The sequence below is a fragment of the Novosphingobium guangzhouense genome (assembly GCF_002896965.1).
In the GTDB taxonomy this organism is placed as follows: domain Bacteria; phylum Pseudomonadota; class Alphaproteobacteria; order Sphingomonadales; family Sphingomonadaceae; genus Novosphingobium; species Novosphingobium guangzhouense.
The window spans coordinates 111,909-168,685 of the sequence record NZ_LYMM01000095.1 but is presented as its reverse complement, the minus strand read 5'-3'; the positions used below and the strand labels follow the sequence as shown (position 1 = coordinate 168,685).

Annotated in this window: 52 protein-coding genes and 1 riboswitch (2 of these 53 cut by a window edge); of the genes, 25 read left to right on the top strand and 27 right to left on the bottom strand. The window is 64.7% G+C overall.

From position 1 onward, the window contains the following. The 3 genes in view from A8V01_RS26695 to A8V01_RS26685 are tightly spaced (each overlapping or abutting the next) and all read right to left on the bottom strand, a layout consistent with a single transcriptional unit that may run on beyond the window. A protein-coding gene (locus tag A8V01_RS26695) for a DHA2 family efflux MFS transporter permease subunit (protein ID WP_103099254.1) crosses the window boundary here: on the bottom strand, positions 1–1,398 show its 5' portion. It extends 153 nt beyond the left edge of the window; the window shows 1,398 of its 1,551 coding nt (coding positions 1–1,398); it begins with the start codon at positions 1,396–1,398; its stop codon lies off the left edge, out of view. Further along, positions 1,398–2,537, bottom strand: coding sequence for an HlyD family secretion protein (locus tag A8V01_RS26690; protein WP_103099253.1), 1,140 nt, complete (start codon positions 2,535–2,537; stop codon positions 1,398–1,400). The genes A8V01_RS26695 and A8V01_RS26690 overlap by 1 nt, the downstream gene beginning before the upstream one ends. Next, positions 2,534–3,985: an efflux transporter outer membrane subunit gene (locus A8V01_RS26685; protein WP_103099252.1), complete on the bottom strand. Its 1,452-nt coding sequence runs from the start codon at positions 3,983–3,985 to the stop codon at positions 2,534–2,536. Before A8V01_RS26685 ends, A8V01_RS26690 begins: the two co-directional genes overlap by 4 nt. A 65-nt stretch (positions 3,986–4,050) precedes the next feature. On the opposite strand from A8V01_RS26685, the gene A8V01_RS26680 reads away from it, so the two are divergent. The 3 genes from A8V01_RS26680 (at position 4,051) to A8V01_RS26670 (ending at position 6,471) form a co-directional block, all read left to right on the top strand. After that, entirely contained in the window at positions 4,051–4,668 is a 618-nt protein-coding gene (locus A8V01_RS26680) for a TetR/AcrR family transcriptional regulator (RefSeq protein ID WP_103099251.1), read from the top strand. 102 nt (positions 4,669–4,770) lie between these two features. Then, positions 4,771–5,286 carry a nitroreductase/quinone reductase family protein gene (locus tag A8V01_RS26675; protein ID WP_103099250.1) on the top strand — a complete coding sequence of 172 codons (516 nt, stop codon included), beginning with the start codon at positions 4,771–4,773 and terminating at the stop codon, positions 5,284–5,286. A gap of 21 nt (positions 5,287–5,307) precedes the next feature. Beyond that, positions 5,308–6,471 (top strand): FAS1-like dehydratase domain-containing protein, encoded by a 1,164-nt coding sequence (locus tag A8V01_RS26670; protein ID WP_103099249.1) that lies wholly within the window; start codon positions 5,308–5,310, stop codon positions 6,469–6,471. Positions 6,472–6,516: 45 nt separating this feature from the next. Here the strand turns inward: A8V01_RS26670 and A8V01_RS26665 are convergent, their stop codons facing one another. Beyond that, positions 6,517–7,374 carry a PhzF family phenazine biosynthesis protein gene (locus A8V01_RS26665; protein WP_103099248.1) on the bottom strand — a complete coding sequence of 286 codons (858 nt, stop codon included), beginning with the start codon at positions 7,372–7,374 and terminating at the stop codon, positions 6,517–6,519. 154 nt (positions 7,375–7,528) lie between these two features. On the opposite strand from A8V01_RS26665, the gene A8V01_RS26660 reads away from it, so the two are divergent. From A8V01_RS26660 to A8V01_RS26635, 6 genes are all read left to right on the top strand, one after another. Continuing rightward, the gene (locus tag A8V01_RS26660) at positions 7,529–7,936 is read left to right on the top strand and encodes a glycine zipper 2TM domain-containing protein (protein WP_103099284.1); all 408 of its coding nucleotides are present in this window, start codon (positions 7,529–7,531) and stop codon (positions 7,934–7,936) included. Positions 7,937–8,188: 252 nt separating this feature from the next. Continuing rightward, a complete protein-coding gene (locus tag A8V01_RS26655; protein WP_103099247.1) occupies positions 8,189–8,515 on the top strand; it encodes a glycine zipper 2TM domain-containing protein in 327 nt (108 codons plus the stop codon). A gap of 294 nt (positions 8,516–8,809) precedes the next feature. Then, positions 8,810–9,577 (top strand): SDR family oxidoreductase, encoded by a 768-nt coding sequence (locus A8V01_RS26650; RefSeq protein WP_245892853.1) that lies wholly within the window; start codon positions 8,810–8,812, stop codon positions 9,575–9,577. Positions 9,578–9,641: 64 nt separating this feature from the next. Next, positions 9,642–10,895: an SAM-dependent methyltransferase gene (locus A8V01_RS26645; RefSeq protein ID WP_103099246.1), complete on the top strand. Its 1,254-nt coding sequence runs from the start codon at positions 9,642–9,644 to the stop codon at positions 10,893–10,895. A gap of 82 nt (positions 10,896–10,977) precedes the next feature. Beyond that, entirely contained in the window at positions 10,978–12,198 is a 1,221-nt protein-coding gene (locus tag A8V01_RS26640) for an argininosuccinate synthase (RefSeq protein ID WP_103099245.1), read from the top strand. A 132-nt stretch (positions 12,199–12,330) separates the two neighbouring features. After that, entirely contained in the window at positions 12,331–12,831 is a 501-nt protein-coding gene (locus A8V01_RS26635; RefSeq protein ID WP_245892852.1) for a septal ring lytic transglycosylase RlpA family protein, read from the top strand. On the opposite strand, the gene A8V01_RS26630 is transcribed toward A8V01_RS26635, so the two are convergent. From A8V01_RS26630 to uvrA, 4 genes are all read right to left on the bottom strand, one after another. Beyond that, positions 12,828–13,913, bottom strand: a complete 1,086-nt coding sequence (locus tag A8V01_RS26630; protein WP_103099244.1) for a hypothetical protein — start codon at positions 13,911–13,913, stop codon at positions 12,828–12,830. The two genes, A8V01_RS26635 and A8V01_RS26630, sit on opposite strands and share 4 nt — an antisense overlap. A 371-nt stretch (positions 13,914–14,284) precedes the next feature. Further along, entirely contained in the window at positions 14,285–14,737 is a 453-nt protein-coding gene (locus A8V01_RS28425) for a hypothetical protein (protein ID WP_146037398.1), read from the bottom strand. Then, positions 14,673–16,040 carry an AAA family ATPase gene (locus A8V01_RS26620; protein WP_103099243.1) on the bottom strand — a complete coding sequence of 456 codons (1,368 nt, stop codon included), beginning with the start codon at positions 16,038–16,040 and terminating at the stop codon, positions 14,673–14,675. The genes A8V01_RS28425 and A8V01_RS26620 overlap by 65 nt, the downstream gene beginning before the upstream one ends. A gap of 98 nt (positions 16,041–16,138) precedes the next feature. Beyond that, positions 16,139–19,027, bottom strand: a complete 2,889-nt coding sequence (gene uvrA / locus A8V01_RS26615; protein WP_103099242.1) for an excinuclease ABC subunit UvrA — start codon at positions 19,025–19,027, stop codon at positions 16,139–16,141. A 251-nt stretch (positions 19,028–19,278) separates the two neighbouring features. Here uvrA and A8V01_RS26610 point away from each other — a divergent pair, with 251 nt between their 5' ends. Then, a complete protein-coding gene (locus A8V01_RS26610; protein WP_103099241.1) occupies positions 19,279–19,701 on the top strand; it encodes a hypothetical protein in 423 nt (140 codons plus the stop codon). A gap of 158 nt (positions 19,702–19,859) precedes the next feature. Then, entirely contained in the window at positions 19,860–20,294 is a 435-nt protein-coding gene (locus tag A8V01_RS26605) for a hypothetical protein (protein WP_245892851.1), read from the top strand. A gap of 34 nt (positions 20,295–20,328) precedes the next feature. Here the strand turns inward: A8V01_RS26605 and A8V01_RS26600 are convergent, their stop codons facing one another. After that, positions 20,329–21,873 (bottom strand): ABC1 kinase family protein, encoded by a 1,545-nt coding sequence (locus A8V01_RS26600; RefSeq protein ID WP_245892850.1) that lies wholly within the window; start codon positions 21,871–21,873, stop codon positions 20,329–20,331. 120 nt (positions 21,874–21,993) lie between these two features. Between A8V01_RS26600 and A8V01_RS26595 the strand changes: the two genes are divergently transcribed. Beyond that, complete coding sequence (locus A8V01_RS26595; RefSeq protein WP_103099240.1) at positions 21,994–22,581, top strand: septal ring lytic transglycosylase RlpA family protein; 588 nt, start codon at positions 21,994–21,996, stop codon at positions 22,579–22,581. 46 nt (positions 22,582–22,627) lie between these two features. After that, positions 22,628–22,789, top strand: a complete 162-nt coding sequence (locus A8V01_RS28855; RefSeq protein WP_170066079.1) for a hypothetical protein — start codon at positions 22,628–22,630, stop codon at positions 22,787–22,789. 9 nt (positions 22,790–22,798) lie between these two features. Here A8V01_RS28855 and A8V01_RS26590 read toward each other — a convergent pair whose 3' ends face one another. Genes A8V01_RS26590 through A8V01_RS26575 form a run of 4 tightly spaced genes read right to left on the bottom strand, consistent with a single transcriptional unit; the run spans position 22,799 to position 27,345 of the window. Beyond that, the gene (locus tag A8V01_RS26590) at positions 22,799–23,545 is read right to left on the bottom strand and encodes an ABC transporter ATP-binding protein (RefSeq protein ID WP_103099239.1); all 747 of its coding nucleotides are present in this window, start codon (positions 23,543–23,545) and stop codon (positions 22,799–22,801) included. Beyond that, positions 23,542–24,519 (bottom strand): FecCD family ABC transporter permease, encoded by a 978-nt coding sequence (locus A8V01_RS26585; protein ID WP_103099238.1) that lies wholly within the window; start codon positions 24,517–24,519, stop codon positions 23,542–23,544. Before A8V01_RS26585 ends, A8V01_RS26590 begins: the two co-directional genes overlap by 4 nt. A 10-nt stretch (positions 24,520–24,529) precedes the next feature. Further along, positions 24,530–25,411, bottom strand: a complete 882-nt coding sequence (locus tag A8V01_RS26580; RefSeq protein ID WP_245892849.1) for an ABC transporter substrate-binding protein — start codon at positions 25,409–25,411, stop codon at positions 24,530–24,532. A 56-nt stretch (positions 25,412–25,467) separates the two neighbouring features. Beyond that, on the bottom strand, positions 25,468–27,345 hold the full coding sequence (locus A8V01_RS26575) for a TonB-dependent receptor plug domain-containing protein (RefSeq protein WP_103099237.1): 1,878 nt from the start codon (positions 27,343–27,345) through the stop codon (positions 25,468–25,470). 107 nt (positions 27,346–27,452) lie between these two features. Continuing rightward, positions 27,453–27,634: riboswitch (cobalamin riboswitch) on the bottom strand. Positions 27,635–27,820: 186 nt separating this feature from the next. Between A8V01_RS26575 and A8V01_RS26570 the strand changes: the two genes are divergently transcribed. From A8V01_RS26570 to A8V01_RS26520, 11 genes are all read left to right on the top strand, one after another. Then, a complete protein-coding gene (locus tag A8V01_RS26570) occupies positions 27,821–29,005 on the top strand; it encodes a cell wall hydrolase (RefSeq protein WP_245892848.1) in 1,185 nt (394 codons plus the stop codon). Between the two features lie 148 nt (positions 29,006–29,153). Further along, on the top strand, positions 29,154–29,510 hold the full coding sequence (locus A8V01_RS26565) for a hypothetical protein (RefSeq protein ID WP_103099235.1): 357 nt from the start codon (positions 29,154–29,156) through the stop codon (positions 29,508–29,510). Between the two features lie 373 nt (positions 29,511–29,883). After that, positions 29,884–30,846, top strand: a complete 963-nt coding sequence (gene mdh, locus A8V01_RS26560) for a malate dehydrogenase (protein WP_103099234.1) — start codon at positions 29,884–29,886, stop codon at positions 30,844–30,846. Positions 30,847–30,982: 136 nt separating this feature from the next. Beyond that, a complete protein-coding gene (sucD, locus tag A8V01_RS26555; RefSeq protein ID WP_103099233.1) occupies positions 30,983–31,873 on the top strand; it encodes a succinate--CoA ligase subunit alpha in 891 nt (296 codons plus the stop codon). 200 nt (positions 31,874–32,073) lie between these two features. Continuing rightward, positions 32,074–34,923, top strand: coding sequence for a 2-oxoglutarate dehydrogenase E1 component (locus A8V01_RS26550; RefSeq protein WP_103099232.1), 2,850 nt, complete (start codon positions 32,074–32,076; stop codon positions 34,921–34,923). An 8-nt stretch (positions 34,924–34,931) separates the two neighbouring features. Beyond that, the gene (gene odhB / locus A8V01_RS26545) at positions 34,932–36,149 is read left to right on the top strand and encodes a 2-oxoglutarate dehydrogenase complex dihydrolipoyllysine-residue succinyltransferase (RefSeq protein WP_103099231.1); all 1,218 of its coding nucleotides are present in this window, start codon (positions 34,932–34,934) and stop codon (positions 36,147–36,149) included. A gap of 115 nt (positions 36,150–36,264) precedes the next feature. After that, a complete protein-coding gene (lpdA, locus tag A8V01_RS26540) occupies positions 36,265–37,662 on the top strand; it encodes a dihydrolipoyl dehydrogenase (RefSeq protein WP_103099230.1) in 1,398 nt (465 codons plus the stop codon). 120 nt (positions 37,663–37,782) lie between these two features. Further along, a complete protein-coding gene (locus A8V01_RS26535) occupies positions 37,783–39,261 on the top strand; it encodes a DUF4403 family protein (RefSeq protein WP_103099229.1) in 1,479 nt (492 codons plus the stop codon). A gap of 111 nt (positions 39,262–39,372) precedes the next feature. Continuing rightward, positions 39,373–39,816 (top strand): hypothetical protein, encoded by a 444-nt coding sequence (locus tag A8V01_RS26530; protein ID WP_103099228.1) that lies wholly within the window; start codon positions 39,373–39,375, stop codon positions 39,814–39,816. Between the two features lie 35 nt (positions 39,817–39,851). Further along, a complete protein-coding gene (locus A8V01_RS26525) occupies positions 39,852–40,595 on the top strand; it encodes a TorF family putative porin (protein ID WP_103099227.1) in 744 nt (247 codons plus the stop codon). Between the two features lie 105 nt (positions 40,596–40,700). Further along, positions 40,701–41,663, top strand: coding sequence for a quinone oxidoreductase family protein (locus A8V01_RS26520; RefSeq protein WP_103099226.1), 963 nt, complete (start codon positions 40,701–40,703; stop codon positions 41,661–41,663). 4 nt (positions 41,664–41,667) lie between these two features. Here the strand turns inward: A8V01_RS26520 and A8V01_RS26515 are convergent, their stop codons facing one another. Then, positions 41,668–42,969, bottom strand: a complete 1,302-nt coding sequence (locus tag A8V01_RS26515; RefSeq protein WP_103099225.1) for a cytochrome P450 — start codon at positions 42,967–42,969, stop codon at positions 41,668–41,670. 89 nt (positions 42,970–43,058) lie between these two features. Here A8V01_RS26515 and A8V01_RS26510 point away from each other — a divergent pair, with 89 nt between their 5' ends. Next, complete coding sequence (locus A8V01_RS26510) at positions 43,059–43,694, top strand: trimeric intracellular cation channel family protein (protein ID WP_103099224.1); 636 nt, start codon at positions 43,059–43,061, stop codon at positions 43,692–43,694. On the opposite strand, the gene A8V01_RS26505 is transcribed toward A8V01_RS26510, so the two are convergent. From A8V01_RS26505 to secY, 13 genes are all read right to left on the bottom strand, one after another. Continuing rightward, positions 43,691–44,740: a phosphotransferase family protein gene (locus tag A8V01_RS26505; RefSeq protein WP_245892847.1), complete on the bottom strand. Its 1,050-nt coding sequence runs from the start codon at positions 44,738–44,740 to the stop codon at positions 43,691–43,693. The two genes, A8V01_RS26510 and A8V01_RS26505, sit on opposite strands and share 4 nt — an antisense overlap. Positions 44,741–44,930: 190 nt before the next feature. After that, positions 44,931–45,764, bottom strand: coding sequence for an IclR family transcriptional regulator (locus tag A8V01_RS26500; protein WP_103099222.1), 834 nt, complete (start codon positions 45,762–45,764; stop codon positions 44,931–44,933). An 89-nt stretch (positions 45,765–45,853) separates the two neighbouring features. After that, positions 45,854–47,449: a class I adenylate-forming enzyme family protein gene (locus tag A8V01_RS26495; RefSeq protein ID WP_146037397.1), complete on the bottom strand. Its 1,596-nt coding sequence runs from the start codon at positions 47,447–47,449 to the stop codon at positions 45,854–45,856. 165 nt (positions 47,450–47,614) lie between these two features. Next, positions 47,615–48,211 (bottom strand): hypothetical protein, encoded by a 597-nt coding sequence (locus tag A8V01_RS26490; protein WP_103099220.1) that lies wholly within the window; start codon positions 48,209–48,211, stop codon positions 47,615–47,617. A gap of 87 nt (positions 48,212–48,298) precedes the next feature. After that, complete coding sequence (locus A8V01_RS26485; RefSeq protein ID WP_245892846.1) at positions 48,299–50,431, bottom strand: prolyl oligopeptidase family serine peptidase; 2,133 nt, start codon at positions 50,429–50,431, stop codon at positions 48,299–48,301. Between the two features lie 217 nt (positions 50,432–50,648). Next, entirely contained in the window at positions 50,649–51,071 is a 423-nt protein-coding gene (rplQ, locus tag A8V01_RS26480) for a 50S ribosomal protein L17 (RefSeq protein WP_103099218.1), read from the bottom strand. Positions 51,072–51,198: 127 nt separating this feature from the next. Beyond that, a complete protein-coding gene (locus tag A8V01_RS26475) occupies positions 51,199–51,747 on the bottom strand; it encodes a hypothetical protein (protein WP_103099217.1) in 549 nt (182 codons plus the stop codon). A 98-nt stretch (positions 51,748–51,845) separates the two neighbouring features. Beyond that, a complete protein-coding gene (locus tag A8V01_RS26470; protein ID WP_103099216.1) occupies positions 51,846–52,913 on the bottom strand; it encodes a DNA-directed RNA polymerase subunit alpha in 1,068 nt (355 codons plus the stop codon). 105 nt (positions 52,914–53,018) lie between these two features. Then, positions 53,019–53,408, bottom strand: a complete 390-nt coding sequence (gene rpsK, locus A8V01_RS26465) for a 30S ribosomal protein S11 (RefSeq protein WP_007011846.1) — start codon at positions 53,406–53,408, stop codon at positions 53,019–53,021. Positions 53,409–53,467: 59 nt separating this feature from the next. Further along, entirely contained in the window at positions 53,468–53,836 is a 369-nt protein-coding gene (gene rpsM, locus A8V01_RS26460; protein ID WP_103099215.1) for a 30S ribosomal protein S13, read from the bottom strand. A 347-nt stretch (positions 53,837–54,183) separates the two neighbouring features. Next, a complete protein-coding gene (locus A8V01_RS26455; protein ID WP_245892845.1) occupies positions 54,184–54,882 on the bottom strand; it encodes an SRPBCC family protein in 699 nt (232 codons plus the stop codon). Positions 54,883–55,061: 179 nt separating this feature from the next. After that, the gene (locus A8V01_RS26450; protein WP_103099214.1) at positions 55,062–55,709 is read right to left on the bottom strand and encodes an adenylate kinase; all 648 of its coding nucleotides are present in this window, start codon (positions 55,707–55,709) and stop codon (positions 55,062–55,064) included. Positions 55,710–55,749: 40 nt separating this feature from the next. Beyond that, on the bottom strand, positions 55,750–56,777 hold the 3' portion of the coding sequence (secY, locus tag A8V01_RS26445; protein ID WP_103099213.1) for a preprotein translocase subunit SecY. 340 nt of this gene lie beyond the right edge of the window; only the last 1,028 of its 1,368 coding nucleotides appear in the window; the start codon falls outside the window, past its right edge — the gene reads right to left on this strand; it ends in the stop codon at positions 55,750–55,752.

Sequence of the window (56,777 nt, the reverse complement as noted above, 5' to 3'; positions counted from 1 at the left end):
GCGCGCCTGCTCGGCGCTGAAGCCCTGCTGCTGGAGCGCCTGCGAAGTGGCATCCGCACCGTTGAGTACGCCCGACAGATCGGCGCTGCGCGCGCGGGACATGTCGCTCCACACGGTCGTGATGATCGCCGTCGCCACCGCGCCCGCCAGCGTGCGCCCGAAGTTGGCGATACCCGCTGCCGATGCGGTTTCATGCGGCTGCACGGAACTGAGGCTGATCGTCGTCAGCGGCACGATCATCAGCGATACGCCCACGCCTTGCAGCAACTGCGGGATGGCGATCGTCCAGAACGTGATGTCGGTCGACCAGGTCATGCGCATCAGCGAGCAGATGCCGATCCACGCAACGCCGATGAAGACCAGCAGGCGCGGATCGAACCGCTTCATCAGCGCCGGCACGAACGGCGAGGCGACCACCGCCAGAACGCCGGAGAACGCCATCGCCCTGCCCGCCTCCGTCGCGGTATAGCCCATCGAGGTCTGCAACCACTGCGGGATGATCACGATCGAGGCGAAGTAGGTGCCGAACGCGATCGTCAGCGAGGCCGTGGAGGCGGAGAAGCCCCTGTATCGGAACACGCTGAGGTTCACGATCGGGTGCTCCTCTGTCAGTTCCCAGATCAGGAACGCGATGAAGAACACCCCCGCGATGCAGGCCAGCGCGACGATCTTGGTGGACGAGAACCAGTCTTCGTCCCGGCCAAGGTCGAGCATCATCTGGAACGCACCGACGAAGATCACCAGCAGCGCCAGCCCGATCTTGTCGATCGGCAGCTTCTGCGTCGGCGTCTCCTGCCCGCGCAGCAGGATCGCCACGCCGAAGAAGATCAGCGCCACGATCGGCACGTTGATGAAGAAGATCCATTCCCACGACCAGTTGTCGGAGATGTAGCCGCCCAGGATCGGCCCGGCGATCGGAGCGGTGACGACCGTCATCGCCCACATCGCCATGGCCTTCGCCTGCATTTCCTTGGGGAAGATCTTGAGCAGAAGCGTCTGCGTCAGCGGCATCAGCGGACCACCGCAGAAGCCCTGCCCCAGACGGAAGATCACCAGCGCCGAAAGCGTCCCCGACAACCCGCACAGGGTCGAGAACACGCCGAAGCCGATCAGCGAGATCATGAACACGCGCAAGGTGCCGAAGCGGTTGGAGAGCCAGCCCGTCAGCGGCACGCAGATCGCTTCCGCGACGGCGTAGGACGTGATCACCCAGGTGCCGCTGGACACCGAGACGGCAAGGCCGCCCGCGATATGCGGCACCGAAACGTTGGCGATGGTGGTGTCGAGCACCACGATGAAGTTGGCCATGGCGAGCACGAAGCCCGCCAGGATCAGCTTTGCGCCGGAAAGGGTGCCGCCCCCCTCCTGCGCCGCAGCTGCCGGAGCGCCCCCGGCCATCAGTCGTTATCCGTCAGGTCGATCTCGGCTTCCATCGACAGGCCGATGCGCAGCGGGTGCTCCTTCAGCTCCTTGGGGTCGAGCTGGATGCGCACCGGCAGGCGCTGCACCACCTTGATCCAGTTGCCGGTCGCGTTCTGCGCCGGGATCAGCGAGAACGCCGCGCCCGTGCCGCCCGAGAAGCCCACGACCTTGCCGTGGTACTCCACCTTGCCGCCATAGAAGTCAGACGTCAGCACGGCCTTCTGGCCCGAGCGGACCTTGCCGAGCTGGTCTTCCTTGAAGTTCGCATCGACGTAAAGATCGCCCACCGGCACCACGATCATCGCGGGCGAGCCGGACTGGATACGCTGGCCGACCTGGATCGTGCGCTTGGATACGACGCCGTCGATCGGCGCACGCACGATGGTGCGTTCAAGATCCAGCTTCGCCTGCGCCAGCTGGGCCTGAGCCTGAAGGATTTCGGGCGCGGTCTGGACCGTGGTGCCCTTGGTCAGCGCGACGGCGGCTTCTTCCTGACGGCGGGCGCTGCGGGCGTTTTCCTGCGCCTGCGCAACGGCGGCCTCGGCTTCCTGATACGACGCCTTCGCCGTGGCCAGCGCCTGACGCGCGGTGGTCAGTTCCTCGTTCGATACTGCGCCGGTGCCCGAAAGGGCGGCACGACGCTTGTAGTCTTCCTCGGCCTTGGTCAGCGATGCCTGCGCGGACGCAAGGCCGGCGCGCGCGGTGTTGATCTGCGCATCGCTTGCTCCGGCAGCTGCACCCAGCGCCGCATTGTTGGCGATCGACTGGCCATAACGGCGCTGCATCATCGCAAGATTGGCTTCGGCCTGCTGGACCGCGATCTGCTGGTCCTTGTCCTCGATCCGGAACAACAGCTGGCCCTTGCGAACAGGCTGCGTATCGGTGACGAGCACTTCGATCACGCGGCCCGAAGTCAGCGGCGTGACCTGCGCGTTCTCACCGGCGACATAGGCGTTGTCGGTCGAAACCGAACGGCTGGCGATGAATTCTTCGTAGAGGAACCATAGGCCGCCGATCACCACCACTGCGCCGCCGAGGCCGAGCAGGAGGTTCTTGCGCTTGCTCTTGTCCACGACAGTGCCCGAACCGGCGTCGTTGGGGGTTTCGTCACTCATCGGTCGAGGCTTTCCTGGCTGGATTCTTCTGCATAGCCGCCACCCAGGGCGCGCTTGAGCGCGACTTCGCTGGCAAGGGTGGCGAAATGGGCGTCGACTGCGCCAAGGCGGGTGTCGAGCGCAGTGGTTTCGGCGCTGAGCACGTCGATATACGTGCTCAGACCGGCCTTGTAGCGCTGAAGCGCAAGGCCATAGGCAGCGTTCGCCTCGGTACGGGCGTCAAGCGCGTGGCGCTCCTGCTCGGCGGCCGAGGTGCGGGTGGACAGGGCATCGGCAACTTCCTGCAGGGCGCCGATCACCGACTTGTTGTAGCTGGCGACCATCGTGTCGTAGCCGCCGCGCGCCAGGCGATAGCGGCCCGAAAGCGCGCCACCCTGGAAGATCGGCAGGCTGACCGCCGCACCCGCGTTGCCATAGTCCGAACCGTCGTCGAACAGGTTCGATATGCCAAGCGAGCTGAGGCCAATGAGACCGCTGAGCGAAATGTCCGGCAGGAACGACTTCTTGCCGTATTCGACGCCCTTGTCCGCCGCCTCGACCAGCTTGCGCGCCATGACGACGTCGGGACGGCGCCCGGCAAGCGCAATGCCCGCGTCGGTGGGCACCGGCGTTGCCGCGATCGTGGCGATGGACGGGGGGGTGAGCGTCAGCGTGCGGTCTGGGCCGGCGCCAAGCAGCGCGGCCAGGGCATGGCGGCGCTTTTCGATCTGTTCGCGGTTGGCGGCAACGTCGATCCGCGCGCGGGCGGCTTCGGCGTTCGACTGGCGCAGCGGGCTCTGGTTGTCGAGGCCCTGCGTCACGCGCTGGCCGACCAGCTTGGCCGAACCGTCTCGCGCAGCCAGCGTCTCTTCCAGCACCTTCTGGCGTTCGAGCAGGCGGCCAAGGTCGAAGTAGGACGAGACGACTTCGGATGCCAGCACCAGCTCTGCCTGTCGCTCATCCGCGATGGCCGCTTCGGTGGCAGACGTCGCGGCGGCCAGCAGCGCGCGGTTCTTGCCCCAGATATCAAGGTTGAGGTTGGCGGACAGGGCAAGCATGCCATAGTCCTTCCAGCCCTTGGGCAGCGCGGCGGCAGGGGTGCCGTTGTTGTAGCTCTGCTTCTCGACCGAGGCGGAGCCCTGCCCGCCGATGCTGGGCAGCAGCGAAGATCGCGACGCTTCGAGCGCGCCCTGTGCCTGGCGGATGCGCGCCAGCGCGGTGGCGACATCGGGCGAACCCTTGATCGCCTCGTCAACCAGACCATCAAGCTGGGGATCGCCGTAAGCGGTCCACCAGCGGTCCTGCGGCCATTGCGCAGCGGTGCCCTGGATCGATGCGGCGCTGTCGAGGGTCGACGGCGGGCGCAGCGCGGGGCGTGGCCCAAGGTCGGGCGCACCGCACCCTGCGAGCGAACTGGAGGCGATCAGCAAGGCGGCTGTCGCGACTCGGGGGAAGAATTGTGTACTCATCGGTACGGTCCAAATCGTTTGCCGGCTTGTTTCTGTCAACGAAAAACTGTACTACCGAGTACACCATGACCGAACAGACAGGAATCTCGAAGCGCGAGGCGAACAAGGCCCGCAAGCGGACGGAGATCGTGCGGGTCGCATCGGGCATGTTCCTCGAACAAGGTTACGCTGCGACGACAATGTCCGCGATCGCCGATACCGTGGGCGGGTCCAAGGCCACCCTATGGGCGCACTTCGCGTCCAAGGAAGAACTGTTCGCGGCCGTTGTGGACATGCACGTCGAAGCCTTCGCGAAGGACGTGGAGGAAGTGCTGACCGGGCAGACCTTCTCGGTCCCGGCGCTGCGCCGCGCGTGCCTGCGCTTCATCGACTGCCTGCTGCGCGCCAACTCGGTGCTGCTCTACCGCCTCGTGGTGAGCGAGGGGGAGCGGTTCCCCGAGATCAAGGAGACGTTCTACGCACGCGGCCCCGCCAAGCTGCGCTGCGCGATCGCGGATTTCTTCGCCACCCGCTTCGATGCCGAGGAAGCGCGCAAGCTGACGCAGCTGACCGTTTCGGCCGTGACCGGCTACCGCTCCGACGTGCTGCTGCGCCCCGATCCGGTTGACCCGGCCCAGCACGAAGCCTTCGTCGACAACCTTCTGTCGCACAGCGTCTGGCCCGCGGAACAGCACGTAGCCTAGACCGCCCCGGCGATCACTGCCCGGCGTTCCCATTCGGGATTGGACGCAAGGCTCTCCCCTCCCCCATCCTCACGCTTCGGCTCGGGAGGAGAGGAGAAGCCCATGAGCGACGACACGTCGGCCGCGATCCGCGACACGCGCAAGGACTGGGTGGTCGAGCACCGCGACATGTACCTGTCGTCGGGCGGGGCGCAGGGCCACATCATGGATATCACGCCGGTAGGCGGAAGGTCCTTCGCCACGCATTGTCTGGTGAAGTACGTGGGCCGCAAGAGCGGCAAGGTCTTCATCACGCCCCTTTGCTACGCCGACATCGGCGGTGAAGTCGTGATCTGCGCGTCCAAGGGCGGCGCGGACCATCACCCCGCCTGGTATCTCAACATCCGCGAGGCCGGTACGGTCGACTTCCAGGTCGCCACCCAGGCCTTCCGCGCCACCTGGCGCGAACCGGAAGGGGCGGAACGCGACAAGGTCTGGTCCTTCCTGACCGACTGCCACCCCTTCTACGCGGATTACCAGAAGGCGACCGACCGCGTCATCCCGCTGGTCATGCTCAAGGCGATCGAGCCGATCCCCGTATTCAAGGCCGAAGACGCCACCGGCACCCGGCAATTCTAGGCGCCAATTCTGAGAGACACCATGAGCGACGACTTCGACTGTTCCGATATCGACAACTACCTTGGCAAGCCGATGGACTTCTCGCCCTTGCGCGAAGCCATCGCCCCCAACGACATCCGCCGCTGGGTCCATGCGATGCATTACCCCAACCTTGCGCATTTCGATCCCGGCCACGCCGAGGCAAGCGTCTGGGGCCGCCTTGTCGCACCGCAAAGCTTCGCCATCGCCACGGATGACGGTCACGGCGCGGCACCGGCCTGCGTCGGCCGCATCGAAAACTCGCACCTCCTGTTCGGCGGCGACGAGTGGTGGTTCCACGGCCCGCGCATCGAACCGGGCGACGTGATCACCAACACCCGCATTCCGTTCGACTACACCGTCAAGCAGACCGGCTTTGGCCCCACCTGCTTCCAGCGGGGCGACAACAACTATTCGAACCAGAAGGGCGAAGAGATCGCCCGCCAGCGCTCCACCTCGATCCGCTACCGCGCGGCAGCAGGCGGTGACAACGTCAAGACCGACGACTTTGAAGAGCCCGAATGGACCGACGAAGCGCTGGAAGAGATGGAGCAGCGCCGCTTCGCCTGGGTGCAGATGCTGCACGACCTCGGCAGCAAGGAACGGTGGTGGGACGACGTGGCGGTGGGCGACCAGTTGCCTGAACGCGTCTTCGGCCCGCATTCGATCGCCAGCTTCGCCACCGAATGGCGTGCCTACATCGTCAACACCTGGGGCACGCTCGACTTGCGCAAGCAGGATCTGGAGGGTCTTGGCTTCACGCGCGAGATGGCGGGCTACGAGAACGACCCCGACATGCTGAAGGTGAACCCCTTCCTCACTGACGGCGCGTACTACGGCCCATCGCGCGGGCACCTGTTCGCCAAGTATGCCCGCCGCATCGGCATGCCGCGCGGCTATGGCTATGGCGCATCGATGGGATCCTGGGTGACCGACTATCTGTCCGGCTGGGCGGGGCAGCACGGCATGGTCGTGCATTCCATCGCCAACTATCGCGGCCCCGCGCTGACCGGCGATGTGACGATCCAGACCGCCGAAGTCACCGAAAAGTCAGTGGACGATCAGGGCCGCCATCTCGTTCACGTGAAGCACTTGATGAAGAACCAGAAAGGCACGACTATGTGCACCGGCACTGCCGAGATCGCCCTGCCGAAGAAGCCCGGCTGAGGCCCGAAGTCTCACCCCGCCCCAAACTGGGCCCCACACTGGGCCTCAAACCGGGCGGGGTGAGAAGGCATGCAAGGCCCCGCCTGCGGATACCATCTCCACCCGCCCGGCGATCCACACATCGCCGCTTTCGTCCTGCGCGCAATGGACCAGTCCGTCCGCGCCGACCTTGCGCCCTTGCGCGGCGATGTAGCTGCCCTTCGCCAGCCCGCTGGCGAAAAGATACTGCGCTACCGCCGCATTAAGGCTGCCCGTCACCGGATCTTCGACGATCTTTCCGGATGGATCGGCGAAGAACGCCCGCAGTTCGAACTGTGCGTCCCCGCCCGAAGTGCACGGCCCCAGCAGCGCCACATCCGTTCCCGGCTGCGCACGCACCGCAGGTTCGGCGGCCAGCACCGCCTCTGCCGACGCAAGGTGCAGCACCTTCCAGCCCGGCCCGTTGGCGGCGTGAACCGCCGCGACGACCTGACTCTGGTCCGCCCCCGTCAGGCGCAACGTCTCGGCCACATCCTTGTCATCGAGCGGGCCGGAACGGATCAGCGGCGGCGCGCGGAACGCCAGCCGCTCTCCATCCTGCCGCACTTCGACAAGACCGATGCCGCATTCCTGCACCACGCAGCCGTCTGCCTGTGGTGCCCCACCGGCAGCAAGCCAGGCATGCGCGCTCCCCAGCGTAGGGTGCCCGGCGAATGGCAGTTCGCCCGCCGGATAGAATATCCGCACCCGATAGTCGGCGCGCGGGTCGCTGGGCGGCAGCAGGAAAGTCGTCTCCGAATAGCCCAGCCACTGCGTCAGCCGCAGCATCTGCGCATCGCTCAACCCCTCTGCACCGCGCACGACCGCCAGCGGATTGCCGCTGAGCGGCCCGGAACCGAAGACGTCGACGAGATCGAGAAACATAAATTGCCCTTTCGGAGCTGATTGCACTTTTGAACGTTCCATCGCAGGAAAGCACCACGCCGTCATGCGTGCCGCCCGCGGTTCATTGCAGGTTGTCATGATACCGTCGACCGGCCGCGACAGATTTCAAGCAATTCGTTGCAGGAGAATGGAAATGAAGAAATCCCTGCTGGCTCTGGCAGCACTGGCCACTACCCTCACCGCCCTGCCCATCGCCCCGGTCATGGCCGATCCGCCGCGCTGGAACGACCGTGACCGCGATGGGCGTCATGATCGACGGGATCGCTATGACAACCGCCGCAACATGTACGATTCGCGCGGTCGCTATCGCGAGCCGCGCCGTATCACCCGCGATTCCCACGTTTGGCGCGGCCGGGACGGGCGCTATTACTGCAAGCGCGATAACGGAACCACCGGGCTGCTGATCGGCGCCGGCGTGGGTGCGCTGGCAGGGAACCAGATCGCCGGCAATGGTGACAAGACCATCGGCACTATCCTGGGTGGTGTGCTGGGTGGCGCACTTGGTCGTGAGATCGACAAGGGCGATATCCAGTGCCGCTGAGCTGAACGCTCTGCTTGGGCAAGAAAAACGCGCCGTCCGAAAGGGCGGCGCGTTTTTCATTGGCCGCCGCATATGTGCGCCTCCCGAACGGTTTATGTTTCCCAAAGAAACATTTGGCTTCGGTTCACCGCTGGATCAGTGCGCCTCGTCACGCATTTTTTCCTGACGGCGCTTGTTCATCTGACGTTGTGGATCAATGAACGAATAGCGGCGTTACCAGCTCATTCCCACGCAACGATGAGGGCACATATCATGCGTAAGATGATTCTCGCCGCCACTATGATGGCGCTCACCATTCCGGCCACCGTCGCTTTCACCGCTCCGGCTGAAGCGCGCGATCACCGTCGCTATCACACCGACCGCGGTGTCAAGTACTGGCGCGGCAACAACGGTCGCTACTACTGCAAGAAGTCGAACGGCACCACCGGCCTCCTGATCGGCGGCGTTGCCGGCGCCCTTGCCGGCCGTGCGATCGACACCCGCGGCGACCGCACCGTCGGCACCCTGCTCGGCGCAGCCGGCGGCGCAGTTCTGGGTCGTGAGATCGACCGTGGCGGCGATCGTCCGCGCTGCCGCTGATCCTTCAGCCAGCCCCTTGCAAAAAAGGCGCGTCGTCTTCGGACGGCGCGCCTTTTGCTTTGTCCGCCCCTTCCATCCGCCGTCACGATACGCGCGCGATGGGTGCGCAAGGGGTGCATGAATCCTTTCCTACACCGGCCGCCTATGCTCCAATGCGGCCATGTTTCAGCGACTTGCATTCATGACCCGGTCGATCTCCAGCCAGGCGGCACCGTCTCTGCCCGCCCCCCGGAGTTCCTCCTTTGGACCGTGTAAACCGTGTAAACCCATGGTGACACCTTGCCGGGCAGCGGCATGACCACGACCGCTGCGAATCGCCCGGCCATGCTGGTTACCGGCGGGGCCAAGCGGATCGGCGCGGCAATCGCCCGCGCCTTCGGCGACGCGGGCTGGCATGTCGTGATCCATTACGGCCGCTCGCAGGCGCAGGCCGAAACCCTTGCCGCCAGTCTGCCAAGCGCGGAAATCGTCTCCTGCGACCTTGCCGATCGGGATGAAGGCCCCGCCATGGTCGAAGCGCTCGCCGCCAGGCTCGACGACTGGCGCGTGCTGATCAACTGCGCCGGGGTCTTCGACCTCGATACTGCCGATGCGCTGGACCCTGAAATTTTCACCGCCGCCATGCAGGTGAACGCGGCCACCCCCGCCCGGCTCGGGCAGGCATTCCTTGCTCACGCCCGTTCCCGTACCGGACGCCGCCTGATCAACATCACCGATCAGAAGCTGCTCAATCCGAACCCGGACTTCTTCTCGTACACGATGAGCAAGCACGCACTTTCCGCCACGATCCCGATGCTGTCGATGGCCCGGCAGGCGAAAGAAGATCGTGTCTACGGCATAGCTCCCGGCGCCATCCTCGCCAGCCATGACCAGAGCGAGGCGGAAGCGGAAGTGTCACACCGGATGAACTTGCTCGGCCGCCGGGCGACGCCCGATGACGTCGCGGGCGCAGCCCTTTTCCTGGCCGGCGGATGGCTGGACAGCGGGGAAACGCTCTACGTCGATTCGGGGCAGCACCTTCTCGCCCAGCCGCGCGATGTGCTGTTTCTGGCGCGGGGGTAGTAATTGTGCATTTCTCAACACAAGCCCCCTTGCCTAAGGGGATTTACCCCCGCACAACCCTCTCATGGCACTCGGTATTCTCGACCGCTTCCTCGAGCGCGGCGTCCGAAAGGGCGTGCTCGAACTGGCCCGCCCCGACGGTTCCCTCCGTCGTTTTGGAACCCCGGCAGAAGGCTTCCCGCAAGTCCGCATCCGCCTGACCGACAAGGGTGCCGAACGCCGCATCCTGCGTGATCCTCGGCTCGGCGCGGCTGAAGCGTTCATGGACGGCCAGCTCGAAGTCGAGCAGGGCGATATCATGGATCTCGTCTATCTGCTGCGCGCCAACGCACGCTGGGACAAGGGCGGAGAACTGAAGGAACACACCCCGTTCAAGAAGGTGGTCGGGAAAGTCGTCACCCTCGTCGACGGCATCAACCGCGCAGCCAGCGCCAAGAAGAACATCGCCCACCACTACGACGTGGGTAACGACCTATACAAACTTTTTCTCGACACAGAGCACATGCAGTATTCCTGCGCCTACTGGCCGTCGGACGATATTTCGCTGGAACAGGCGCAGACCGCCAAGCTTGCCCATATCGCCGCAAAACTGGCGATCGAGCCGGGGCAGAAGGTACTCGACATCGGCTGCGGATGGGGCGGCATGGCGATCTATCTTGCCAGGCACTTCGACGTTTCCGTCAAGGGCATCACGCTGAGCGAGGAGCAACTGGCCCTCGCCCGCGAACGCGCGATACAGGCAGGTGTGTCAGGCCGCATCGACTTCGAACTGATCGACTACCGCGACCTTGCGGCGCGGGGTGACAAGTTCGAAAGGATCGTCTCGGTCGGCATGTTCGAACACGTCGGCCAGGCGCAGTTCGACCGTTTCTTCCGCGACTGCGCGACGATGCTCGACGACGAAGGCGTAATGCTCCTCCACACCATCGGGCGCATGGGTGGGCCAGGTTCGACCGATGCCTTCACCCGCAAGTACATCTTCCCCGGCGGCTACATCCCGGCACTGAGCGAAACCGTGGAATCGAGCGAAAAGGTACGCCTCATCGCCACCGACGTTGAGAACCTGCGCCTGCACTACGCCAAGACCTTGCGCGAATGGTACAAGCGCTGCGTCGCCAGCAAGGATGCGATCGTCAAACTCTATGATGAGCGCTTCTACCGCATGTGGATTTTCTACCTCTCGGGCGCGACGGCAGCCTTCGAAAGCGGGGGCATGTGCAACTACCAGATCCAGTACACCCGATCCCGCCACGCCCTGCCGCTCATCCGCGATTACATCGCGCAAGATGAGAAGATGCTGCTGGGTTCCGCCGGCTGACGACCTGACCATTGCGAAGTCCGGGCGCACCTGCTAGCCGCGCGCCCAAACTTCCACCGCTTATTTCGCGAAAGCCGTGCCCATGTCCGACAGCATCAAGAAGGTCGTCCTTGCCTACTCCGGCGGCCTCGACACCAGCGTCATCCTCAAGTGGCTTCAGGTCACCTACAACTGCGAGGTGGTGACCTTCACCGCCGACCTCGGCCAAGGTGAAGAGCTTGAGCCCGCTCGCGCCAAGGCCAAGCTGATGGGCCTGCCGGACGAAAATATCTACATCGACGACCTGCGCGAAGAATTCGTGCGCGACTTCGTCTTCCCGATGATGCGCGCCAATGCCCGCTACGAAGGCGATTATCTCCTCGGCACCTCGATCGCCCGCCCGCTGATTTCCAAGCGCCTGATCGAGATCGCGCACGAAACCGGCGCCGATGCCGTTGCGCATGGCGCGACCGGCAAGGGCAACGACCAGGTCCGCTTCGAACTCTCGGCTTACGCGCTCGACCCGAACATCAAGGTCATCGCGCCCTGGCGTGAGTGGGACCTGACCAGCCGCACTTCGCTCATCGCCTGGGCCGAGCAGCACCAGATCCCCGTGCCCAAGGACAAGCGCGGCGAAAGCCCCTTCTCCACCGACGCCAACCTCCTCCACACCTCGTCCGAAGGCAAGGTTCTGGAAGATCCGTGGGAAGAGACCCCCGACTACGTCTACTCGCGCACGGTAAACCCGGAAGACGCGCCGGATGCGCCGGAATACATCACGATCGACTTCGAAAAGGGTGACGGCGTCGCCCTCAACGGCGTGGCGATGAGCCCGGCCACCCTGCTCACCGCCCTTAACGACCTCGGCCGCAAGCACGGCATCGGCCGCCTCGATCTGGTCGAGAACCGCTTCGTCGGCATGAAGTCGCGCGGCATGTACGAGACGCCGGGCGGCGAGATTTACGCCCGCGCTCACCGCGGCATCGAACAGCTCACGCTTGATCGCGGGGCGGCTCACCTCAAGGATGAGCTGATGCCGAAGTACGCGGAACTGATCTACAACGGCTTCTGGTTCGCACCGGAGCGCGAGATGCTGCAGGCCGCGATCGACCACTCGCAGGCCCGCGTCAACGGCACTGTGCGACTCAAGCTCTACAAGGGCAACGCCTCGGTCGTCGGCCGCAAGAGCGCCGACTCGCTTTACTCCGAACGCCACGTCACGTTCGAGGACGACGCTGGCGCCTACGATCAGAAGGACGCCGCGGGCTTCATCAAGCTCAACGCCCTTCGTCTGCGCCTGCTGGCCCAGCGCGACAGCCGCTAAGAGCTTTCCCGCAGGTTAACAGAGTCCGGCGGCCCGTTGCCAAAGCGCGACGGGCCGCTTTTGCGTCTATGGCCTTCGCAGAGCCGCACAGGTAGGACTCCCGCCATCGTCAACGACGAAGCGGGGTAAGTTTTGCAGGTACGTGGGATCAGCCGTTCCGGCAGCCTTCTGGCGCTCTGTGCCGTTGTCCTGCCGCTCGCAGGGCCTGCTCAGGCTGAAGCTCCGGTCGTTCTTGCTCCCGTTGCCAGCGTCAACGCCGTTGCGGCCGCAGAAGTTCCCGCTCCCCTTGCCGACACCGCTACTGCCGACGACATTCAGGTCACCCCGCCGACCCTTCAGAAAATCGGCAGCGGCATCGCCAGCTTTTATGGCCGCCATCTCAAGGGCGCCCGTACCGCCAGCGGCGAACGCTACGCGCCTGACGAACTGACCGCAGCGCACCGCACCCTGCCCTTCGGCACGCAGGTCCAGGTCACCAATCCGGCCAATGGCGAAGTCGTCGTCGTCACCATCAACGACCGCGGCCCCTTTCACGGCAACCGCGTGATCGACCTGTCCGACGCCGCAGCCGACGAAATCGGCATCACCCGCATGGGCAGCGGCAAGGTGGAACTGGCCGTCCTCGGCAACTAAGCTGCCCGGAGCCCTTCGGCCCGCAGGCTGACTTTTCTGAAAGGAAGGTCGGCCGGCGCAGCTGGGAGGGGGGTGGGGGAAGAGCCGCGCCGGCCTTCACATGCGATAACCGCGACACCGCCAAGGCGTTCCCGACCCCTCGATACTTTTGCCGAACCGTGCTCCTGCGCCGACGAAACGCGTGGATCAGCCGCCAACAGGTTTACACGGTTTACACGGTCCATAGCGGCAACCCCGGCCCCTTCGCCCGGCCCCTCGCCCGGCCCCTCCCCCCAAACGCCCTCCAGCGACTTGTACTCCATCGGCGCCGCATTCCCGGCTGCTACAAAGGCATATGAGAACAAGGCATCGTCGACGCGCGCGAAGGCACGCGCCTGCCAGCCGTCCCACCGCGCCGCACCGGCCTGCAGGAAAGCACTCCGACCCGGCGGCGCAGGATAGTCCGGCGCCGAAGCCCCAGCCTGAGCGCCGCCGCAATCCGCCCGCGCGTCCTCATCGTCCAGCGGCGGCACATAGCCCGCGGCCGCGTTGATCGCATCCACCGCGTCCAGCCACTGCTCCCGCGCCGCGACAAAGCCCGCCCCGGCCGTCTCTGCAATATAGTCTTCGCGCTCCGGCGGCAGCGCCGCGCCCTGCCCGGCAGCGAGCCGGGCGTCAGGCACATCCGCGCGCGGGTCTTCCCCGGCGACGAGCGCCAGCGCCTCGTCGAACCGGCCGGCCAGAGCCTCATGCCCTTCCCCCGCCGCATCGAGCCGCGCCAGATGCGCCAGCAACAACCGCGAATCGTAGCGCCGCCGCACCCCGACCAGCTCCCCCCGGAACCACACCGCCTCTTCCACCCCATCAAGCGCCCGCGTCGCCAGCACCTCCTCCACATGCCGCCGCGCCAGCACCAGAGCCGCCGTCCACGCATCCGCAAACACCGCATCGCGCCGCCGCAGCAGATAAGCCGAAGTCCGGCTCATCCCCACGAAAGCACACGCGGCCCGCACGTCGCCCTTCTGCGATAGCTGGTCGAGGAACCGCACCTTGCGGTCGGCGTCCCACGCGGTGTGCGAGACATCGGGAGAAGGAGAAGACAAGATGCGAGGGCCATCGCCCTCGCGCTCCCGGCCCCTTTCCGTCGCGCTCGAGGCCGACGAAGCGCCCGCCTGCTCGCCCGGAATACCAACGTCGTGAGAAGCGGGCACCCACCCCCGCCCGAACCGAGGCGCCCGCTGTTCTGCCCCCTGCGAGGGAGCGCAACCATCCTGAAGGGGCACAAGCCGATCCCCTGCCCCACTGTCGACACCAAAGCTGCTGGAAAAGTCCGTCATCGTCCACCTCGCGCAAGAGGAAAGCCACGAAAGACCACGACGCAGTCCGGACAGGCGCGTCGTGGGGGACGGATTAGTTATCGTATGTGGGGGAGTGTAGGAAAGCGATGCCGTGAAGTTACCGTTGGCAAGTGATACTATTTTCGCCGCTTCAAAGGGCGAAATGTAAAAACGGCATCAAAATCATACTCCTCATTGCAACAAACAACATGAAGAGGATTGAGATATTTCTTTCTAAATTCGTCCTGCCTAATTTGAACTTTTGAAGATGCCTTTGGAAACCGCTCTGCAACGATCAATCCGGCGACCTCATCACACCGAGAAAGCTGATGCTTCCATTGGTTTGCAGTCTCTAAAACTTGCTTAGCCGCCTTTTCGACATCTTTTCCTTTTAGTTCAACGACCACAGCACGATTTTTATATTCTATTACAAAATCAGCTCTAGTGCCTTTTTGCTCGACACAACCATCAACTTTTATTGCCTGCAAGCCTGCGTCTAAAGAAGGATTAAGGAAAATAGCAGACTTACCATTCTCCTCCAATTTTATCTTTGATCTGTTTTTGGGCATGAGACATTCGTCGGCGATCATATTCGGTCTCTACCTCCAACAAACTTAAAAACGTCTCGGAAATATCCTCTGAGATACCATCTAAGTATTCTCCGTCAATAAGTCCCGACCGATCATTTACCGACTTCAGAAACCCATCTGACAGTGCGTAAGCTCCGATTGTAGCGGGCGGCAACCAAGTTTCTTCGGGGACTATGGAAGAGACCTTCTTTGCGACCTCTTCGGAGTAAATTGCACTAACAATATGCGCCTTTATTAAATTATTAAACTTAGATATAACATAAGGACTATGGGTGGTTATTAAAAAAAGACACTGTCCTTTTAAAAAGGACGAAAGGGCAGCAATATAATCAACAAGTTCACCTTGCGCTGCCGGAAACAGATGCGCCTCAGGCTCTTCCACATATATTATCTCTGATGATTTTTTGTCCCCATGGGTGGCTAACAACCTGGCTTTATGCTGAAGAATAAGAAGAAGAGGAAAAAGCTCTTGCTGGCCCGAAGACAATATAGAAAACGATATTCTCCTGCCGTCATTAGTAGCGACATGTCGATCATTTTCGGCAATTTTTACTTTACCACCAAATAGGTGGTCAAATCGCGCCTTTTGATTAGTCAAAAATTTCTTAGCTTTTTCATCTGGCTTGTCAGACCACCAGAAATTCTGCCCATCCAGCAAGGCGGTAAAAAGACGACCAAAGCCCCTCGTTATTTCATCAAGCTGCTTTCCATACTCCAGCATAGCAACAGCCTTTCCCAGATTTGTAAAAAAGGAACGGCCTGCTGGAATAAAGGTTTGAGTTTGGATGAAGTCAGAACCCAACCGCTCAGACAGCCCCTTCATTGCGCTAGAGCGAACTCGCCATAAATTATCATAATTACTGCTAAAAAGATCATCATCCTCAACAACAACCTTTGACCTTCTTTTTTGATGTTGAGTAAGAAGCTCATTATATTGATTTTCAAAAAAAGCAGAGAACTGAATATCTATTTCATAATCATTCCGCTTTTTCTTCTTAGACCGATTAACGCTATAAGTTATTTCCTCACCGGACTTATAAATAATCGAAAAATCTTTGCGCCCCCAAGCTGCTGGAGGAAACCATTCCTCAAAACGCTTTAACATTTGATTGCGAAAGCGCTCCAAACTGAGCCCTGATTCAGCGGCATCAAATTGCTGATTAAGAATATCAGTAAAGAAAAAGCATAGCTTACTTATCAAAGACTTGCCCGAAGCCTGCGGGCCAATCAATAACGTGATCGGCTTCAACTCGATTCTCGCACCTTGAATGCAAGAGAAATCATTGATTTCTAATGTTGGCATTAGCTCTCTCACACAGATTCAGCGGAGCTGATTTAGGGTCCATCCCAGCATGCTCGATGTTTCCAAGCCTCGCAACATCAGCCTTCAAACATTGCAGACTATAGCAGGGGCTTGAGGTAGCTTCCGGTGAAGCTGCCCTTGACCTTCACCACCTCTTCGGGCGTGCCTTCCGCCACGATCTGCCCGCCGCGGACGCCGCCTTCGGGGCCCATGTCGATGATCCAGTCAGCGGTCTTGATGACGTCGAGGTTGTGTTCGATCACGACCACCGAGTTGCCCTGGTCGACCAGTCGGTGCAGCACTTCGAGGAGTTTGCGCACGTCTTCGAAGTGGAGGCCGGTGGTGGGTTCGTCGAGGATATACAGCGTCTGGCCGGTGGAGCGGCGGGCGAGTTCCTTGGCCAGTTTCACGCGCTGCGCCTCGCCGCCCGACAGGGTCGTCGCCTGCTGGCCGACCTTGACGTAGCCCAGGCCCACCTCGTTCAGCATGTGCATCTTGTCGCGGATGGGGGGGACGGCCTTGAAGAATTCCTCGGCGTCCTCGATCGTCATGTCGAGCACGTCGGCGATTGACTGCCCCTTGAACTTCACTTCCAGCGTTTCGCGGTTGTAGCGTTTGCCGTGGCATTCCTCGCACGTCACGTAGACGTCGGGCAGGAAGTGCATCTCGATCTTGATGAGGCCGTCGCCCTGGCAGGCTTCGCAGCGCCCGCCCTTGACGTTGAAGCTGAAGCGGCCGGGCTTGTAGCCGCGCGCTTCGGATTCGGGGAGGCCGGCGAACCAGTCGCGGATCTGGGTGAAGGCGCCGGTGTAGGTGGCGGGGTTGGAGCGCGGGGTGCGGCCGATCGGGGACTGGTCGATCTCGATCACCTTGTCGCACTTTTCGAGGCCGGTGATCTTGTCGTGCGCGCCCGCGATGACGCGCGCGCCGTTCAACTGACGGGAGGCCCCCGCCTGCAGCGTATCGATGGTGAGCGAGGACTTGCCCGAGCCGGACACGCCGGTCACGCAGCAGAAGGTGCCAAGCGGGAACTTCGCGGTCACGCCGGTCAGGTTGTTGGCGCGGGCGTTCTCCACCGTCACGAAATGGCCGTTGCCCTTGCGGCGTTCCTTGGGCACCTCGATCCGGCGGGTGCCGTTGAGGTACTGCGCGGTGAGGCTTTCCTTGCTCTTGAGCACTTGCTTGAGCGTGCCTTCGGCAACCACCTGCCCGCCGTGGACGCCCGCGCCGGGGCCGAGGTCGACGATGTGGTCGGCCATGCGGATGGCGTCCTCGTCATGCTCCACCACGATCACGGTATTGCCGAGGTCGCGCAGGCGCTTGAGGGTTTCGAGCAGCATGTCGTTGTCACGCTGGTGCAGGCCGATGCTGGGCTCGTCAAGCACGTAGAGCACGCCCGAGAGGCCCGAACCGATCTGGCTGGCGAGGCGGATGCGCTGGCTCTCGCCGCCCGACAGCGTGCCCGAAGTGCGGTCGAGGTTGAGGTAGTCGAGCCCGACGTTGTTGAGGAAGCCAAGCCGCTCGTTGATTTCCTTGAGGATGGCCTGCGCGATCTGCTGCTGCTGGTGCGTCAGCTTGCCTTCCAGTTCGCCGAACCATTTGAACCCGTCCGCCACCGAAAGGCGCGCAGCGTCGGCGATGTCGGACCCGGCGATCTTGACCGAGAGGGCCTCGGGCTTGAGGCGCTTGCCGTCGCACGTCTCGCACGGCTGCGCGGTCTGGTACTTGGCTAATTCCTCGCGCATGAAGGCGCTGTCGGTCTGCAGCATGCGGCGGTTGAGGTTGCCGATCACGCCCTCGAACGGCTTGTTGACGGTGTATTCCTTGCGCCCGTCCTTGAACGTCAGCGGCACCGCCTTGCCGCCGGTGCCGTAGAGGATCACCAGCTTGACCTCGCCGGGCAGTTCATCCCACGGCGTCGTCAGCGCGAAGCCGAAATGCTCGGCCAGGCTGGAAAGCACCTGCATGTAGTAGGGGCTGGGCGGGTTGGACTTGGCCCAGGGCACGATGGCGCCCTGCTTGAGCGTCAGATGCTCGTTCGGGACGACCAGCTGCGGATCGAACAGCAGCTTCTCGCCCAGACCGTCGCAGGCCGGGCAGGCACCCTGCGGGGCGTTGAACGAGAACAGGCGCGGCTCGACTTCCTCGATGGTGAAGCCGCTGACGGGGCAGGCGAACTTTTCCGAGAAGACGATACGATTGGCGGGCAGGCCGGCGCCCTTCAGGTTCTTGCCCTGCTCCTCTTCCTCGCGGCCCGGCACATTGCCGTCTGCCATGTCGGCGTAGGCCAGTCCTTCGGCCAGCTTGAGCGCCTGTTCGAAGCTGTCGGCAAGGCGGGTCTGGATGCCCTCCTTAACCGCGATGCGATCGACCACGACCTCGATGTCGTGCTTGTACTTCTTGTCGAGCGCGGGCGCGTCCTCGATCGCGTAGAATTCACCGTCGATGCGCACGCGGGTGTAGCCCGCCTTCTGCCATTCGGCGAGTTCCTTGCGATATTCGCCCTTGCGGCCGCGCACCACCGGGGCGAGCAGATAAAGACGCGTGCCTTCGGGCAGCGCCATGACCCGGTCCACCATGTTCGACACCGTCTGCGCCTCGATCGGAAGACCCGTGGCGGGCGAATACGGCACGCCCACGCGCGCCCACAGCAGGCGCATGTAGTCCCAGATCTCCGTCACCGTCGCCACGGTGGAGCGCGGGTTGCGGCTGGTCGTCTTCTGTTCGATCGAGATGGCGGGGCTGAGACCGTCGATATGCTCGACGTTCGGCTTCTGCATCATTTCGAGGAACTGGCGCGCATAGGCGCTGAGGCTTTCCACGTAGCGGCGCTGGCCCTCCGCATAGATCGTGTCGAACGCCAGGCTCGACTTGCCCGAGCCCGAAAGCCCGGTGATCACGATCAGCTTCTCACGCGGGAGCGCGATGTCGAAGCCCTTGAGGTTATGCTCGCGCGCGCCGCGCACGGTGATGTGGGTGAGACTCATGGGGAGACGTGTTCCAGATTTGTTCGCGCGCTTCAAGGGGGCGCATGGCGGGTTTCCGCGTAAATGGGGTGTGCTGCGGCCAAGGCAAGGCTTGAGACAGGGCTGGCCGACAGGCTCCCCGGAAGACGACAGGACGCGCCACCGGGGCGGTGAACGGGAAACCCTGCCCATCCCCGGCACGTTTCTCCTCACGAAATCGAAGTCGCGCTGCGAAGCTCTCTTCGCGCGGCTCGCCAGATAAGGAGAAAGCCATGCGCCCTATCCGCAAGCTTGCCGCAGCAGCGGCCATCGCACTTGTGGTGCCCCACATCGCTTCGGCACAGGATGCTGCCGAGCGGCCAGCCGCCAGCGCCCCCGAACGCAGCGCCCCCGAACAGGGCGACCCCGAAGCCCGCCGTCGCGCCCTGAACTCTGCCGAGGCGGCCGCTGCGCAGCAGCAGGTGTCGCGCAATCAGGCGAGTCAGGCGCAATATGAGGCCGCGCTTGCCCTCAACGAGATGCAGACCCGGCGGGACTCAGCCGCCTATGATGCCACGCTTGAACGCCACGATGCTGCCGAGCAGGATTATCGCGCCGACCGCAAGCAGTGGGAAGTGCGCAACCCCAGCTGCTGGAAGGGCGATGCCATGAAGTGCCCGGCAGACCCACAGGCCCCCGGCACAGGCGGCAGCTGACTTTCGAGGAAGCTGACAACGAAGCTGACGGGCCGCTCCCCGTGGTGCGACGAACCGCCGGTCGCAAGCCCTTTGCAACCCTTTGAGCCTGCTGGCACATAGTCCCTGTCGGGTGCGCCAGTCCGGTAGACGGATTTCAGGCTCAAGGGGTTTGCATAATGGGGGTTTCAAAGGTGTTCATGCGCGTTCTGGCGCTTTCGCTGGTGGCCGGTTCGCTGATGGCCGGTGTGACCGCGCCTGTCCTTGCGGACGATCCACGCGACCCGGCGATGACCCCCGAAGCCATCGCCCGCGATGCCGCCACGATCCGCCGCATGAACCGTGAGCAGCTTGATTACGTGCAGAAGCGCGACGCCGGTTATGCGCAAGGCTGGCGCGATTATGACGCGGCGCGCGGTCGGCACGACGCCGACGCTGATCGCTATGACGACGAAGGCCATGGTGACAGCGGCTACGCTGCGGATCGGCGCGACTACGAAGCCGCCCGCGCGGATTATGCAGAGGAGCGCCGCCGCTATGATCGCGAGATGCGCGAATGGCGTCAGGACGTTTCCGCCTGCCGCGCCGGATATTACGAGCGCTGCGTCCGGTAATTAGTCCCGCACGCCCCCTACATCAGAGTGGCCCCTACATCAGCGTGGTGGCCACCAGCGCCAGCGCGTGAACCACGATCGCGCCGCCGATCAGCACCGCAGCCCGGCCTATCGCCCGTGATGCGGCATCATCGGTGGCCGCCGTGGCGGGCGGTTGGCCCTGCTCCAGTCGAGCGGTGGCTGCCCGCATCAGACGCGGCGCATCGGCCGAAAGGCGCGAGATTTCCAGCAGCAGCGCTTCCATCCGGTCCGGTCCCGCCAGCCGCGTCAGTCGCGAGGCGACAAGCCGCCCGCGCAGGGCCGTCAGCGCCTCTGACAAGTCGAAGTCCGGGGCGATGCCCGACAGCACGCCGTCCATCGTCACCATCGCCTTGAAGATCAGCACCAGGTCGGGCGGCAGGACCAGACCTTCCTTGCGCAGCAGCGGGAAGAAATCGGCCACCATCGCGTTCAGCACCAGCGCGCCGGTGCCGTGCCGCGCGACCAGCCGCTCCGACGCGGTCAGCAGGCGTTCGCGAGGTACTTCGCCCGCCTGCGACCACAGCCCCAGCATGTCCGCCACGCCCCCCGGATCGTTGCTGCGCAGCGAGAGGATGAAGGTCAGGAATTCATGCTGGCGGCGCGGGCTGACGAAGCCGACCGAGCCAAGGTCCAGCAGCGCCAGCCGGTCCCCCTCTCCCTCGCCTGCCGGCGGCAGGCACAGCAGGTTGCCGGGGTGCGGGTCGGCGTGGAAGCGGCCGTTGACCAGCACCATCTCCAGCACCAGCCGCGCACCCAGTTGCGCGATTGCCGAAGGGTTCACTCCCTTCGCGCGCAGTTCGGCCGGATCGCGCGGGCGGGTGCCGTCGATATAGTCCATCACCAGCACGCTTTCGCTGGTGTGCTGCCAGTGGATGCGCGGAACGATGGCTTGCGGGATCGAGGAAAGGTCGGCGCGCAGCATATCGGCGTTGCGCCCCTCGTTGGTAAAATCCAGTTCGTCCAGGATCTCGCGGCCCAGCTGTTCGATCATCGCACTGGGCATCATCCGGCGGGCCATGGCGCTGCGCGCCTCGACCAGCGCGGCAAGATGGCGCAGCAGGCGCAAATCCGCCTCCATCGCCTTGCGGATGCCGGGGCGGCGGATCTTCACCACGACATCCGTGCCGTCATGCAGCGTGGCGCGGTGGACCTGCGCGATCGAAGCGGCCGCCAGCGGTTCGGTATCGAACGCGGCGAAGGCGGTTTCGGGCGGCTCTCCCAGTGCCGCTTCCACGCCGGGGCGCAGCGTATCGAACGCAATGCGGGGCGCATCGCTGTGCAACTGCTCGAAAGCGGCGATCCATTCATCGGTCAGCATGTCGCGCCGGGTGGCAAGGATCTGGCCCAGCTTCACGTAAGTCGGCCCCAGCGCCTCAAGCGCCCGACGGGTGCGGGCGGGCAGGTCCGTTTCCTCGCCCGCCTCTGCTCCCCGGTTGCCGGTCAGGCCCAGCCGCGCCATCAGCGAGTCCAGCCCGAAGCGGGCGATCACCGCGCTCACTTCGGCCATGCGCGCGCGGTCACGGGCGGCGACGGTCACGGTTTCGAGGATGGTCGGCATCGTGGCTCCTTGGTTGCAGGGCGCAAAACCGGCGACTGCGGCGGGCGGTTCCAGCCTGGCTTGTGGAAACCCCGCCCGTCCGCGTTGGAGCGTGGCGGCTGCGGGGCTAGTCTGCCCGCCATGCCCGGCTCAACCCGCAACGCCCCGGTTCGCACTGCCTTCGTCCTGTCGCTTGTCGCCTTGCTTGCCGCGTGCGGAGGCGGGGTGAAGTATCGCCCGGTCAGCGACGTGCCCGTGCGCATCGGGCCGCCCTACAAGGTACGCGGTGTCACTTACACGCCCGCCGCGCAGCCGGGGTACGACATGCTGGGCTATGCCACATGGTACGGCTCGGAAAGCGGCAGCCAGGTCGCCAACGGTGAACGCTTCCGCCCCGGCTGGATCACCGCCGCGCACAAGACCCTGCCGCTGCCCGCTTATGTGGAAGTGACCTCGCTCGACACGGGCCGGCGCATCGTGGTGCGCGTGAACGATCGCGGGCCTTACGGCGAAAGCGCCCGTATCATCGACCTTTCGCGCGGGGCGGCAGAGGCGCTGGGCGTGCGCGCACAGGGCAAGGCAGCGGTGCGCGTACGCGTGGTCGAGCCTGACGAGAAGGACCGCGCCGCATTGCGCAAGGGCAAGCCCGCCCGCTCGCTGCCGGCGATCCCGGCGCGCACGCTGTCCAGTCTGCAGGATCAGTTCGCGCGCGGTGTCGGCACCCGCTGAGGGAACCCGAAGCGCTGCCTGTGCGTTGCCTCTCCAAAGGAGAGAGATGATGAATACAGGCGCAGAAATCCCCTTTCGCCGCAGCCGCTTTTCGCGCGGGACAGGCTCCCTGCTGTTCGACCGTCAGCGCGACATGCGCCAGCGCGAAGCTGAAAGGCACGAAGAGCCCATGCGCATCTGGTCCAAGGGCCATTTCGTAGAGGGCTGAGGCTGTTCGCTACCCCAAGGCCAGCGCACGTGATCCCGGTTCGCCAAGCCAGCGGGCCGGGCAATCCCATGTCTGACGGATGACCGCTTCCGAAAGGGCGTGGCATGGTTCGCCATCGGCCACCACCCTGCCCCGGTCCAGCACGATCACGCGATCGGCATAGTTCATCGCGGTCGCCAGATCGTGCAGCACCAGCACGACACCACGCCCGTGATTGGCCTGTTCGCGCAGGCGGCGCATCAGCGCGATGGCGTGGCCAAGGTCGAGATTGGCCAGCGGTTCGTCCGCCAGTATCCAGGCCGGTCCGGTCGACAGCACCCGCGCCATCAGGGCCCGCGCCCGCTCTCCGCCGGACAGGCGCGAAACCGGGCGCTTGCGCAAAGCCTCAAGGTCCATCGTGGCGATGGCCGCATCGATCGTCGCGGCGCCCTGGCTCGTCGCGGCATCGTGCCATGGCAGCCGCCCCAGCCCGACCAGCACTTCGACGGTAACGTCCCATGCCACTTCCGGGCTCTGCGGCAGATAGCCGATGCACTGCGCCCGCTGCCTTGCGGGAATTTCGTGCATGACCCGCGTGCCCAGTGCGGCAATGCCGATGTCGGGATCTTGCAGCCCTGCCAGACACGTCAGCAGGGTAGACTTTCCCGCACCGTTGGGCCCGCAAATCGCGGTCACTTCTCCGCCATGGATCGTCAGCGTCAGATCATCGAGCCGATCCCTGATGCTCAGACCTACCGTGCTCAGCGTTGTGCTCATGCCAGCCCCCTGCGCATGCGCAGCAGCAGTACCAGAAAGAACGGAGCGCCAATCAGCGCCAGCGCAACGCCCAGCCGCAGCTCGCCCCCGGCCAGCGGCAGAACCCGGCACCCCGCATCCGCGACCAGCACGAGCAGTGCCCCGGCCAGCGCACTTGGCACCAGAAGCGAGCCCGGCCGCCGATCGGTCAGCGGCCTGACCAGATGCGGCACCATCAGTCCGACGAAGCCGATCACCCCGGCCACCGCCACGCTTGCGCCCACCGTCAGGCCGATCCCGACAATCATCAGCACCTGCTGGCGGCGCGGTTCGAAACCCAGCAAGCGGGCAGCAGTCTCCCCCAGCGTCAGCGCGTCAAGGCCCCTGCCGGTCGCCAGCAGCACTGCCAGCCCCGCCAGCGTCAGTGGCGCGGCTACGGCCACTTCGCGCCAAGACCGGTCCGCCAGTGCCCCCATCAGCCAGGTCACGATCTCGCTCATCGCGAAAGGGTTGGGCGACAGGCTGAGTGCAAGGCTGGTGAGCGAACCCGCCAGGCTTGAGATCATCAGCCCCGTCATCGTGAACAGCGCCACCCCCGCCTCGCGCCCGGCGATCAGGGCCAGCAGGGCCATGGCGCCGCCCGCTCCGGCCAGCGCGAAGACCGGCAGCAGCCACGCCGAAGCGGCATAGCCGGTCCAGAAGCTCAACACTGCGCCCAGTGCTGCGCCGGGCGCAATGCCGAAAAGTCCGGGGTCGGCCAGCGGATTGCGCAAATACCCCTGCATCGCAGCCCCCGCGCCGCCCAGCCCCGCGCCCACCACCAGCGCCAGCATCGCGCGCGGCAGTCGCAGTTGCAGCACGATCACGGCAGCATTGCGCGTTTCAGGCGCCAGCGGATCGATCCACACCCGCCCCGCCAGCAACGACAGCGGCACGGCAAGCGCAAGAAGCACGATCAGGATCGCAATCAGGCGCCGGTTGCTTGCCCAGTTCATGACCAGACCCTCACGGACGCTGCCCGGCTTCGGCCACCAGCCCGCGCCGCACTTGGGCGAACCGGTCCATGGCCTTCGGGATGGTCGGTCCGCCGCACCAGACCAGCGAGCGGTCAAGCGGTGCACGGGTCATGCCCGTGACTTGCGCCAGCGCGGGGTGATGCAGCATCCGGTCCTCTTCGGCAGTGGGCGAACCCACGGTGAACACGATGCGCGGCGGGTCCGCCACCACGCGTTCCAGCGGCAGGTAATCCGCCTGAGACAATCCGCGCGCCGCTGCGGCATTGGCAAAGCCCGCGCGGCTCATGAGGTCGACGATCAGCGTATTGTCACCTGCCACGATGCCGCCTGATTCCCACAATAGCGCCTGAACCGGCGCTCTGCCGCGCGGCGGGGTGGCACGGGGTACCGCATCCTCCATCCGCTGCACCAGTTCTTCCCCATCCGAACGGTTGCCCGCCAGCTTCGCCAGCCGCCTGACTTGCGCAAGCGCCTCGGCAAGATTGGCGGGCTGCGGCTCCTGCACCAGCGTCATGCCCATATCGCGCAGGGCCTGCGCGGTGGCGGGCGGCAGAAACGAACTGGCCACCACCACATCCGGCTCCAGCGCAGCGACGTCCTCCACCGCCTCGGTCACTTCGGCAAACTGCGCAGCGCGGGCCGGGTCCATCGAACTGGCGGAGGGATCGTGGCTGTAGTGCGAAATCGCCAGCAACTGCCCCGGCGACGTCACTTCGGCCAGCACCGCATCGGTACAGGGGTTGAGCGAGACGATCCGCGGCCGCAACGCCCCTTCGACCGGCGGTTCGGACCACGGCCTGCAGCCCGAAAGGGCAACAAGCAGCGCGAAGGTGACGGCGACGGGCGCCGTCACGCGCAACAGGCTGCCCACGGATCGCCGCCCCGGAACCGGTCCGGTAGGGCCTATGCCGGGGACAGCCCTTTTCCTCACATCTTCACGCGGATGCCGGCATAAGCCGAACGGCCCGGCGTACCGTATGTGCGCACCAGTTCGTAATGCTCGTCGAACAGGTTCTCGATCCGGCCGTAGACTTCGACATTGTCGGTCACCGCGAAGGCACCGCGCAGACCGACCACGGCATTGCCGCTCACATACTGCATATTGGCGATATCATCGTAGCGCCCCCCGCCGACGCTGACGTCCGCGCCCAGCCGCAGGCCCATGTTCCACGCCTTGTCGATGCTGGCGTAAAGGTTTGTCCGGGGGCGCCGGGCAAGGCGGGTGCCGCTGTCACGGTCCTTCGCATCAAGGTAAGTGAAGGCCAGGTTCACGTCGAAACCCTGCCAGCCCGTAACCTGCATCCCCAGTTCCGCGCCTTGCGACCGCGCCCGGTCCACGTTGAAATAGGCCCCGGTGAAGTTGACCGGATCGATCGTGACATAGTCAATCAGGTTGCGCGTCTTGCGGTCGAAGTAGGTGACGGTGAAACGCCCGGTGCCTTGCGCAAAGGGCATTTCGATCCCGGCGTCCCAGCCCTTCGACGTTTCGGGCCGTAGCGCGTTGTAACCGATGTTGGTGTGGATCTGGTAGAGCGACGGTGCCTTGAACCCCTCGCCATAGCTGGCGCGCACCACCGGCGCGTCCACGCCTTCGCCGATCACCCAGGCGCCATTGGCGGAGAACGTCGTGCGGTCGCCGTAATCGGCATTGTCGTCATAACGCACACCGCCGTTCAGCGTCAGCGCATGGAACGGGCGCAGCGTCAGGTTGCCGAACAGACTGTCGGTGCTCGTCGAATCCTTCGCGCCGTAGTTGTCGTCGAACTTCTGCTTTTCGGTCTCACCGCCGACGAGGATGCTGGCCTGCTCGACGGGTGCGAAGCTGACCTGCCCCTCGAACCGCTCGGTGCGGCCGTTGCTTTCGTAAAGGCCATAGGGGCCATAGGCGGCAGTATAGGAACTGCGGTTGGTATCGTTGATGCCATAGCCGACCCGCGCGTTGAGCCGCCCGTCAAGGCCCTCATAGCGCAAGTTCGCATAGCCCAGCGTGTCGCGCTTGTGGCCCAGGTTCGGTGCGTCGGCGCCGGTGTCGTCGTAGTCGTAGCTGGCCTTGGTATAGAACCCGCCGGCATCGGCCGAGAGCCCCGGCGCGAACTCTATCGAGGCGCGGGCATTGGCGCTCTTGCTTTCGAAGCCATCCTTCTCGGTGGCGCCGCGACGCTCGTTAAAGGCGGAAAAACCGTCTCCCTTCAACCAGTTTCCGCCCAGCGTCAGGCCGACAGGGCCAACGAGCCCCGCCGCCGAGACGCTGGCCTGCTTGCGGTCGCGCCAGCCGTATTCGGCCTGTCCGCGCGCGGTCCACTGCTCGGTCGGGCGGGCGGTGATGAAGTTGATGACGCTGCCGATGGCGCGGCTGCCCCACAGCACGCCCGACGATCCGCGCACCACCTCGACCCGGTCGAACTGGCCGATCGGCAACGCGCCGAAGTCGAAGCCCCCGCCCACGTCGCCCGGATCGTTGATGCGCACGCCATCCAGCAGAACCAGCGACTGCGCGTTCTCCGCGCCACGCACGAAGACGCTGGCGGGTTGGCCGAAGCCGCCCGACTGCACGGTGGAAACGCCGGGGATGCGGGCCAGCACGTCGGTCGCGGTGGTTGCCTGCATGCGTTCGATCTCGGCGCGGGTGACGACGCTGACCGACTGGCCGACCTGGGTGATCGGCGTGGGTTCACGCGTGGCGGTGACGGTGATGTCGGTGCGGTCATTGTCCGGGCGGCGCAAATCGGCGATCTCGATCACGTCTTGCGCCATCACGGGCGTGCTCACCGCAAGCGCGGTGCCCAGCAGAAACAGATACTTCATGCGTCTTCCTCCGAACCTTGAACGTAATTTGCCGTCCACGGCGGAGGCACGCGCGCCTTTCTCTTCGGCGCGTCATGCTCGCTGCACCCGGTACACCCCGCCCGGCTGCGGAACGACGGTCGCGGGCAGGTCTCCTGGCTCCCGGATCGTCGGTACGCTTGCCGCCTTCCCGGCCTTGCCGGCCAGTGGCATGGTGGAAACGCCCTCCCCGGTCACAGTTGCGGGGGCAGCGCCGGCAATCACAGCCGGCTTCCCTCTTGGGTCCTTGCGGACACCCGTGACGTATCCGCGCGGATAGTGCGGGCTACGGGGATTGGCAAGCTGCAGGCACGTCCCGGCAAGCATTGCGAAATCTTAAACCATTGGGCCTAAGCAGCGCGGCTGTACCGCAACGGGACGCCCCGAAACGCCCGGATGCGCCCGCATCGCAGCCGGGCTAGGCGGGTGCTGCCCCATTGCGGCCGAAAGGAACCGAGTGACCGCTGCCCCTTCCTCCATTCAGGCACACGCCCCTGCGGCGGCCCTGAAGGATTCGGGGGAAGATCCCACCGCGTTCGAGCGCCCACGCGATTTCGTCGGCCGCTACCCGCGCCGCGCCCGAGGCATCGGCCACCGCCCACTGGTTCTCCACCGCCGCTGGACGCTTGCCGTCACCGCGCTGGCCGCCGTTGCCCTGCCCGCCTTTGCCGCGCCCGAAGGGTGGGACAACTTCGCCATCGCCGATGCCGCCCCGCAGCAGGTCGATGCATTGCCGATGCCGTTCGAGCAGGCAGGCGCCAGCTTCCCCGGTTCGGCCTTCTATTATCTTGAGGCAGAGCAGCGCCCCCTGCAGGTCGGCGAAGGCATCCGCTCTGACACCGACGACACCGTCTCCGGCCCGCTGCCCACCGCGCGTCCGATCCATATCGACAACTCCGGCGTCGATCGCACGCGCGCCCTGCAATGCATGACCGCCGCGATCTACTACGAAGCCGCCAGCGAACCTGACGCGGGCCAGCGCGCGGTGGCACAAGTCGTCCTCAACCGCGTGGCGCATCCGGCCTATCCCAAGACCGTCTGCGGGGTCGTCTATCAGGGATCGGAGCGGCCGACCGGTTGCCAGTTTTCGTTCACCTGCGACGGCTCGCTGGCCCGCCGCCCGCAGAGGATGTTCTGGGACCGCGCCGAAAACGTCGCGCGTCAGGCGCTGGCGGGCTTCGTCTACACCCCGGTCGGCCTTGCGACGCATTATCATACGCTCCAGGTCAGCCCGTATTGGGTGCCCAGCCTGCAATACCTTTCCACCATAGGCGCGCACCGCTTCTATGCCTTCCGCGGTGCTGCAGGCAGCCCGGCGACGTTCCGCTTCGCCTACCTTGGCGGCGAACCGATGGCCGCCCCGCATCGCCGGGACGACAGCGCCGATACCGCAGCGGCAGCAGCCGCGCTCGACCCGCTTGCCCTCCAGCGCGCATTCGGCACGGCCCAGCCCGCGAAGATGGAGCCCGTGGCGCAGGCCGCCCCTGTCGCGCCCGCCTCCCCACCGCCCCCCGCCTACTCTGCGCAAGTCCAGCAGCGCGGCGGCGATACACTCTACAAGGCGCAGAATTTGCCGGATTCTCAGGGCATCAAGGCAGAGTACGCCAATTCCGGTCGCTGGATCGCCGCGCCTGCAAATTGAAGATAATCGATTGCAGCAATGACACCCGGGGAACATCCCTAAGGGGAATGGTCAAGACTTGAGAAACCAAGTCCCTGCATGATGGGTTCATCCCTTCCGGGTTAGACCGCAAATCCGTCGACCCCAAAAGCAGAGAGACTTCGCAAACATGACCATCCGCTTCGCCGCCGCCATGAACGGGACGATGCCGGCCATCGCAGGCGTTCTCTGCACCGGCGCTTCGCTGGGCGCTGCCAATGACAATCGCGGAACCGCCGTCGCCCGCATCCCCCGCCCGAACCTGCGCCCGGTTGCCCAGGCACCCGCCGTCGAGATCGACGCCGGCATTGCCGAAGCCCTCATGCACTTCGCCCGCCACGGCCTGTCCGCCGCCGACCAGGCCCGCATGGAAGCCGAAGCCGCCCACGCGCGCGGCGACGTCGGCGCCCGCACCCGCTGGCTGGGCATCTGCGGCCACCTTGACCGCCGGATGGCCGCCGCCCTCGCGAAGCGGCTCTCCGCATAAACCGAATAGCCGCCTGAGAGGCATCTCTGCCCGCACTTCGCGACAGGGAGGATCAGGCCCTCGACGAGTCGCGCACAAGGCGACTTGCACCCTCCGTATCCACGTTCGATATCTTCCGAAGCGGCGCCGAAGCCTTTCGAAACATTGCCGACAGGTGAACAAACAGGCGATTTTCCGCCAATTCACCCCCTTTATTGCAATTGCGAACTATTATCAAATAAAAGCTGGCTTAAACACCCCATTGCCGGTTGCAATGGTCTGCCAAGGGGCGTAGGGCCGGCTCCGCAAACACCGGCACCTGCCATTTGCGGGATTAGCGCAGGCCGCCTTGAAGTCCGAAAAATCCCGCCCTCGGGAAGGACACGAACGGATCATGGCTCGTAAGAAGATTGCCCTCATCGGCGCCGGCAACATCGGCGGCACTCTGGCGCACCTCGCGGCGCAGAAGGAACTGGGCGACATCGTCCTGTTCGACGTGGCCGAAGGTCTCCCGCAGGGCAAGGCTCTCGACCTCTCGCAGTGCGGCCCGGTCGAAGGCTTCGACGCCAAGATCACCGGCACCAATGACTACGCCGACATTGCCGGCGCAGACGTCATCATCGTCACCGCCGGTGTCGCCCGCAAGCCCGGCATGAGCCGCGACGACCTGCTCGGCATCAACCTCAAGGTGATGAAGTCGGTCGGCGAAGGCATCGCCGCCAACGCGCCCGACGCCTTCGTGATCTGCATCACCAACCCGCTCGACGCGATGGTCTGGGCGCTGCGCGAATTCTCAGGCCTGCCCCACAACAAGGTCGTCGGCATGGCCGGCGTTCTGGACTCGGCCCGCTTCTCGACCTTCCTGGCATGGGAATTCGGCGTCTCGATCCGCGACGTGAACACTTTCGTGCTCGGCGGCCACGGCGACACCATGGTCCCGGTCGTGCAGTATTCGACCGTCAACGGCATCGGCCTGCCCGACCTCATCAAGCTGGGCCGCACCACCCAGGAAAAGATCGACGCGATCGTGCAGCGCACCCGTTCGGGCGGCGGCGAGATCGTCGGCCTGCTCAAGACCGGCTCGGCGTTCTACGCACCGGCCGCTTCGGGCATCGCCATGGCCGAAGCCTACCTCAACGACCAGAAGCGCATCCTGCCCGTCGCGGCCTATGTCGACGGCCAGTATGGCGTTGACGGCCTTTACGTCGGCGTGCCCGCAGTGATCGGCGCGAACGGCGTCGAGGAAGTCGTCGAGATCACCCTGGACGACGAAGCGAAGTCGAACCTTCAGGTCTCGGTCGACGCGGTCAAGGAACTGCTGGTCGCCTGCAAGGGCATCGACAGCACGCTCGCCTGAGCTTTTTGAATACCGCCCCCGCCTACCCGTCCTGCGTGGCAGCCTGTCACAATGGTGGGTAGCGCGGGGGCAAAATAGTTTCTTGGAACCTCCCTGGCCTTCCCGGCTGCTTCCATGATCAGGAACAGGAAAACCGATGTCGATCCTCGTTAACAAGAACACCAAGGTCATCACCCAGGGCATGACCGGCGCGACGGGCAGCTTCCACACCCAGGCCGCTCTCGATTACGGCACGCAGATGGTTGCGGGCGTGACCCCCGGCAAGGGCGGCACCGAGCACCTCGGCCTGCCCCAGTTCAACTCGGTCCACGAAGCCAAGGCCGCGACCGGCGCCACCGCATCGTGCGTCTACGTGCCGCCGTTCGGCGCCGCCGACGCGATCCTCGAAGCGATCGACGCCGAAATGGAACTCATCATCTGCATCACCGAGGGCATCCCCGTTCTCGACATGGTGCCGGTGAAGCGCGCGCTCGTCGGTTCGAAGTCGCGCCTGATCGGCCCGAACTGCCCCGGCGTCCTGACCCCCAACGAATGCAAGATCGGCATCATGCCGGGCAACATCTTCTCGCAGGGTTCGGTCGGCGTCGTCTCGCGCTCGGGCACGCTCACCTATGAAGCCGTGTTCCAGACCACCGCAGCGGGCCTGGGCCAGACCACCGCAGTCGGCATCGGCGGCGACCCGGTCAACGGCACCAACTTCATCGACGTCCTCGAACTCTTCCTGGCCGACGAAGCCACCAAGTCGATCATCATGATCGGCGAAATCGGCGGCTCGGCCGAAGAAGAAGCGGCGCAGTTCCTCAAGGACGAAGCCAAGCGCGGCCGTCGCAAGCCGATGGCGGGCTTCATCGCCGGCCGCACGGCGCCTCCGGGCCGCCGCATGGGCCACGCCGGCGCGATCGTCTCGGGCGGCCAGGGCGGCGCCGAAGACAAGATCGCGGCGATGGAAGAGGCCGGCATCAAGGTGTCGTCCAGCCCCTCGCTGCTGGGTGAGACCCTGGTGGAAGCCATCAAGGCCTTCGCCTGAAACAAATAGGTGCAACGGGGCGGCGGTTCTCAAGGAACCCCGCCGCCCCGGAGCGCTTACCATGACGCGCATGGGGCATCCGGTCCCGGCGTGAGTACCCTGAGCGGACTAGCGGCCCCCTCCCTCCCCGGAAAGCCCCGTCAGCCCGCCCAACACAAGACGCCGGACGACCCGTCCGGGCGTGGCGATAGGTGATTCCTATGGGCGACGAGAGTTTCGATTTCACCCCGGACGCGGCACTGGACGAAGTTCAGGCCGGTCCCAGCTGGCAGCGCGGCAACTGGCCCCTCGTCGGTGGCGATGCCGAGGACGACTGGACGCAGGGACTTGATCCCACCGTCCTGAAGGCCGAGATCAAGAAGGCGGCCGCCAAGGGCGGTGCCCCGATCGACCAGTCCCGCATAGACGAAGCGGCGGCCGATGCAATCCGCGCGATGATGCTGATCCGCACGTATCGCGTGCGCGGTCATCTTGCAGCGGACCTCGACCCGCTCGGCCTCAACCAGCGCAAGCTTCCCGCCGATCTGACGCCGGAATACCACGGCTTCGCCGGCGCCGCGCAGGACCGCAAGGTCTATGTCGGCGGCGCGCTCGGCCTCGAATGGACGACCGTGCGCGAGATCGTGCAGATCCTGCGCGCCAACTACTGCGGCAAGGTCGGCCTTGAGTACATGCACATCGCCGACACGGAGGAGCGCCGCTTCCTCCAGGAACGCATGGAAGGTGCCGACAAGGAAATCGAATTCACGCCGGAAGGCAAGAAGGCGATCCTCTCGGCCGTCGTGCGCGGCGAGCAGTACGAAAAGTTCCTCGGCAAGAAGTACGTCGGCACCAAGCGCTTCGGCCTTGACGGCGGCGAATCGATGATCCCTGCCCTTGAGGCGGTGATCAAGTACGGCGGCCAGCTGGGCGTCAAGGAAATCGTCTACGGCATGGCCCACCGCGGCCGCCTGAACGTCCTCTCCAACGTCCTTGCCAAGCCCTACAAAGTGATCTTCCACGAATTCTCGGGCGGCACCGCCAACCCCGAAGACGTGGGCGGCTCGGGCGACGTGAAGTACCACCTGGGCACTTCGGCGGACCGCGAGTTCGACGGCATCAAGGTTCACATGAGCCTCATGCCCAACCCCTCGCACCTCGAAACCGTCGATCCGGTCGTGCTCGGCAAGGTCCGCGCCTATCAGCAGATCGCGGACGACATCGGCGACGATATCGGCCCCGGCGGCAAGCACAAGCAGGTGCTTCCGGTCCTCATCCACGGTGACGCGGCCTTCGCGGGCCAGGGCATCATCTGGGAGTGCTTCGGCCTCTCGGGCGTGAAGGGCTACAACACCGGCGGTTGCATCCACTTCATCATCAACAACCAGATCGGCTTCACGACGAGCCCGCAGTTCGCGCGCAACTCGCCGTATCCCTCGGACGTCGCCAAGGGCGTTCAGGCGCCGATCCTGCACGTCAACGGCGATGATCCGGCTGCGGTGACCTTTGCCTGCAAGCTGGCGATCGACTACCGCCAGACCTTCGGCCGCGACATCGTGATCGACATGTGGTGCTATCGCCGCTTCGGCCACAACGAAGGCGACGAGCCCGGCTTCACGCAGCCGCTGATGTACCAGAAGATCCGCCAGCACCCCCCGGTGTCGAAGATCTACGGTGAAAAGCTGAAGGCAGAAGGCGTCATCGACGACGCGTTCCTGGCCCAGACCGAAGCGTCCTTCACCGCGCATCTGGAAGAAGAGTTCGAGGCGGCCAAGACCTACAAGTCCAACCAGGCCGACTGGTTCTCGGGCCAGTGGAGCGGCTTCCACAAGCCTGCGGACCCGGAAACCGCGCGCCGCAACGTCGACACCAGGATCGAACCCAAGCTGTTCGAAAGCCTCGGCCGCACCCTGACGACCGTTCCGGTGGACTTCACCGTCCACAAGACGCTCGCCCGCGTGCTTGCCGCCAAGGAAGAGATGTTCAAGTCGGGCGAAGGCTTCGACTGGGCCACGGCGGAGGCGCTCGCCTTCGGCAGCCTCGTCTCGGAAGGCTACGGCGTTCGCCTGTCGGGCCAGGACTGCGGTCGCGGCACCTTCTCGCAGCGTCACGCGGTCTGGACCGACCAGACCACCGAGAGCAAGTACGTCGCCCTCACCACGCTGCCGCACGGCCGCTTCGAGGTGCTGGATTCGACGCTGTCGGAATACGGCGTGCTCGGCTTCGAGTACGGCTATGCCAGCGCCGACCCCAAGACCATGGTGCTGTGGGAAGCCCAGTTCGGTGACTTCGCCAACGGCGCGCAGATCATCATCGACCAGTACGTCGCATCGGCGGAGTCCAAGTGGCTGCGCGCGAACGGCCTCGTCATGCTGCTGCCGCACGGTTACGAAGGCCAGGGGCCTGAACACTCGTCGGCGCGTCTGGAACGTTACCTGCAGCTCTGCGCGCAGGACAACATCCAGGTCTGCAACATCACCAGCCCGGCCAACTACTTCCACGTGCTGCGCCGGCAGATGCACCGTCCGTTCCGCAAGCCGCTCGTCATCATGACGCCCAAGTCGCTGCTGCGCCACCCGCTGGCGAAGTCTGCGGCAAAGGACTTCCTCGAAGGCGACTTCAAGCGCATCCTCTCCGACCCCAAGGGTTCGTCGGACGAAGCGACCAAGAACGTCGTGCTGTGTTCGGGCAAGGTCTTCTACGACCTTCTCGAAGCGCGCGATGCCGCCGAAATCGACGACACGCAGATCATCCGCATCGAGCAGCTCTACCCCTTCCCGGGCGAACCGCTGGCCAAGCGTCTGTCGAAGATGCCCAACCTCGAAGAGATCGTCTGGTGCCAGGAAGAACCGAAGAACAACGGTTCCTGGTTCTTCGTCGAACCGCTGGTCGAAGCCGCCGCCGTCGAGGCGGGCGTCAAGGCTCCGCGTCCGCGCTATGCGGGCCGCTCTGCCTCGGCATCGCCGGCCACCGGCCTCGCCAAGCGCCACACCGCCGAACAGGCGGCGCTGGTTGCCGACGCGCTGCATCTTTCCGTCCGTTCCGAACTCCGTCGCAAGCAGAAGGCTTGAGATAAATCATGACCACCGAAGTCAAAGTCCCCGTCCTTGGGGAATCCGTCGCCGAGGCCACCATCGGCCAGTGGCTCAAGCAGCCCGGCGAAGCCGTTGCCGCTGACGAGCCCATCGCCAGCCTCGAAACCGACAAGGTCGCGATCGACGTCATGGCGCCCCACGCGGGCACCATGGGCCAGCAGCTCGTCAAGGAAGGCGACACCGTCACCGTCGGCGCCCTGATCGCCACGATCGAAGAGGGCGCCGGCGCTCCTGCCGCCGCCAAGCCCGCCGCAGCGCCTGCTCCGGCTGCCGCTGCAGCGCCCGCAGCGGCCCCCGCAGCGGACGAAGGTTCGGCAGGTTCGTCGGTGCTTTCGCCCGCCGTTCGCCGCGCCATCCTGGAACACGGCATCGACCCGGCGACCATCAAGGGCACCGGCAAGGATGGCCGCATCACCAAGGACGACGTCCTCGAAGCGGCCAAGAACAAGCCGGCCGCTTCGGCTGCTCCGGCTGCCGCAGCCGCTTCGGTTCCGGCCTCGGCCCGCACCGAAGAGCGCGTGAAGATGACGCGCCTGCGCCAGACGATCGCCAAGCGCCTGAAGTCCGCGCAGGACAACGCCGCCCTGCTCACCACCTTCAACGACGTCGACATGTCGGCCGTCATCGAAGCGCGTGAAAAGTACAAGGACGTGTTCCAGAAGAAGCACGGCATCAAGCTGGGCTTCATGTCGTTCTTCGCCAAGGCTTCGGTCCTGGCGCTCAAGGACATTCCGGCCGTCAACGCCCAGATCGACGGCGACGAGATCGTGTACCACGACTACGTCGACATCTCGGTTGCCGTCTCGGCCCCGAACGGCCTGGTCGTTCCGGTCGTCAAGGACTGCGACAAGCTGGGCTTCGCCGGCATCGAGAAGGCCATCGCGGGCTTCGGCAAGAAGGCCAAGGAAGGCACGCTGACCATGGCCGACATGGCCGGCGGCACCTTCACCATCTCGAACGGCGGCGTGTTCGGTGGCCTCATGTCCACCCCGATCATCAACCCGCCGCAGTCGGCAGTGCTGGGCCTTCACCGCATCGAGGACCGTGCGGTCGTCCGCAACGGTGAGATCGTGATCCGCCCGATGATGTACATCGCGCTGTCCTACGACCACCGCATCATTGACGGTCGCGAGGCGGTCACCGCGCTCAAGACCATCAAGGAAGCGATCGAAGACCCCACCCGTCTGCTGATCGACCTCTGAGATTAAAAGCCCCGTCCGCCCCCGATAAAGGTCGGGCGGGGTTTTCACTTGCGCTGAAACGATTATTACCGCTCGTGCCTGATTGTGCGAAAGCACGAGCGTGAGGAGGCCAACAATGGCTGATTACGACTACGACGTCCTTGTCATCGGTGCCGGCCCCGGCGGTTATGTCGCGGCGATCCGCGCGGCGCAGCTGGGCCTCAAGACCGCCTGCGCCGAAGGGCGCGAGACGCTGGGCGGCACCTGCCTCAACGTGGGCTGCATTCCCTCCAAGGCCCTGCTGCACGCTTCGGAATACTTCGAAGCGGCCAAGGGCGGCGCCATGGCGGCGATGGGCATCAAGGTTACTCCTGAACTTGACCTGCCCACCATGCAGGGCCAGCGCATCGACGCGATCAAGGGCCTGACCGGCGGCATCGAATACCTGTTCAAGAAGAACAAGGTCGACTGGCTGAAGGGTTACGCCCAGTTCAAGGACGCCCACAGCGTCGAGGTTGCCGGCAAGACCGTGACCGCCAAGAACATCGTCATCGCCACCGGCTCGTCGGTCACCCCGCTTCCGGGCGTGGAAATCGACAACGAAGGCGGCGTGGTCGTGGACTCGACCGGCGCGCTGGAACTGGCTTCGGTGCCCAAGAAGATGGTCGTCATCGGCGGCGGCGTGATCGGTCTGGAACTGGGCTCGGTGTGGCGTCGTCTCGGCGCGGAAGTCACCGTGGTCGAATTCCTCGACCAGCTGCTTCCGGGCATGGACATGGACGTGCGCAAGGAAGCGTCCAAGATCTTCAAGAAGCAGGGCATGGCCCTGAAGCTTGGCACCAAGGTCACCGGCGTAACCGTGGAGGGCAAGAGCGCCAAGGTCACCGTTGAACCCGCCAAGGGTGGTGACGCCGAAGTGATCGAGGCCGATGTCGTCCTCGTCTCGATCGGCCGTCGTCCGAACACCGAAGGTCTTGGCCTCGGCAACATCGGCCTTGAGCTGAACGCCCGCAACCAGATCGAAACCGACCACGACTTCGCCACCAAGGTGGACGGCGTGTGGGCCATCGGCGACGTGATCCCCGGCCCGATGCTCGCGCACAAGGCCGAGGACGAAGGCATCGCGGTTGCAGAGAACATCGCCGGCCTCACCGGCATCGTGAACCACGATGTCATCCCCGGCGTCGTCTACACCCAGCCCGAAATCGCGGGCGTGGGTCTGACCGAAGAAGCCGCCAAGGAACGCGGCGCGGTGAAGGTCGGCAAGTTCCCGATGCTCGCCAACTCGCGCGCGAAGACCAACCACGAGCCCGACGGCTTCGTGAAGGTGATCGCCGATGCCGAAACCGACCGCGTGCTGGGCGTGTGGTGCATCGCCTCGGTCGCGGGCACCATGATCGCGCAGGCAGCGCAGGCCATGGAATTCGGCGCGACCAGCGAAGACATCGCCTACACCTGCCACGCTCACCCGACTCACTCGGAAGCGATCAAGGAAGCGGCGATGGCCGTTACCGGCAAGCCGATCCACATCTGATCGGGCGGCAATGCTGAACGAAGAGGCCGGTGCGGGAAGCGCCGGCCTTTTTCGTATGGGGAACCGAGTGCGGTGCTCGCGTATTTCTGCGCGACAATGGTTCCACGGGGCGTTCCACGCATGGCGTTGCGTAATATCTTGCCGGTCCTGGCGATCACCTTGCCCGGCTCACTGGCGCTTTCCGCCTGTAATCGCGGGCTGCACGAGCCGCCGCCGCGTGCGAATGATGCGATCCACTTCGAACCGCAGGCATCGCTCATCACCGTGCCGGTCCACGCCGACCTTTCCGAACTTGCCGCCTCGCTCGACCGCGAAATCCCCCGCGTGCTGTGGACGATCGACAAGCCCGACCAGACCTGCGTGAAATCGAAAGAAGTCGATATCGGTATCGCCACGCTAAAGACGCCCAAGCTCAAGTGCCGGATCATCGGCGAAGTCACGCGCGGGTCGATGACGTTCGCCGGACACGGCAAGGAAATCCGCCTGACACTGCCGCTGCATGCCGAACTGCGCGCCGAGGATATCGGCGGCGTGCTCAAGCGCGAAACCGCGACGGCAGACGCCACTGCCCACGCCACCGTGCGCATCACCCTCGCCGAAGACTGGACCCCTCGCGGAACAGTGGACATCCGCTATGACTGGACCAATGCGCCACACGCCGAATTTCTCGGCCAGCGCATCGACTTCACCGAGCAGGCGGACCGCAAGATCGCCCCCATCATCGCCAGGCTAGAACGCGATCTGCCGGGGCAGCTGGGCAGGCTGGAATTGCGCCGTCAGGTAGAGCAGGCCTGGAAATCGGCCTTCACCACGCTTTCCCTGAACCGCGAGAATCCGCCGGTCTGGATGCGGGTGAAGCCCACCGAACTGCAGTATGGCGGCTACGAGATCGACGGCAAGCGGCTGCTGCTGCGGCTGGGTCTCAAGGCGCAGACTGAGACGTTCGTCGGCAGGCGGCCGGAAGACCCCGCGCCCGCCCCGCTACCGCCGGTGCGCCCGCTGGAGGCGCAGGCGGGGCGTCTTGCCTTCTTCATCCCGGTCATCGCCGATTACCGCGAACTGGAACCGGTGCTGGTCAAGGCCCTGCGCAAGCGCTCCGCGCGCCCTTTCACGGTGCCCGGCGTCGGTCCGGTTCGCGCCGACTTCCACAAGGTCACGATCTACGGCACCACCGGCGGTCGCATCGCCGTGGGCGCCACCTTCACCGCGCGCGACGAAGCCGGGCGGCTCGGTCGCACGAAGGGCACCGTCTGGATGACCGGCACGCCGGTCAATGCCAGGGATTCGCGCCGTGTCGGCTTCGAAAACTTCGAGGTCAGCGGCACTACCGACATGCGCGGCGGCGACCTGATCCTGCGCCTTGCCAACACGCCCGGCATGAGCGCGACGATCGCGGGCGCATTGGCGCAGAATTTCGAGAATGACTACGCCGAACTGCTCGGCAAGATCGCTCATGCGATTGAAGACAAGCGCGAGGGTGATCTGGTCATTCGCGCGAAAGTCACGAAAACGCAGACCGGGCGCATCACTGCTGCCGGGCGGGGGCTTTACCTTCCTGTGTGGGCCGATGGCACCGCATCGATCACGGTAAAGGATTGAGAAAAGACATCATCACGCTTGGGCAACAAACCGGCAGCACTTCCCCCCTACCTGAAGATGCACAAGGATTGTGCATCATTACCTAATATTTAGGCATAATTGGGAGGATTTATGAGCCTGCTTGCTCTCGCCGTTGTCGCCGCCGCCGCTGTTGCTCCCGCGGCCGTAACGCCCACGCCCGTCCACAGCGTCGCGATCGAGCACCGTGGCAGCACCTACAGCGTCGACTACCGCGCCCGCGTCGAAACGAGCATGCGCACCATCGGCATCGCCCCGCCCACCCGCCAGAGCACGCAGCGCTGCGTCATGACCGCGAAGGTCTCCGTAGAGCGCATCATCGCCGATGGCGGCCACGCGCTTGCCGCCAGCATCCCCGGCGCCGAGACCTTCACGCGGCAGTTGCCCGGCGACTGCCGCAGCCGCGACGCGCAGCTTGCCCGTCTGGTCGATGACAAGACGCCTGCCATCACAGCCCATCTGGCCAAGGCGGCAGGCGCCGATCGCGAACACGCCATTGCCGCCATCGACGCCGCGCATCATTTCGCCGCGAATTGACGGACAGGCACGATAAAGGCTGCTAGTTCAACACAATGCGATATCTTCTAGGTCTGGCCGTCGCGGCATGCGGCGGCCTCTTCTTTGCCGATGCCCACGCGCAATCGGCAGCCCCCACCATCTCCTTCGAAGCCGAAACCGACCACCGCGAACGCGGTTTGAGCTGGAGCGACGGCAAGGCCGCAATCGGCGCCTCCGCGTCCGTTCCGCTGTCCTACGATCTCGGCATCGACATTGATGCGGTGAGCCTGCGCGATTCCGCCCGCCACGGCGGCGCCGACCTCGGACTGACGGTGGCTCCGCGCTACACCCTGCGCAGCAATGGCTGGGATTTCAGCGCGGGCCTGCGCGGCAATGTCTTCGTGGGACGTTCGGGCACCAGCTTCGTCGAACTGACCGGTGAAGTCGCCCGCACGCTCGGCCCGGCGCAACTGGTCGTCGGTGCTGCCTTCGCGCCTTCGCAGGATGCCGTCGGCGGCAGCAACCTCTATCTGGACGCCCAGCTTTCCGCGAGCATTCCGGGCACCCCGGTGACGCTTTACGGCGGGATCGGCCACACCAGCGGTTCGTCCAACGGCGATCCGCGCGTGGCCCGGCTGCGTCCCGGCGGCGATTACCTCGATCACCATCTCGGCGTGGAGTATACGGACGCGAACATTGCGGCGGGCCTGCGCTATTCGGGCACCTCGATCGGCGCGGACGAAGTCGATCCCCTCTCGCGCTGGACGGATCGGCACTATGGCTCGCGCGTGATGGCCTACTTGCGCTTCACGCCCTGACCCTGACGGCACCTGCCGCCCTCTCCGATTGACCAGATGCGCGCCCCGTGCCCGTAGTGGCAGGACGGGCCTGGCAGGATGGGGCGACATGGACGGGAGCACGCGATGAAGGCAGTCTGGTACACCGAGAACGGCGGCCCCGAAGTCATGCACTTCGGGGACCAGCCCGATCCCGAAGTCAACGCGAAGACCGTGCTGATCCGGGTGGAAGTCATCTCGATCGAAGGCGGCGACCTGCTCAACCGCATCCACACGCCCCCCGCGCGCACGCCGTTCGTCCCCGGCTATCAGGCGGCAGGCACGGTTCTGGCCGTGGGCGCGGAAGTGACGCGCTTCGTGCCCGGAGACCGCGTCGTCGGCTTCAACTGGAACGGCAGCCATGCCGAACTTTTCGCGGTGCCCGAAACTTACGCCTATCCGGTGCCCGAAGGTATGGACCTTGCGCTGGCGGCCGTGGTGCCGATCGCCTTCGGCACCGCTTACGACGCGTTGTTCACGTATGGCGCGCTGACCGCAGCCGAAACCGTGCTGGTGCAAGGCGCGGCGGGCGGCGTCGGTCTGGCCGCCGTGCAACTGGCCGCACAGGCAGGCGCAACGGTGATCGGCACCGCCTCCGGCCTGGAACGCCTTGCCCGGATCGCGCCTTTCGGCCTGACCCACGGCATCGATTACCGGCAAGAGGATATCGCCGGGCGATGCCGGGATATCACCGCACGCAAGGGCGTGGACCTCGTGCTCGACCTGGCCGGGGGAGCAGGCAAGGACGCTCTGGTCGACGCACTGCGCGGGCATGGCCGCTATGCGGTCGTCGGCGCGGCAGAGGGCACGCTCCCCAGCTTCGGGTTCTTCGAACTGATCCGCAAGGCGATGCAGGTCACCGGCATTTCCTTTGGCCGCGACATGCACACCCCGCGCGTCCATGCCCTGCTGGCGGACCTCTTCACGCGGGTCCACACGGGCGATCTGGCGATGCCGATCGAGCGCGAATTCGCACTGGCCGATGCCGTGCAGGCGCATCGCTTCGTGGCGGAAGGACACCCCTTCGGACGCGTGGTGATGCGGGTCTGACGTCTTACAGCGGGTCGAATTCAAGGTGCAGCGCCCGCAGCGCGCGCAGCACATATGTCGGCTCGTATTCGAACCGGCGTGCATTTTCGGGGCCGTGGTGCTCTTCTGACAGCCGGATATTGCCCATGCGCGCCAATAGCCGTTCGATGCTGACCGCCACCTCGCGCCGGGCAAGCGGGGCGCCGATGCAGGTATGCGCGCCGCGACCGAAGGCAAGGTGCTCCTTGATGCGCGGACGGTCCATGTCGAAGCGGCCGGGATCGGGGAAACGCGCCGGGTCGCGATTGGCGGCCATGTGGCTCATCAGGATCGGCGTACCGGCCTTGATCTCCACCCCGCCCAGCACCGTTGTCTTGCGGCAGAGGCGCCCCGCGCTTTTCACCGATCCGTCATAGCGCAGCAGTTCCTCGATGAAATCGGGAATGCGCGTCGGATCGCGGCGCAGTTCTGCCTGGATATCGGGGCGCGTGGCGATGACCTTGAAGCCGTTTGCGAGAAGCCGGTTGGTGGTATCCTGCCCCGCCCCGAACAGGAACGCCGCCAGCCCCGTCACATCGACGAGCGAGGGTTTCGATCCGTCCGGATAAGTCGCCTGCGCCAGTTCGTTGAGGATATCCTCCTGCGCCAGCAAAGCGCGCAACGGGCGCATCAGCGCATGATTCGCGATGCGGCGGCGGGCGATCAGGCCGAACAGTTCCTTGCCCACCGGCACCAGCGGGTTCTTCATCATCTCTTCAGGCGTGGCGTCCATCGGCACCGGGATCGCCCCTTCCAGCAGCCTGCGAAAGCGCGCGCGCGTGGCTTCAGACAGCCCAAGCAGGTCGGAAATCACCAGCGCCCCGTAAGGTCCGCCGTACTGCCGCACGATATCGACGCGCCCGTCCTTGTGGAACTCGTCGATGAGCCCCTCTGCCGTTGCCGCCAGCTGCGGCTGAAGCTGCTTCAACCGGCTGGGCGTGAAAAGCCGCGACAGGATGGATCGCAGATCGGCATGGCGCGCGCCCTGTTCGCACACGATCTGGTCTGCGAAGGCGATGCGGCTGCGATGGGCTTCCAACTGGTCGCCGATATCGTCCCCCTCGGGCACGAAGGGCAGGTCTACCATTCCGCCGGTGACGCCGTTGATTTCCGAGAAATGTTCGGTGTCGAGCGACACCTGCACCGTCTCCTCATAGCCCACTACCGCCACCGCGCCGCGATGAGGCAGCGGCACCACCGGCCCCAGGGCGCGCAAGTAGTCGAAATAGGCGTGGGGATCGTCCACCAGCGAGATGTCAGTGTACCAGTCAGCTTTCTCGTAGGACACGCGTATGCTCCCGCTCTTATTTTATGATCCTTTGTGTATCGCAATTTGACGATGGGTCAAGCGCGGGACAACGTGCTAGGAGCTTGGCGATGATCCCGCCTTCGCCCGCCCTGCCCCCTGCGCTCGACCTTATCGGCATCGCCGTATTCGCCCTGACCGGCGCGCTGGCCGCCGCGCAGATGCGCCAGACTTTTGTAACGGTGGCTTTCTTCGCACTGATCACCGGCGTGGGCGGCGGTTCCCTGCGTGACCTGCTGATCGGCGCCCCCGTGTTCTGGGTGCACGACCGGCTCGTCGCGCCGGTCTGCCTTGGCGTGGCGATCCTGGCGTGGTTCACCCCCGTGCGCTGGTGGCGCGGGCACATCCTGGAATGGGCCGACGCGCTGGGCCTTGCCGTCTATGCCGTATTCGGCACGATCAAGGCGCTGCACTGGGGTGTTCCGGCCGTGCCCGCCGTGCTGATGGGCGTCATCACCGGCTGCATCGGCGGCATCGTGCGCGACGTGCTGGCGGGCCAGCCCTCTATCCTCATGCGCCCGGAACTATACGTCACCGCAGCAGCCCTTGCAGCGGGGGTGGCGGGTCTGGGGATCACCGCCGGCCTTTCACCGGCGCTGACCTGGGCGATCGCCGTCCTTGCCGGGTTCGGCCTGCGCGGTGCGGCGATCCACTGGTCGCTCGGCCTGCCGCTTCACCCCGGCGAGGACGACCAGAGCGCACACTAGGCCACCTTCAGGCGCCGCCTCATCGCTGCTTCATCCATCATTGCCGTGCCGCGAAGCTGGCCAAGCCTGACGCCGGTGCAGGTCATCTTGAAGTGGGTGAATTCTTCATACCATTCGAGGCCCGCCGCCGACTTGCCGCTGACCTCCTCCCACAACGCGATCGTCTCCTCGCGCGTGCCCATGCCTTCAAGGTAGGCGCCGTGAGTTGAACTGCGGCCGTGCATCGTTTCAGAAAGCGTGCAGAACCACGCAAGGTCGTGCAAAGCCCCGCCGAGCGAGGGCTGTTCCCAGTCCATCACCGCGACGACCTGGAAATCGTCGTCGAACATCATGTTGCCGATGCGTGCGTCGCCCCAGACGATGCCTTCCGGATCGTGGACGGGCCATGCCCCCTCAAGCCGTGCCAGCGCATCACGCAGGACCGGTTGAGGCGCGACTTCCTCCAGCCAGGCGGTGAAGCGCTGGTACTTGTCCCATTCCTGCGCCAGCCCGCGCGAAGCCGCGCCCGCACCACCGAGGAACGAAGCCCGGTCCACCGGCACACGCTGGATCGCAGCCAGTTGCTCCACCGCGCTGCGCCACAAGGTCCGCCGCTGGTCAGGCGTGGCATCGTGCAACCAGCCTTCGCGCGCATAGGGCGGGATCGACACGGGAACGCGCCCCCGCTTCCGTTCCATCACGAAGAACGAATTGCCGAGGATCGCCGGGTCTTCTTCAAACCACAGCGGGCGCGCCACGCGGACCAGCCCTTCATCCGCCATCAGTTTCATGATTGCGTATTGTTCGTCGAACAGATTGTCGGGAAAGACGGTGAACGCCCGAGGCTTGATGCGGACCACGCAGCCCTGTTGCCGCGCGCTCCCGCCCTCTGTCCAGTGCGCGTCGAACAGCACCGTTTCGTGGCTCTGCCCCGCACCACGCGGATAGGCAAGGTCGGTGACGGCAATCCCCGTCGCCTCCGGCAAGCGCCCCTGCAGCCAGCGTTCGAGCCGCACTGCCAGTTCTGCCAGATCCCGCGTTTCGGGGGCAACGATCACATCAGACACAGCCTATCTCCCTCCCGGCGATGCCTGCGCAGCATAAGTTCGACATCGCGAATTTCTTTTCGCGATAATTGATATGCGCACAACAACGCCCGGTCAAGCGAGGCGCACCTCGCCCGGGCGGGATTTACGGGTAGCGGAGGATTGAAGAGAAGGCGCCGATATCCGCCCGTTCAGCTCCGGGCGGCGAGTATCACTCGCCCTCCCCGCCTCCTGCGAGGAAACCGGAGATTCGGGCGCAGGCTTCGGCAAGTCGGCCGCCGGCATCGGACACGGCCCCGCCGTTCAGGCCGCCGTGGAAGCCCGCCATGACCAGCGCCATGACGACCCGGTTGCGGCTGTCGTAGATCGGCGCCATCAGCGCCACCAGCGGATAGACCCGCTGTGCATCGGGCTCCAGCAGCGGCACGACCGGCGGGTCTTCGGTGCCGGACCGGACGCCAAGTTCCTCTTCGCTGCCCGGACGGCGCAGCAGGGCAAGATAGCCATTGCTGCGCACGAAGCCCAGACCGGCGCGGAACTGAGCCAGTTGCTCGTCCCCCAGCGGCGGGTCCGCGCGCGAAACCCAGGCGTCCGCATCGCGGGCGGATCGCGCGAAGAAGGTCATCGCCTGTATCCAGCGCAGCGGCATGCGCGTGCCCAGCGGCACCGGATACCCGATGTGGCTGAGCGACGCCGCCCGTTCGCGCAAGTGGATCACGTCACCTTCGAGGAAGTAGGCCCCGCAGACGACGTCGAATTCATCGGCGATGCTGCGCATTTCGGGCTGCGCCACCTGCAACGGAGAGAAATGCGCCGCCGCCGTCCGCCCGATCGCCGCCAGCGCCGGGCCAAGCACGTATGTCTTGTCAGTAGTGCGATAGAGATAGCCGACATCGACAAGGCCGGTCAGCAGCGCATGGCAGGTAGCCCGGCTCAACTTCAGGGCCCGCACCAGATCGGTCAGCGCGAACGCCTGTCCGGGGTGGTCGGCGATAAAGTTGAGGATGGCCGCCACGCGGGCGACACCGGGAGAGGAACGCGACATGGCTGCTTTCGCTATTTCGAACCGGCATGGCGTATTGGCAAAGCCCCCGGTTCGTCAATAGACACGCCTGTTCATTAGAGCGAACCGGGTCATCGGCCCAGTCGTTCTTCCAGAAGCCGCGCCAGTTCGCGGCGCGCCACCTTGTTGGAATGGAGCAACGGCACTTCATCCCGCCCCAGCGGCACATATGCACGCGGAACCTTGTAGCTGGACAAGCGGCGGCGCAATTCCGCTTCCGTCGCCGCAAAATCAAGTTCTTGCCCCTCCCGTGCGATCACCGCGGCCACCAGCAGCGCACCGCGCTCACGGTCGGGAAGGCCAACGACATATGCGGTGTGGACGCCATCGAGCGATTGCAGTTCCATCTCCACTTCCGCCGGAGAGACGTTGGAACCCGATACCTTGATCATGTCGCCGCCACGCCCGACGAAGTGGACGCGCCGGCCTTCGGGGCGGTCTTCAACCATGCACATGTCGCCCGTGCGGTAGTACCCGTCTGGCGTGTAGTGCTCTGCCCGATCGATCTTGTGCAGGCCGATCGCCACCGGATAGCCGCGCACCTGCATCTCCCCCACCTCGCCAGGTGCGACAGGGCGGTTTTCGGCATCGGCGATCCGGATTTCGTAGCCCGGACCGAAATGATCCATCGGCGCACAGACCGGGCGGCCCGGTGCGCGAAAGTCATCGCCCCACGAATAGGGGCCCAGCGTTTCGCTCATGCCCAGCCCCCACCAGGGTTTGGGCCCGCGCATCGCCGCAAGATCCTCTTCGGCCAGCACCGAACCCATGGCGAAACGGCTGTTGGACAAGGTGCGCTCGGCACAGACCACCGTTGCCCCCGCTTCCAGCCCCGGCACAAGGTACATCAACAGCCCGCCCACCCAGAACATCGGCAGGATGCAGGGCACCCGCTTGCCGGGCCCGTAGCCCATCATTTCGCTCATGGTGTGGCTGCGGAAGCAGACCGGCCCATGGGCGTGGCGCACCCCCTTGGGCAGCGCCATCGAGCCGGAGGTGTAGATTTCCACCATCTGGTCGGTCGAATGGACCTCTGCCTCGACTTCGCGCAGCAGATCTTCGGTGACGGTCCCGGCGGCCTGCGCCAGCCAGTCAACCGGGGCGACACAGGGGGGCAGCCCTTCCCCATCGGAAACGACCCAGCGCAAATACGGCGCCCGCGACACGCGCAGCGCGCCGCTTTCCTGCCCATCCAGTTCGGGCAGCGCTTCGAGGATACGCTGCACATAGTCCTTGCCCAGCATCGTGCGCTGGACGATCAGGCCCTGTACGTCGGACTGGCGCAGCACGCGTACCAGCTCATTGGCGCGGATCATGGTGCTGATCGGTACCGCCACCGCACCGATCCGACTGATCGCAGCCAGCATCACCGCGAAGTCCGGACCATTGCCATATATGAACCCGACCCGCGCACCCTTGCCGATCCCGCGCGCCAGCAATCCGCGCGCAAGCAGCGCAGAGCGGGCATCAAGATCGCGATAAGTGATGGACGCAAGCACATGCCCGTCGTCCTCCAGCGTGACGGCAACGGCATCGCCGTGGAGCGCCGCAACGGCACGGATGAAGCGGGTGAACGTGTCTGCCTGAGACGGCAGACCGGCTCCGGAATCTTCGCAGGTATCTGCGGGCCCGGCGCCCAACGTTGCGGGAATAGCCTCAGTGCTCACGATCGCGGCTCTCCTCTCGGCCGTGCGGGGCTGAATCGGCCCTGCACTGCAAAAGGCGACCGCCCAAACGGTTCGCCATTTCAAACTAAGAGTCGATATTCCGGAAAATCAGCCTGAAGGCAACGCTCCGGCGCTACGCCCGGCCGATACCGTACCGGCGTTTCATCAGGTCATGCCACGCCCGTCTACGGCGACCGAGCGGATATGTCCTTCCCCGTCAACGCTGCAGGCAAACGGGCGCCCGTCCTGCAAGCGCCCTTCGACGCTGTAGCGTTCGCCCATGCGGCGCGCCCCATTGATGGCATCGACGCGATTGCCGGCGCGCTCCAGTTCCGCCTCGCAGGCATCCACCGCCATGCCGATCGAGCCGCCCATGCCCGCATTGTCCACACGGTCCTGCCCGCTGACAGGTCCGCCCGGATAAGGCGCCATCCCGCGATCATCATCAGAGGGCTGCGGGTCGTAGCCCGCATCGTCATCGCCGTGATCATCGGCCTGAGGACCGCCGGGGTAGCGGTAGGGCGCCGGCTCCGCGTCACGGCTGTCGGCCCTATCCTTGCTGACTGCCGATGCGATCGCAGCAACGCCGCCCACCACAAGCAGACCTGCCAGCAGATCACCGCCGTCAATGCCACCGCCGCGATAGTGGCGATGACCTCTCCAGTCTCCTCTGGGGCCGTGCGCCATGACCGGCGTGGCAGTAACCGCAAATGCCGCGATGGCGGCAAGGGAAACGGCGGTACGCGAACGCAACATCTTCATCGGAAGAAACCCTATCCGGCGCGCACGGTCCGCGCCGCCCAGTACCAGCGCGATACGCTGCTCATGCTGTCCTATGCATGAACCGCTTCACGGCTTTGCCCCGGCAGATCCTCCCATCGCGCCACCGGCCTGTGCCACGCTGGTTTCGGCGGGAAGCTTCAGCCCGGTCCACTGCGCCACGAAAGCAAGGATGTCCGCGCCCTCCTCGATCGCCTTGTCGGTCGGCTTGCCGGAGCCATGACCCGCGCGTGTCTCGATGCGGATAAGGCGTGGCTTGTCGCCAAGATCAGCGTGCTGCAGCGCCGCCGTGTACTTGAACGAGTGCCCCGGCACCACGCGGTCGTCAGTGTCCGCCGTCGTCACCAGGATCGCGGGGTAATGCGCGCCCTCACGGATGTTGTGATACGGCGAATAGGCGCGCAGCACCTTGAAGTCGGCTTCCTGATCGGGGCGGCCGTAGTCATCGGTCCAGTAACGACCGGCGGTGAAGCGGTCGAAGCGCAGCATGTCCATGACGCCCACTTGCGCCACCGCCGCCGCGAACAGGTCCGGCCGCTGGTTCACCACCGCGCCGACCAGCAAGCCGCCGTTGGAACCACCCTGGATCGCCAGCCCGTCCCGCTTTGCGATGCCCTCTTTCACGAGGAACTCGCCCGCCGCGATGAAATCGTCGAAGACGTTCTGCTTGTTCTCGCGTCGTCCCGCATCATGCCACGCGCGCCCGTACTCCCCGCCGCCGCGCAGGTTGGCCATTGCAAAGGCCCCGCCCGCCTCCAGCCAGGCCATCCGCGTCGCCGAGAAGCCGGGGGTAAGCGATACGTCGAAACCGCCATAGCCGTAGAGCAGCGTCGGCACCGGCTGTTTTGCGCGCGCCACGGCACGGCTGCGCACGATGAACATCGGCACACGGGTGCCGTCCTTCGAGGTGAAGAAGCGCTGCTCGACCACGTAGGCACCCGGATCGTAGCACATCTTGGGCGTCGCGAAGGGCGTGGTTGTCCCCGTCGCAAGATCCATCCGATAGATCGATGCCGGGCAGTTGAAGCTGGTGAAGGCGTAAAACGTCTCCGGATCGCCGGGACGCCCACGAAAGCCCGATGCGGTCCCGATGCCGTTGAGCGAAAGCGTGGTTGCCGCACTGCCGTCCAGCGCAAGGATTTCCGCGTGGCTCGCCGCATCGCGCATGTAGTTGAGGATCAGCCGATCGCCCACGATGCCCGCGCGCTCCAGAATATCCTCGCGTTCGGCAACGATCTGGTTCCATTGCGGACTTGGCGCATCAAGATCGATGCCCACAAGGCGATAGCGCGGCGCGTCCTTGTTGGTCACATACCAAAGCTTGCGCCCGGCCCCTTCGACCAGTTTCCAGTCATCCGTGAAGCCGGTGACAAGCGGGACCGCCTTCCATCCCGCGCGCTTGCGCTTCGACAGATCGATCACCCGCACTTCGTATCGCGCATCGGTGCCGACATGGCTGGTGATGAGTGCAAGACGGCCGTCCTGCGTCACTTCGGCAACATGGCCCAGATCGGGCACGTCGGGCGTCGCATAGACAAGCTCGTCGGCGTCCTGCGATGTGCCGATACGATGAAAGTAGACCGCCTGATTGTAGTTGAGGGACTGAAACGCGGCGCCTTCCTCGGGCGCGGGAAAGCGCGAATAGAGGAAACCCTCTTCACCCACCCATGCCAGCGTCGTGAACTTGGCCCAGCGGATTTCGTCTTCCAGCGGCTTTCCACTCTTCACATCCAGAACCCGCAGGATACGCCAGTCGCTGCCGCCGTCCTGAACGGAATAGAGCAGATAGCGCCCCTTCTGCGACGGCTCCCACGAATCCAGCGCGGTCGCGCCGTCCCTGGCCCATGCATTGGGGTCAAGCAGCAGGCGCGGCGTGCCGTTCAGGCCGCTGCGCACGAACAGCTGCGCCTGATTCTGCAGACCCGTGTTGCGCGTGTAGAAGTAATTGCCGCCGCCCTTCACCGGGATACCGAACCGCTCGTAGTCCATGAAGGCGCGGATACGGCGCTGAAACCGTTCGCGCTGCGGCAGCGTGGACAAGTATGTCGCGGTGACGGCGTTCTCGCGGCTGACCCAGTCGGAGACCTCCGGCGCATGGCGCACATCGTCCTCCAGCCATCGGTAGGGATCGGCTATCTGCTCGCCGAAATGGGTTTCAACGACGGTGTCGCGGCGGGTCTCGGGATACGTGATATCTGTCATAGGCCCAGCCCAGATGGGCGTCGCCACCCCCGAGAACAAGCCTGACAGCAAGATCGCCGCCACGCCCCGCAGACTTCCAGCTTTCACACGTCCTCCCGACCCTGTCCTTGTCATAAGCCCGTTACATCGACCTTAGCCGGACGACGCGCAAGAAAAAGCGGCCGCAAACCGAAGTCCGCGACCGCCTTTCCTTGTCCTTTCGAGGACGCCGTGCGGCTTACGCCTCGACGAATTCCTCGGCGTCGGTGGTCACCGGGCCCGAATCCTGACCCTTGGCGTCCACGTCGCGGTCGACCAGTTCGATGATCGCGATCGGAGCAGCGTCCGAAGCGCGGTAACCGGCCTTGATGATGCGGGTGTAGCCGCCGTCACGACCGGCGAAACGCTCGGCGAGGACTTCGAACAGCTTCTTTTCCTGGGTCTCGTCCATCAGGCGGGCGTGCGCCAGGCGGCGGTTCGACAGGCCGCCCTTCTTCGCGAGCGTGATCAGCTTCTCGACGTAGGGACGCAGTTCCTTGGCCTTCGCCGTGGTGGTCTGGATCTGCTCGTGCTTGATGAGCGCGGCGGCCATGTTGCGCAGCAGGGCGGCGCGGTGGCCCGAGGTACGCTGCAGCTTGCGCTGGCCATACTTGTGACGCATGTTCTCTTCCTTGGTTCGTCAGACAGCCGTTCAAGGTACTGCCTGCCGGGCGATGTGGTACGGCCACCGCCCATAGCCGGTTCACTTACGTGTGAAGCGCGCCCTCAATACGAAAACGGCGAGCGAGTCAAGGCTTGAACGTCAAGCCGTCGCACCGAAGCCAGTAGCCATCGAAGCTGCGCGGGGGGCCCATCATTCGCGGGAACATGGTCTGCGCCGCCGCACGCAATCCTACGCACAGGATCACAATCCACATCCCCATCCAGAGCCAATATCCGACGGGGGCATCTGCGACCCGCAATGTATCGTCAGGAAGGACCAATCCGAATACGTAGACCTCGCCCGTGTACCAACCGCTTAGCAGATATCCGATTGCGCAGCCCACCATCAGGATGGCCCCCAAGCACTGTGCCGGCTTGCTGGCAAACAGCGCATCGCGCTCATCCTCGCGTTGCCACGCCAGACACTCTTCGACAGGTACCAGCATGGCGAATTCGCGCTTCCTGCGCCACCATATCCAATCCCAGATCGGGATGGCAATCGCCACCAAAAGCACGGGTTGAAGTAGTGCAGCGCCTGACAGCATACATGTTATCAATACGGCTACAATAATACCGGCGGCGCACAGCAATGAACGCCTGCGCACTCTCTCGATGATCGCTTCCACGTCCTGCATGATCCGAACCTAATCGCAAAGCGATCCGGCGCAAAGAAAAGAAAAAGGCCCCGCGGTTTCCCGCGAGGCCCTCTTCATTTCGAAACCCGAAGATCCGATCAGCCGAGCAGTTCCTGCTCCAGCTTCTTCGCCATCTCTTCGATGTTCTCGGGCGGCCAGCCCGGAATGTCCATGCCGAGGCGCAGACCCATCGAGGACAGGACTTCCTTGATCTCGTTGAGCGACTTGCGGCCGAAGTTCGGCGTGCGCAGCATCTCGGCTTCGGTCTTCTGGACCAGATCGCCGATGTAGATGATGTTGTCGTTCTTGAGGCAGTTGGCCGAACGGACCGACAGTTCCAGCTCGTCCACCTTCTTGAGAAGGTAGCGATTGAGCTGGTTGGTGTCGCTCTCTTCCGAAGCCGCCGCGCCGCCGACAGCCACGCCGATCATCGGCGAAGCGCCAACCGGGGCGATGTCTTCGAAGTGGACGAACAGCGCCAGCTGGTCCTGCAGGATGCGCGCGGCGTAAGCCACGGCGTCTTCAGGGGTCACGGTGCCGTCGGTCTCGACCGTCAGGTTGAGCTTGTCGAAGTCGAGCTCCTGGCCAATGCGGGCGTTCTCGACCTTGTAGCTCACTTGGCGAACCGGCGAGTAGAGCGAGTCGACCGGGATCAGGCCGATCGGTGCGTCGACCGGACGGTTCGACACAGCGGGGACGTAACCCTTGCCCGAGTCGGCGGTCAGCTCCATGTTGAGCGTCGCACCATCGTCGAGGTGGCAGATCACGAGGTCCTTGTTCATGACCTCGATGTCGCCCGAAACAGCGATGTCACCGGCGGTGACGGCGCAAGGACCGGTGGCCGACAGCTGCAGGCGCTTCGGACCGTCGCCCTGCATCTTGAGTGCGATCTGCTTGACGTTCAGGACGATGTCCGTGACGTCTTCACGCACGCCAGCGAGCGACGAGAATTCGTGGAGCACGTTCTCGATCTTGATCGAGGTGATCGCCGCACCCTGCAGCGACGAAAGCAGCACGCGACGCAGCGCGTTGCCGAGCGTCAGGCCGAAGCCGCGCTCAAGAGGTTCGGCAACGAAAGTTGCCTTCAGCTTGGGGTCTGGTCCCGGCTTGATCTCAAGGCTGTTCGGCTTCTTGAGTTCCTGCCAGTTCTTGATGTTGACAGTCATGGACTTCCCCTGGGAGTGATGGCGGTTACGCCCCGAAGGCCTGGTGGAGAGGCCCGGGACGTTCCGAAGACGGGCGGCGACCGGTCACCGCCCGCATTAGCTCGATCAGACGCGGCGGCGCTTCGAGGGACGCACGCCGTTGTGCGGAATCGGCGTGACGTCGCGGATCGAGGTAATCGTGAAGCCGACGGCCTGGAGGGCGCGAAGGGCGCTCTCACGGCCCGAACCCGGGCCCTTGACCTCGACTTCGAGGGTGCGGACGCCGTGCTCGGCGGCCTTCTTGCCAGCGTCGTCCGCTGCCACCTGAGCGGCATACGGGGTCGACTTGCGGCTGCCCTTGAAGCCCATCATACCGGCCGAGGACCACGAGATCGCGTTGCCCTGGGCATCGGTGATGGTCACCATGGTGTTGTTGAAGCTAGCATTCACGTGAGCGATGCCGCTCGTGATGTTCTTGCGCTCGCGGCGCTTAATGCGCTGAGGTTCGCGTGCCATATCGTATATCCTGTCGAATTATCGCTGCGGGGAACCGAAAGCCTTGCGGCTCCCTCGGCTTACTTCTTCTTGCCGGCGATCGGCTTGGCCTTGCCCTTGCGGGTGCGCGCATTGGTGTGCGTGCGCTGACCACGAACCGGAAGACCCTTGCGGTGACGCAGGCCACGGTAGCAGGCAAGGTCCATCAGGCGCTTGATGTTCATCGCGGTTTCGCGACGAAGGTCACCTTCGACGGTGTGTTCAGCGTCGATGGTTTCGCGAATCTGCAGGACTTCGGCGTCCGACAGGTCCTGAATGCGGCGGGTGTGATCGATGCCGAGCTTGTCAGCGATCTCCAGTGCCTTGGTACGGCCGATGCCGTGGATATACGTCAGCGCGATGATAACGCGCTTGTTGGTGGGGAGATTTACCCCTGCAATACGAGCCACTTAATTCTCCTGCTCCACAGAGGCGCGAGCGCGCGCCTCCATCTCAACGCTGCAACACTCGGGGAAGTCAAATGGCAAAAGGTCCGGCTGGCAGTAATTCGCGGGTGTTGTGGACACGCGATATTGGCCTTCCGGACTACCGTTTGCTGTCGAGTGAAGGGCGCGCTTAAAACGATTCGCGCGCGGAGTCAACGCCGGGCGTCCACGCCCGAAGCGTCGACCGGCGCCGACCTCCATGAACGGAGGCGCCAGGTGTCGCGCCTGTGAAGCCTGTTTAACGCAATTCGCGCAGGCAGTCAAAGTGCGTAGCGGCGGGCGGCTGCCATCCCAAAGCAGGACCCGCCGCCTCAACGGCCGACCAGCGGCCCGGTACCGGCTGGCGGGTGATCCGACAGCGGCACGATATCGAGCCCTGCCGCCGGATCTTCCGCCGGCATTTCCGCTTCGGGCGCTTCAGAAACTTCGGCTTCCATCTTCGGGAAGGCCGCGGCGAACGCCCCGCCCAGCTTCTCGGTCAGCCGCTGCATCTGCCCGCCGAGCATACCATCCACGCCGGGCGCAAGCTTTTCGAACGGCGTGCGCGAGAAACCGCCGACGACGTATTCCAGCAGCACTTGCGTACCGCCCTTCCCGTCACCCTTCAACTGCATGGTAAGCGTGCCGTTCACCGCATCGGACTGCAGCGGACCAAGTGCACCGCTCATGCGCAATGCGCGACCCCGCTCGACGTAAACGACCCGCATGTGCTCAACCCCGCCGCGCGGCGAAGCCTTGGGCGACGTTTCATTCGGCAGCATCTCGCAGAAGCAGCCCCCCGCCCGCGCGTCGAGTGTCAGGTTCGCCGCATCGCCAGACCAGGTATGGTCCGAATCCCACCAGACGGAAGGCTTGATCAACACTGCCCATACCTCATCAGGGCTCGCCGAAACCTGCGCTACGTGACGCACAACGAAGCCGTTGGCCGCCACCTGCGCAACGTTCGCGCTGGCCAGCGAAGGAACGAGCGCCATGCCGGCCGCAGCCAGCGCAAATGCGAAAGACTTCATAAAGTTGCCCCTGCCCGGCCGCGAACGCCCCGTCAATGTCGCGGGACCATCCATGCCAGATCGCATGAGCGTCGTCATCCCCATCCCCTTTCTGCAAGCATGATGAGGGCTGAAAACGAAGCGACCCGAAACGGCATAAAGCCGCTCCGGGTCGCGTCATTTGCTTTGGCCAATGCGGCTCAGCGCGCGAGGATATCCTCTATCGCCGCCGTCACTTCATCCATGTCGGCCATGCCATCGACCTTGGCCACGATGCCACGCGCCTCGTAGACCGGCAGGATCGGCGCGGTCTTGGCGCGATACTCGGCCATGCGGGTACGCACGGTTTCGGCGTTGTCGTCAGGACGACGCTTGAATTCATGCCCACCGCACTTGTCGCAGGTGCCTTCGACCTTCGGCTTTTCGAAGGTGTCATGATAGCCCTTGCCGCAAGTGGCGCAGGTGAAACGGCCGGTGATACGCTCGACCAGCGCATCCTCGTTCACTTCAAGCTCGATCACGTGATCAAGCTTGCGACCGCGCACCTCAAGGATCGCGTCGAGCGATTCAGCCTGTGCTTCGGTGCGCGGATAACCGTCAAAGATGGCGCCGGTATCGGCACCCATCGCGTCAAGCTCGTCCCCGATCAGCGCCGAGACGATGGCGTCAGAAACCAGTTCTCCGCGCTCCATGACAGCCTTGGCTTCGAGCCCGGTCGGCGTCCCAGCCTTGACTGCTGCGCGCAGCATATCGCCGGTCGAAAGCTGGCGCATGCCGTGCTTTTCGACGAGACGCTGCGCCTGGGTTCCCTTGCCCGCCCCCGGCGGCCCCAGCAGGATAATATTCACGCCCTGAATCCCCCTCGGTGTTCCGTTATCGGCATGCGCCTCAGCGCATGCGGCCCTTCAACTTGGCCTTCTTGATGAGGTCGCCGTACTGGTGCGCCAGCAGGTGCGACTGGATCTGCGTGATCGTATCCACGGTCACGTTGACGACGATCAGCAGACTCGTGCCACCCATGAACAGCAGCGGCAAGCCCGTCATCGACAGGAAGTACTCAGGCACCGTGCAGACGATGACGAGATAGGCCGCACCGATCACGGTGATGCGTGTCAGGACGTAGTCCAGATAAGTCGCGGTGTTCTTGCCCGGCCGGATGCCCGGAATGAAGCCGCCGTTCTTCTTCAGGTTGTCCGACGTCTCTTCCGGGTTGAAGACGACAGCGGTGTAGAAGAAGCAGAAGAACACGATACCGGCTGCGTACAGCAGCATGTAGAGCGGCTTGCCGTGCCCCAGGTACTGGTTGAGCGAAACCACGATCTTGCCCATCGTCGATTCCGGTGTCAGCGACTTACCGGCGAACTGGCTGATCGTCAGTGGCAGCAGCAGCAGCGAGCTGGCGAAGATCGGCGGGATCACGCCCGCGGTGTTCAGCTTGAGCGGCAGGTGGCTGCGGTCAGCCTGCATCATACCGCGCTGCGTAGCACGCTTGGGATACTGGATCAGCAGGCGGCGCGTGGCACGTTCCATGAAGCAGATCATCAGGATCATCGCGATCACCAGCGCGATCAGCGCGATGATCAGGATCGAGCCGGTATCACCCGCCGAATAGGCCGCCCCCAGGTTGCTGGCGAACGTCGGCATCTGAGCGACGATACCGGCCATGATGATCAGCGAAACGCCGTTGCCGATCCCGCGCGAGGTGATCTGTTCACCCAGCCACAGCAGGAACATGGTTCCGCCGATCAGCGAGATCACGGCACCAACGCGGAACATGAGGCCCGGATCGACGACCGCGCCAAGACCGCGCGAGGTCGACAGCGCCTCAAGCCCGGTGGCGATCGCATAACCCTGCACGATGCACAGCAGCACGGTGCCATAGCGCGTGTACTGGTTGAGCTTCTTGCGCCCGGCCT

Bases quoted from the DNA above. Each gene is read 5' to 3' on its own strand.
- A8V01_RS26690 (WP_103099253.1), bottom strand. From the start codon at position 2,537: ATGAGTGACGAAACCCCCAACGACGCCGGTTCGGGCACTGTCGTGGAC.
- A8V01_RS26685 (WP_103099252.1), bottom strand. From the start codon at position 3,985: ATGAGTACACAATTCTTCCCCCGAGTCGCGACAGCCGCCTTGCTGATC.
- A8V01_RS26680 (WP_103099251.1), top strand. From the start codon at position 4,051: ATGACCGAACAGACAGGAATCTCGAAGCGCGAGGCGAACAAGGCCCGC.
- A8V01_RS26675 (WP_103099250.1), top strand. From the start codon at position 4,771: ATGAGCGACGACACGTCGGCCGCGATCCGCGACACGCGCAAGGACTGG.
- A8V01_RS26670 (WP_103099249.1), top strand. From the start codon at position 5,308: ATGAGCGACGACTTCGACTGTTCCGATATCGACAACTACCTTGGCAAG.
- A8V01_RS26665 (WP_103099248.1), bottom strand. From the start codon at position 7,374: ATGTTTCTCGATCTCGTCGACGTCTTCGGTTCCGGGCCGCTCAGCGGC.
- A8V01_RS26660 (WP_103099284.1), top strand. From the start codon at position 7,529: ATGAAGAAATCCCTGCTGGCTCTGGCAGCACTGGCCACTACCCTCACC.
- A8V01_RS26655 (WP_103099247.1), top strand. From the start codon at position 8,189: ATGCGTAAGATGATTCTCGCCGCCACTATGATGGCGCTCACCATTCCG.
- A8V01_RS26650 (WP_245892853.1), top strand. From the start codon at position 8,810: ATGACCACGACCGCTGCGAATCGCCCGGCCATGCTGGTTACCGGCGGG.
- A8V01_RS26645 (WP_103099246.1), top strand. From the start codon at position 9,642: ATGGCACTCGGTATTCTCGACCGCTTCCTCGAGCGCGGCGTCCGAAAG.
- A8V01_RS26640 (WP_103099245.1), top strand. From the start codon at position 10,978: ATGTCCGACAGCATCAAGAAGGTCGTCCTTGCCTACTCCGGCGGCCTC.
- A8V01_RS28425 (WP_146037398.1), bottom strand. From the start codon at position 14,737: ATGATCGCCGACGAATGTCTCATGCCCAAAAACAGATCAAAGATAAAA.
- A8V01_RS26620 (WP_103099243.1), bottom strand. From the start codon at position 16,040: ATGCCAACATTAGAAATCAATGATTTCTCTTGCATTCAAGGTGCGAGA.
- uvrA (WP_103099242.1), bottom strand. From the start codon at position 19,027: ATGAGTCTCACCCACATCACCGTGCGCGGCGCGCGCGAGCATAACCTC.
- A8V01_RS26610 (WP_103099241.1), top strand. From the start codon at position 19,279: ATGCGCCCTATCCGCAAGCTTGCCGCAGCAGCGGCCATCGCACTTGTG.
- A8V01_RS26605 (WP_245892851.1), top strand. From the start codon at position 19,860: ATGGGGGTTTCAAAGGTGTTCATGCGCGTTCTGGCGCTTTCGCTGGTG.
- A8V01_RS26600 (WP_245892850.1), bottom strand. From the start codon at position 21,873: ATGCCGACCATCCTCGAAACCGTGACCGTCGCCGCCCGTGACCGCGCG.
- A8V01_RS26595 (WP_103099240.1), top strand. From the start codon at position 21,994: ATGCCCGGCTCAACCCGCAACGCCCCGGTTCGCACTGCCTTCGTCCTG.
- A8V01_RS28855 (WP_170066079.1), top strand. From the start codon at position 22,628: ATGATGAATACAGGCGCAGAAATCCCCTTTCGCCGCAGCCGCTTTTCG.
- A8V01_RS26590 (WP_103099239.1), bottom strand. From the start codon at position 23,545: ATGAGCACAACGCTGAGCACGGTAGGTCTGAGCATCAGGGATCGGCTC.
- A8V01_RS26585 (WP_103099238.1), bottom strand. From the start codon at position 24,519: ATGAACTGGGCAAGCAACCGGCGCCTGATTGCGATCCTGATCGTGCTT.
- A8V01_RS26575 (WP_103099237.1), bottom strand. From the start codon at position 27,345: ATGAAGTATCTGTTTCTGCTGGGCACCGCGCTTGCGGTGAGCACGCCC.
- A8V01_RS26565 (WP_103099235.1), top strand. From the start codon at position 29,154: ATGACCATCCGCTTCGCCGCCGCCATGAACGGGACGATGCCGGCCATC.
- mdh (WP_103099234.1), top strand. From the start codon at position 29,884: ATGGCTCGTAAGAAGATTGCCCTCATCGGCGCCGGCAACATCGGCGGC.
- sucD (WP_103099233.1), top strand. From the start codon at position 30,983: ATGTCGATCCTCGTTAACAAGAACACCAAGGTCATCACCCAGGGCATG.
- A8V01_RS26550 (WP_103099232.1), top strand. From the start codon at position 32,074: ATGGGCGACGAGAGTTTCGATTTCACCCCGGACGCGGCACTGGACGAA.
- odhB (WP_103099231.1), top strand. From the start codon at position 34,932: ATGACCACCGAAGTCAAAGTCCCCGTCCTTGGGGAATCCGTCGCCGAG.
- lpdA (WP_103099230.1), top strand. From the start codon at position 36,265: ATGGCTGATTACGACTACGACGTCCTTGTCATCGGTGCCGGCCCCGGC.
- A8V01_RS26535 (WP_103099229.1), top strand. From the start codon at position 37,783: ATGGCGTTGCGTAATATCTTGCCGGTCCTGGCGATCACCTTGCCCGGC.
- A8V01_RS26530 (WP_103099228.1), top strand. From the start codon at position 39,373: ATGAGCCTGCTTGCTCTCGCCGTTGTCGCCGCCGCCGCTGTTGCTCCC.
- A8V01_RS26525 (WP_103099227.1), top strand. From the start codon at position 39,852: ATGCGATATCTTCTAGGTCTGGCCGTCGCGGCATGCGGCGGCCTCTTC.
- A8V01_RS26520 (WP_103099226.1), top strand. From the start codon at position 40,701: ATGAAGGCAGTCTGGTACACCGAGAACGGCGGCCCCGAAGTCATGCAC.
- A8V01_RS26510 (WP_103099224.1), top strand. From the start codon at position 43,059: ATGATCCCGCCTTCGCCCGCCCTGCCCCCTGCGCTCGACCTTATCGGC.
- A8V01_RS26500 (WP_103099222.1), bottom strand. From the start codon at position 45,764: ATGTCGCGTTCCTCTCCCGGTGTCGCCCGCGTGGCGGCCATCCTCAAC.
- A8V01_RS26490 (WP_103099220.1), bottom strand. From the start codon at position 48,211: ATGAAGATGTTGCGTTCGCGTACCGCCGTTTCCCTTGCCGCCATCGCG.
- A8V01_RS26485 (WP_245892846.1), bottom strand. From the start codon at position 50,431: ATGACAGATATCACGTATCCCGAGACCCGCCGCGACACCGTCGTTGAA.
- rplQ (WP_103099218.1), bottom strand. From the start codon at position 51,071: ATGCGTCACAAGTATGGCCAGCGCAAGCTGCAGCGTACCTCGGGCCAC.
- A8V01_RS26475 (WP_103099217.1), bottom strand. From the start codon at position 51,747: ATGCAGGACGTGGAAGCGATCATCGAGAGAGTGCGCAGGCGTTCATTG.
- A8V01_RS26470 (WP_103099216.1), bottom strand. From the start codon at position 52,913: ATGACTGTCAACATCAAGAACTGGCAGGAACTCAAGAAGCCGAACAGC.
- rpsK (WP_007011846.1), bottom strand. From the start codon at position 53,408: ATGGCACGCGAACCTCAGCGCATTAAGCGCCGCGAGCGCAAGAACATC.
- A8V01_RS26455 (WP_245892845.1), bottom strand. From the start codon at position 54,882: ATGAAGTCTTTCGCATTTGCGCTGGCTGCGGCCGGCATGGCGCTCGTT.